This is a genomic window from Pseudomonas sp. FSL W5-0299 (assembly GCF_005930655.1).
Taxonomy (GTDB): Bacteria; Pseudomonadota; Gammaproteobacteria; order Pseudomonadales; family Pseudomonadaceae; genus Aquipseudomonas; species Aquipseudomonas mandelii.
Genome location: NZ_RXHX01000016.1, coordinates 1 through 57,671 on the forward strand (window position 1 = coordinate 1; position 57,671 = coordinate 57,671).

General features: G+C 59.9%; 50 protein-coding genes and 1 other RNA gene (1 of these 51 running past the window's edge). 15 read left to right on the top strand and 36 right to left on the bottom strand.

Features of this window, described 5'->3' with window-relative positions; translation table 11 throughout:
• Window positions 1–333 precede the first annotated feature (333 nt).
• The 7 genes from FHL16_RS19085 (at window position 334) to FHL16_RS19115 (ending at window position 10,291) form a co-directional block, all read left to right on the top strand.
• Complete coding sequence (locus tag FHL16_RS19085; protein WP_077748985.1) at window positions 334–1,494, top strand: efflux RND transporter periplasmic adaptor subunit; 1,161 nt, start codon at window positions 334–336, stop codon at window positions 1,492–1,494.
• Window positions 1,491–4,592: a multidrug efflux RND transporter permease subunit gene (locus FHL16_RS19090; RefSeq protein WP_077748986.1), complete on the top strand. Its 3,102-nt coding sequence runs from the start codon at window positions 1,491–1,493 to the stop codon at window positions 4,590–4,592. Before FHL16_RS19085 ends, FHL16_RS19090 begins: the two co-directional genes overlap by 4 nt.
• 9 nt (window positions 4,593–4,601) lie before the next feature.
• Window positions 4,602–5,279: a heavy metal response regulator transcription factor gene (locus FHL16_RS19095; RefSeq protein ID WP_007916978.1), complete on the top strand. Its 678-nt coding sequence runs from the start codon at window positions 4,602–4,604 to the stop codon at window positions 5,277–5,279.
• A complete protein-coding gene (locus FHL16_RS19100; RefSeq protein WP_077748987.1) occupies window positions 5,269–6,633 on the top strand; it encodes a heavy metal sensor histidine kinase in 1,365 nt (454 codons plus the stop codon). The genes FHL16_RS19095 and FHL16_RS19100 overlap by 11 nt, the downstream gene beginning before the upstream one ends.
• Window positions 6,634–6,907: 274 nt before the next feature.
• Window positions 6,908–7,132 (top strand): hypothetical protein, encoded by a 225-nt coding sequence (locus tag FHL16_RS19105; protein WP_010458093.1) that lies wholly within the window; start codon window positions 6,908–6,910, stop codon window positions 7,130–7,132.
• 194 nt (window positions 7,133–7,326) lie between these two features.
• Window positions 7,327–8,646 carry an OprD family porin gene (locus FHL16_RS19110; protein ID WP_077748988.1) on the top strand — a complete coding sequence of 440 codons (1,320 nt, stop codon included), beginning with the start codon at window positions 7,327–7,329 and terminating at the stop codon, window positions 8,644–8,646.
• A gap of 148 nt (window positions 8,647–8,794) precedes the next feature.
• Entirely contained in the window at window positions 8,795–10,291 is a 1,497-nt protein-coding gene (locus FHL16_RS19115; protein ID WP_077748989.1) for a sensor domain-containing diguanylate cyclase, read from the top strand.
• Window positions 10,292–10,439: 148 nt separating this feature from the next.
• Here the strand turns inward: FHL16_RS19115 and lpxC are convergent, their stop codons facing one another.
• From lpxC to rsmI, 18 genes are all read right to left on the bottom strand, one after another.
• Window positions 10,440–11,351, bottom strand: a complete 912-nt coding sequence (gene lpxC / locus FHL16_RS19120) for a UDP-3-O-acyl-N-acetylglucosamine deacetylase (protein WP_008147525.1) — start codon at window positions 11,349–11,351, stop codon at window positions 10,440–10,442.
• Window positions 11,352–11,463: 112 nt separating this feature from the next.
• Window positions 11,464–12,657, bottom strand: a complete 1,194-nt coding sequence (ftsZ, locus tag FHL16_RS19125; protein WP_007943486.1) for a cell division protein FtsZ — start codon at window positions 12,655–12,657, stop codon at window positions 11,464–11,466.
• A gap of 107 nt (window positions 12,658–12,764) precedes the next feature.
• Complete coding sequence (ftsA, locus tag FHL16_RS19130) at window positions 12,765–14,024, bottom strand: cell division protein FtsA (RefSeq protein ID WP_008147519.1); 1,260 nt, start codon at window positions 14,022–14,024, stop codon at window positions 12,765–12,767.
• A gap of 15 nt (window positions 14,025–14,039) precedes the next feature.
• A complete protein-coding gene (locus FHL16_RS19135; RefSeq protein ID WP_077748990.1) occupies window positions 14,040–14,909 on the bottom strand; it encodes a cell division protein FtsQ/DivIB in 870 nt (289 codons plus the stop codon).
• A 4-nt stretch (window positions 14,910–14,913) separates the two neighbouring features.
• On the bottom strand, window positions 14,914–15,870 hold the full coding sequence (locus FHL16_RS19140; RefSeq protein ID WP_010458115.1) for a D-alanine--D-alanine ligase: 957 nt from the start codon (window positions 15,868–15,870) through the stop codon (window positions 14,914–14,916).
• Window positions 15,867–17,327 (bottom strand): UDP-N-acetylmuramate--L-alanine ligase, encoded by a 1,461-nt coding sequence (gene murC, locus FHL16_RS19145; protein WP_077748991.1) that lies wholly within the window; start codon window positions 17,325–17,327, stop codon window positions 15,867–15,869. Before murC ends, FHL16_RS19140 begins: the two co-directional genes overlap by 4 nt.
• Window positions 17,320–18,390 (bottom strand): undecaprenyldiphospho-muramoylpentapeptide beta-N-acetylglucosaminyltransferase, encoded by a 1,071-nt coding sequence (murG, locus tag FHL16_RS19150; RefSeq protein WP_010458119.1) that lies wholly within the window; start codon window positions 18,388–18,390, stop codon window positions 17,320–17,322. The genes murC and murG overlap by 8 nt, the downstream gene beginning before the upstream one ends.
• On the bottom strand, window positions 18,380–19,597 hold the full coding sequence (gene ftsW / locus FHL16_RS19155) for a putative lipid II flippase FtsW (protein ID WP_010458121.1): 1,218 nt from the start codon (window positions 19,595–19,597) through the stop codon (window positions 18,380–18,382). The genes murG and ftsW overlap by 11 nt, the downstream gene beginning before the upstream one ends.
• The gene (gene murD / locus FHL16_RS19160; protein WP_077748992.1) at window positions 19,594–20,940 is read right to left on the bottom strand and encodes a UDP-N-acetylmuramoyl-L-alanine--D-glutamate ligase; all 1,347 of its coding nucleotides are present in this window, start codon (window positions 20,938–20,940) and stop codon (window positions 19,594–19,596) included. The genes ftsW and murD overlap by 4 nt, the downstream gene beginning before the upstream one ends.
• 5 nt (window positions 20,941–20,945) lie before the next feature.
• On the bottom strand, window positions 20,946–22,028 hold the full coding sequence (gene mraY, locus FHL16_RS19165; protein WP_010458126.1) for a phospho-N-acetylmuramoyl-pentapeptide-transferase: 1,083 nt from the start codon (window positions 22,026–22,028) through the stop codon (window positions 20,946–20,948).
• Complete coding sequence (locus tag FHL16_RS19170; RefSeq protein ID WP_077748993.1) at window positions 22,028–23,395, bottom strand: UDP-N-acetylmuramoyl-tripeptide--D-alanyl-D-alanine ligase; 1,368 nt, start codon at window positions 23,393–23,395, stop codon at window positions 22,028–22,030. The genes mraY and FHL16_RS19170 overlap by 1 nt, the downstream gene beginning before the upstream one ends.
• Window positions 23,388–24,851, bottom strand: coding sequence for a UDP-N-acetylmuramoyl-L-alanyl-D-glutamate--2,6-diaminopimelate ligase (locus tag FHL16_RS19175; protein WP_010458130.1), 1,464 nt, complete (start codon window positions 24,849–24,851; stop codon window positions 23,388–23,390). Before FHL16_RS19175 ends, FHL16_RS19170 begins: the two co-directional genes overlap by 8 nt.
• A complete protein-coding gene (locus FHL16_RS19180) occupies window positions 24,851–26,590 on the bottom strand; it encodes a peptidoglycan D,D-transpeptidase FtsI family protein (protein WP_177346241.1) in 1,740 nt (579 codons plus the stop codon). Before FHL16_RS19180 ends, FHL16_RS19175 begins: the two co-directional genes overlap by 1 nt.
• Complete coding sequence (gene ftsL / locus FHL16_RS19185) at window positions 26,590–26,883, bottom strand: cell division protein FtsL (protein ID WP_010458132.1); 294 nt, start codon at window positions 26,881–26,883, stop codon at window positions 26,590–26,592. Before ftsL ends, FHL16_RS19180 begins: the two co-directional genes overlap by 1 nt.
• The gene (rsmH, locus tag FHL16_RS19190; protein WP_010458133.1) at window positions 26,880–27,827 is read right to left on the bottom strand and encodes a 16S rRNA (cytosine(1402)-N(4))-methyltransferase RsmH; all 948 of its coding nucleotides are present in this window, start codon (window positions 27,825–27,827) and stop codon (window positions 26,880–26,882) included. Before rsmH ends, ftsL begins: the two co-directional genes overlap by 4 nt.
• Complete coding sequence (mraZ, locus tag FHL16_RS19195) at window positions 27,824–28,279, bottom strand: division/cell wall cluster transcriptional repressor MraZ (protein ID WP_008025967.1); 456 nt, start codon at window positions 28,277–28,279, stop codon at window positions 27,824–27,826. Before mraZ ends, rsmH begins: the two co-directional genes overlap by 4 nt.
• Window positions 28,280–28,634: 355 nt before the next feature.
• Window positions 28,635–28,988: RNase P RNA component class A (gene rnpB, locus FHL16_RS19200), an RNA gene on the bottom strand.
• A gap of 76 nt (window positions 28,989–29,064) precedes the next feature.
• Window positions 29,065–29,970, bottom strand: coding sequence for a 16S rRNA (cytidine(1402)-2'-O)-methyltransferase (gene rsmI, locus FHL16_RS19205; RefSeq protein ID WP_167362276.1), 906 nt, complete (start codon window positions 29,968–29,970; stop codon window positions 29,065–29,067).
• Window positions 29,971–30,145: 175 nt separating this feature from the next.
• Here rsmI and FHL16_RS19210 point away from each other — a divergent pair, with 175 nt between their 5' ends.
• From FHL16_RS19210 to FHL16_RS19225, 4 genes are all read left to right on the top strand, one after another.
• Entirely contained in the window at window positions 30,146–31,957 is a 1,812-nt protein-coding gene (locus FHL16_RS19210) for a penicillin-binding protein activator (RefSeq protein WP_077748995.1), read from the top strand.
• Window positions 31,957–32,319 carry a YraN family protein gene (locus FHL16_RS19215; RefSeq protein ID WP_007904371.1) on the top strand — a complete coding sequence of 121 codons (363 nt, stop codon included), beginning with the start codon at window positions 31,957–31,959 and terminating at the stop codon, window positions 32,317–32,319. Before FHL16_RS19210 ends, FHL16_RS19215 begins: the two co-directional genes overlap by 1 nt.
• Window positions 32,320–32,423: 104 nt before the next feature.
• Entirely contained in the window at window positions 32,424–33,017 is a 594-nt protein-coding gene (locus tag FHL16_RS19220) for a phosphoheptose isomerase (protein WP_008025961.1), read from the top strand.
• Window positions 33,014–33,592, top strand: a complete 579-nt coding sequence (locus FHL16_RS19225) for a BON domain-containing protein (RefSeq protein ID WP_010458144.1) — start codon at window positions 33,014–33,016, stop codon at window positions 33,590–33,592. Before FHL16_RS19220 ends, FHL16_RS19225 begins: the two co-directional genes overlap by 4 nt.
• 99 nt (window positions 33,593–33,691) lie before the next feature.
• Here the strand turns inward: FHL16_RS19225 and FHL16_RS19230 are convergent, their stop codons facing one another.
• From FHL16_RS19230 to rplM, 7 genes are all read right to left on the bottom strand, one after another.
• Entirely contained in the window at window positions 33,692–34,105 is a 414-nt protein-coding gene (locus FHL16_RS19230; protein ID WP_010458147.1) for a ClpXP protease specificity-enhancing factor, read from the bottom strand.
• A 16-nt stretch (window positions 34,106–34,121) separates the two neighbouring features.
• Window positions 34,122–34,739 carry a glutathione S-transferase N-terminal domain-containing protein gene (locus tag FHL16_RS19235; RefSeq protein WP_007905304.1) on the bottom strand — a complete coding sequence of 206 codons (618 nt, stop codon included), beginning with the start codon at window positions 34,737–34,739 and terminating at the stop codon, window positions 34,122–34,124.
• A 150-nt stretch (window positions 34,740–34,889) separates the two neighbouring features.
• Window positions 34,890–35,672 (bottom strand): cytochrome c1, encoded by a 783-nt coding sequence (locus FHL16_RS19240; RefSeq protein WP_010458152.1) that lies wholly within the window; start codon window positions 35,670–35,672, stop codon window positions 34,890–34,892.
• Window positions 35,672–36,883 carry a cytochrome b gene (locus tag FHL16_RS19245; RefSeq protein WP_010458153.1) on the bottom strand — a complete coding sequence of 404 codons (1,212 nt, stop codon included), beginning with the start codon at window positions 36,881–36,883 and terminating at the stop codon, window positions 35,672–35,674. Before FHL16_RS19245 ends, FHL16_RS19240 begins: the two co-directional genes overlap by 1 nt.
• Window positions 36,883–37,476: a ubiquinol-cytochrome c reductase iron-sulfur subunit gene (gene petA / locus FHL16_RS19250; protein ID WP_007905300.1), complete on the bottom strand. Its 594-nt coding sequence runs from the start codon at window positions 37,474–37,476 to the stop codon at window positions 36,883–36,885. The genes FHL16_RS19245 and petA overlap by 1 nt, the downstream gene beginning before the upstream one ends.
• Window positions 37,477–37,743: 267 nt before the next feature.
• Window positions 37,744–38,136: a 30S ribosomal protein S9 gene (rpsI, locus tag FHL16_RS19255; RefSeq protein WP_002555064.1), complete on the bottom strand. Its 393-nt coding sequence runs from the start codon at window positions 38,134–38,136 to the stop codon at window positions 37,744–37,746.
• Window positions 38,137–38,150: 14 nt separating this feature from the next.
• Window positions 38,151–38,579 (bottom strand): 50S ribosomal protein L13, encoded by a 429-nt coding sequence (rplM, locus tag FHL16_RS19260; protein WP_007905295.1) that lies wholly within the window; start codon window positions 38,577–38,579, stop codon window positions 38,151–38,153.
• A 245-nt stretch (window positions 38,580–38,824) separates the two neighbouring features.
• Here rplM and FHL16_RS19265 point away from each other — a divergent pair, with 245 nt between their 5' ends.
• A complete protein-coding gene (locus tag FHL16_RS19265; protein WP_010458157.1) occupies window positions 38,825–39,865 on the top strand; it encodes an NADP(H)-dependent aldo-keto reductase in 1,041 nt (346 codons plus the stop codon).
• A 103-nt stretch (window positions 39,866–39,968) separates the two neighbouring features.
• On the opposite strand, the gene FHL16_RS19270 is transcribed toward FHL16_RS19265, so the two are convergent.
• Complete coding sequence (locus FHL16_RS19270; RefSeq protein ID WP_010458159.1) at window positions 39,969–41,105, bottom strand: acyl-CoA dehydrogenase family protein; 1,137 nt, start codon at window positions 41,103–41,105, stop codon at window positions 39,969–39,971.
• A 245-nt stretch (window positions 41,106–41,350) separates the two neighbouring features.
• On the opposite strand from FHL16_RS19270, the gene FHL16_RS19275 reads away from it, so the two are divergent.
• Window positions 41,351–42,247 (top strand): GlxA family transcriptional regulator, encoded by an 897-nt coding sequence (locus tag FHL16_RS19275; RefSeq protein WP_169857917.1) that lies wholly within the window; start codon window positions 41,351–41,353, stop codon window positions 42,245–42,247.
• A 173-nt stretch (window positions 42,248–42,420) separates the two neighbouring features.
• Here the strand turns inward: FHL16_RS19275 and zapE are convergent, their stop codons facing one another.
• The 3 genes from zapE to FHL16_RS19290 form a co-directional block, all read right to left on the bottom strand.
• Window positions 42,421–43,515, bottom strand: a complete 1,095-nt coding sequence (zapE, locus tag FHL16_RS19280; protein WP_010458163.1) for a cell division protein ZapE — start codon at window positions 43,513–43,515, stop codon at window positions 42,421–42,423.
• Window positions 43,516–43,606: 91 nt separating this feature from the next.
• On the bottom strand, window positions 43,607–44,962 hold the full coding sequence (locus FHL16_RS19285; RefSeq protein WP_077748996.1) for a tryptophan--tRNA ligase: 1,356 nt from the start codon (window positions 44,960–44,962) through the stop codon (window positions 43,607–43,609).
• 24 nt (window positions 44,963–44,986) lie between these two features.
• On the bottom strand, window positions 44,987–45,616 hold the full coding sequence (locus FHL16_RS19290; RefSeq protein WP_042932570.1) for an alpha/beta hydrolase: 630 nt from the start codon (window positions 45,614–45,616) through the stop codon (window positions 44,987–44,989).
• 144 nt (window positions 45,617–45,760) lie between these two features.
• Here FHL16_RS19290 and FHL16_RS19295 point away from each other — a divergent pair, with 144 nt between their 5' ends.
• On the top strand, window positions 45,761–46,195 hold the full coding sequence (locus FHL16_RS19295; protein ID WP_010458168.1) for a YhcB family protein: 435 nt from the start codon (window positions 45,761–45,763) through the stop codon (window positions 46,193–46,195).
• A 268-nt stretch (window positions 46,196–46,463) separates the two neighbouring features.
• Here the strand turns inward: FHL16_RS19295 and FHL16_RS19300 are convergent, their stop codons facing one another.
• The 7 genes from FHL16_RS19300 to FHL16_RS19330 form a co-directional block, all read right to left on the bottom strand.
• Window positions 46,464–47,195 (bottom strand): OmpA family protein, encoded by a 732-nt coding sequence (locus FHL16_RS19300; protein WP_010458190.1) that lies wholly within the window; start codon window positions 47,193–47,195, stop codon window positions 46,464–46,466.
• 102 nt (window positions 47,196–47,297) lie between these two features.
• A complete protein-coding gene (locus FHL16_RS19305; RefSeq protein ID WP_010458191.1) occupies window positions 47,298–47,939 on the bottom strand; it encodes an MBL fold metallo-hydrolase in 642 nt (213 codons plus the stop codon).
• 88 nt (window positions 47,940–48,027) lie between these two features.
• A complete protein-coding gene (locus FHL16_RS19310; RefSeq protein ID WP_077748997.1) occupies window positions 48,028–50,766 on the bottom strand; it encodes a LuxR C-terminal-related transcriptional regulator in 2,739 nt (912 codons plus the stop codon).
• Between the two features lie 351 nt (window positions 50,767–51,117).
• Complete coding sequence (locus tag FHL16_RS19315) at window positions 51,118–52,482, bottom strand: DUF1329 domain-containing protein (protein WP_010458193.1); 1,365 nt, start codon at window positions 52,480–52,482, stop codon at window positions 51,118–51,120.
• A gap of 28 nt (window positions 52,483–52,510) precedes the next feature.
• A complete protein-coding gene (locus tag FHL16_RS19320) occupies window positions 52,511–54,397 on the bottom strand; it encodes a DUF1302 domain-containing protein (RefSeq protein WP_010458194.1) in 1,887 nt (628 codons plus the stop codon).
• 336 nt (window positions 54,398–54,733) lie between these two features.
• Window positions 54,734–56,416 (bottom strand): fatty acid--CoA ligase, encoded by a 1,683-nt coding sequence (locus FHL16_RS19325; RefSeq protein WP_077748998.1) that lies wholly within the window; start codon window positions 56,414–56,416, stop codon window positions 54,734–54,736.
• Window positions 56,417–56,577: 161 nt separating this feature from the next.
• Entirely contained in the window at window positions 56,578–57,207 is a 630-nt protein-coding gene (locus FHL16_RS19330; RefSeq protein ID WP_077748999.1) for a LysE family translocator, read from the bottom strand.
• Between the two features lie 240 nt (window positions 57,208–57,447).
• Here FHL16_RS19330 and FHL16_RS19335 point away from each other — a divergent pair, with 240 nt between their 5' ends.
• On the top strand, window positions 57,448–57,671 hold the beginning of the coding sequence (locus FHL16_RS19335) for a 2-hydroxyacid dehydrogenase (protein WP_077749000.1). Its footprint extends 742 nt past the window's final position; 224 of the gene's 966 nt are visible here — the first part of the coding sequence; it begins with the start codon at window positions 57,448–57,450; its stop codon lies beyond the right edge, outside the window.

Below are 57,671 nucleotides of genomic sequence, written 5' to 3' on the forward strand. Positions count from 1 at the left end.
AAGCGAAGCCGACCGGAGGCGATGCCCCCAGATGAATGCCGGAGCGAAGGAACGCCGAGCCCAGGCGAGGGGCCGGACGCTGGGGCGAAGCGTTTTGGTTCCTTTTGGGCGTTTGCAAAAGGGACTCGCTGTAAGAGCGAAACCGCCAGCAGCCGTTACCGCAGGAATGGATATGTACGCCATCAACAGCAGCATGGTCGGCTACCAGGCCGCCAAGCCCAAACTGACAGCGCCGTCAGTTAGCAGTCACCTTCCTGACCGCCGAACAGGTTTATAAAGGAAGGTATAAACCCGACCCGACTCCCGACCACCTAGCCCGGCGCCCCCACTCGCATGCGAACCCAGAAAAAAACCGCCTTGATCGCAGGCCTGCTGATCGCCCTGGCAGCGAGTGGCGCGTGGTACGCCACCAAACCCGCCACCGCCAAACTCGCCGCGCCCACAGCGATCCCGGTTCGAGTCGTCAGCGTCACCGAAAAAGACATCCCCCGCTACGTCACCGGCATCGGCTCGGTCCTGTCCCTGCACAGCGTCGTGGTCCGCCCGCAAATCGACGGCATCCTCACCAAAATCCTGGTCAAAGAAGGCCAATTGGTGAAACAAGGCGACCTGCTCGCCACCATCGACGACCGCTCGATCCGCGCCAGCCTCGACCAGGCTCGGGCACAACTCGGCGAAAGCCAGGCGCAACTGCAAGTCGCGCTGGTCAACCTCAAGCGCTACAAACTGCTCAGCGTCGACGACGGCGTATCCAAGCAGACCTACGACCAGCAACAAGCCCTGGTCAACCAGCTCAAAGCCACCGCCCAAGGCAATCAGGCGTCAATCGACGCCGCTCAGGTGCAGCTTTCCTACACCCAGATTCGCTCCCCGGTCACCGGCCGCGTCGGTATTCGCACGGTGGACGAAGGCAACTTCCTGCGCATGACCGACACCCTGGGCCTGTTCACCGTGACCCAGATTGACCCGATCGCCGTCGAGTTTTCCCTGCCGCAACAAATGCTGCCGACCCTGCAAGGCCTGATCGGCGACCCCGAGCGCGCACAAGTGAAGGCCTATATCGGCGCCGACACCGACGGCGAAACCGGCAACCTGCTGGGCGAAGGCCACCTGACCCTGATCGACAACCAGATCAACGCCAACACCGGGACCATCCGCGCCAAGGCGGAATTCAACAATCCCGGGCAGAAGCTCTGGCCTGGCCTGCTGGTGACGGTAAAAATTCAGACCGCCCTGGATAAAGATGCGCTGGTGGTCCCGCCCACTGTCGTACAGCGTGGCCTCGATCAACATTTCGTGTACCGCGTCAACGGCGACAAGGTCGAAACCGTCACCGTACAAATGGTCTACCAAGGCAGCGGCCAGGACATCATCAAAGGCGTAAAACCGGGTGACGTGCTGGTCAGCGACGGCCAGTCGCGGCTCAAACCCGGCTCGACCGTGCAGATAATGACCGAGCCGCCGCAAGTGGTGCAATCGGAGTCGAAGCCATGAAGGGCCACGGTTCTGTCTCAGCCTGGTGTATCGATCATCCGGTGGCGACGATCCTGCTGACCTTTGCCCTGGTGTTGCTCGGCGTCATCGCCTTCCCGCGCCTGCCGATTGCGCCGCTGCCGGAAGCCGAATTCCCGACCATTCAAGTCGCCGCACAATTGCCCGGCGCCAGCCCCGAAACCATGGCGTCGTCGGTGGCCACGCCGCTTGAAGTGCAATTCAGCGCCATCCCCGGCGTGACCCAGATGACCTCGAGCAGTGCCTTGGGCTCGACCAACCTGACCCTGCAATTCACCCTAGACAAAAGCATCGACACCGCCGCCCAGGAAGTGCAGGCCGCAATCAACACCGCCGCCGGCAAGCTGCCCAAGGACATGCCGAACCTGCCGACGTGGCGCAAGGTCAACCCGGCCGACAGCCCGGTGCTGATTCTCAGCATCAACTCAACCTTGATGCCCGGCACCGAACTCAGTGACTTGGTGGAAACCCTGCTCTCGCGTCAGATCAGTCAGATCGACGGCGTAGGCCAAATCAACATCACCGGCCAGCAACGTCCGGCAATCCGTGTTCAAGTCTCGGCCGACAAACTCGCGGCCATCGGCCTGACCCTGGCGGACATTCGGCTGGCGATCCAGCAAACCAGCCTCAACCTGGCCAAAGGTGCGTTGTACGGTGAGTCGAGTATCTCGACACTGTCGACCAACGACCAATTGTTCCACCCCGAGGAATACAACCAGCTCATCGTTTCCTACAAGGACGGTGCCCCGGTTCACCTCAAGGATGTCGCTAAAGTCGTCAACGGTTCAGAAAATGCCTACGTCCAGGCGTGGGCCGGTGATCAACCCGGGGTGAACCTGGTGATTTCCCGGCAGCCGGGCGCCAACATCGTCGAAACCGTTGATCGCATCCAGGCCGCCCTGCCCGGCCTCGAAGCCATGCTGCCGGCCTCGGTGCAGGTCAAGGTGCTGGTCGACCGCACCCAGACCATCCGCGCCTCCCTGCATGAAGTGGAAATTACCCTGCTGATCGCGATCATGCTGGTGGTGGCGGTGATGGCGCTGTTCCTGCGCCAATGGTCGGCGACCCTGATTGTGTCCGCCGTACTGGGCGTATCGCTGGTCGCCAGTTTCGCCCTGATGTACATCATGGGTTTCAGCCTGAACAACCTGACGCTGGTGGCAATCGTGGTGGCCGTGGGGTTTGTGGTCGACGATGCGATTGTGGTGGTGGAGAACATTCACCGCCACCTGGAAGCCGGCGACGGCATGCGCGAGGCGGCGATCAAGGGTGCCGGCGAGATCGGTTTTACCGTGGTTTCGATCAGCTTCTCGCTGGTGGCGGCGTTCATTCCGCTGCTGTTCATGGGTGGCGTGGTCGGGCGCCTGTTCAAGGAATTCGCCCTGACCGCCACTTCGACCATCATGATTTCGGTGGTGGTGTCGCTGACGCTGGCGCCGACCCTGGCCGCGCTGTTCATGCGCGCCCCGGTGCATCACCCCCACAGCAAACCCACGTTTGGCGAACGCTTGCTGACAGGTTATGAAAAACTGCTGCGCCGCGCCCTCGCCCACCAGAAACTGATGATCGGGGTTTTCTTTCTGTCACTGGGCCTGGCGGTGGCCGGTTACATCTTTATTCCCAAGGGGTTCTTCCCGGTGCAGGACACCGGTTTTGTCCTCGGCACCACCGAAGCCGCCGCCGATATTTCCTACGGCGACATGGTGAAAAAACACCTGGCGATGGCCGAAATCGTCGCCGCAGACCCAGCGGTTGCGGCGTTTTCCCACTCGGTCGGGGTCTCGGGCAGTAACCAGACCATCGCCAATGGCCGCTTCTGGATTTCCCTGAAAAAACGCGGCGACCGCGACGTCTCGGCCAGCCAGTTCATCGACCGGATCCGTCCGAAACTGATGAAAGTCCCGGGCATCGTGCTCTATCTGCGCGCCGGCCAGGACATCAACCTCAGCTCCGGCCCGAGTCGCGCCCAGTATCAATACGTGCTCAAGAGCAACGACGGCGCAACGCTCAGCACCTGGACCCAACGCCTGACCGAAAAACTGCGCGCCAACCCGGCGTTCCGCGATATTTCCAACGACCTGCAACTGGGCGGCAGCATCACCCACATCAGCATTGACCGCAGCGCCGCCGCGCGTTTCGGCCTGACCGCCAGTGATGTCGATGAAGCGCTGTACGATGCGTTCGGCCAACGGCAGATCAATGAATTCCAGACCCAGATCAACCAATACAACGTGATCCTGGAACTGGACACCCAGCAACGCGGCAAGGCCGCAAGCCTCAATTATTTCTACCTGCGCTCGCCGCTGAGCGGGGAAATGGTGCCGTTGTCGGCCCTGGCGACATTCGATGCGCCAACGGTTGGCCCGTTGTCTATTGCCCACGACGGCATGTTCCCGGCCGCCAACTTGTCGTTCAACCTGGCGCCCGGCGTGGCGTTGGGCGATGCGGTGATCATGCTCAATCAGGCCAAGGCCGACATCGGCATGCCGGCCGCCATGAGCGGCAACTTCCAGGGCGCGGCGCAAGCGTTCCAGAGTTCGCTGGCCAGCCAGCCGTGGTTGATCCTGGCGGCGCTGGTGGCGGTGTACATCATTCTCGGCGTGCTCTACGAGAGCTTCGTCCATCCGTTGACCATTATTTCAACGCTGCCATCGGCGGGGCTTGGCGCGGTGATCATGCTGTGGATCTGCGGCCAGGACTTTTCGATCATGGCGCTGATCGGGCTGGTGTTGCTGATCGGCATCGTCAAGAAAAACGGCATCCTGATGATCGACTTCGCTCTCGATGCCCAGCGCAATCGTGGCTTGCCGCCGGAAGAGGCGATTTACCAGGCCTGTATCACGCGGTTCCGGCCGATCATCATGACCACCCTCGCCGCCCTGCTCGGCGCCCTGCCGTTGATGCTCGGCTACGGCACCGGCGCCGAACTGCGCCAGCCATTGGGCATCGCGGTGGTCGGCGGCTTGCTGGTGAGCCAGGCGCTGACGCTGTTTACCACTCCGGTCATATACTTGTGGCTTGAGCGGCTTTTCCATAAGCCCAAACCCGCACCGATGCCGGCGCTGGCAACCACAGACTGAGGCGGGGTCATGCGCGTTCTGATTATCGAAGACGAAGAAAAAACCGCGGACTATCTGCACCGCGGCCTGACGGAACAGGGTTACACCGTGGACCTGGCGCGCGACGGCGTCGAAGGCCTGCACCTGGCGCTGGAAAGCGACTACGCGGTGATCGTCCTCGACGTCATGCTGCCGGGCCTCGACGGCTTCGGCGTATTGCGCGCGCTGCGTGCGCGCAAGCAAACCCCGGTGATCATGCTCACCGCCCGCGAACGGGTCGAAGACCGCATCAAAGGCTTGCGCGACGGTGCCGACGATTACCTCGGCAAGCCGTTTTCCTTCCTCGAACTGGTGGCGCGCCTGCAAGCGCTGACCCGGCGCAGCGGCGGCCACGAACCCGTGCAAGTGAGCATCGCCGACCTGTGGATCGATTTGATCAGCCGCAAGGCCACCCGCGCCGGCACCCGCCTGGACCTGACCGCCAAGGAGTTCTCGCTGCTCAGCGTTTTGGCCCGTCGGCAAGGTGAAATCCTCTCGAAAACGGCGATTGCCGAGATGGTCTGGGACATCAATTTCGACAGCGACGCGAACGTCGTAGAAGTCGCGATCAAACGCCTGCGGGCCAAGCTCGACGGGCCGTTCGACGAAAAACTGCTGCACACGATCCGGGGCATGGGTTATGTGCTGGAGAGCCGCGGTGTCCAGTAATTCGATTGCCCTGCGCCTGAGCGGGATGTTCACGCTGGTGGCGCTGCTGGTGTTCCTGTTGATCGGCTGGGCCTTGTACCAGCAGGTCGACAAAGGCCTGGGTTTGCTGCCCGAGGCGGAGCTGGACGCGCGTTACAGCGTGCTCGAATCCACCGTCGGGCGATATGGCACGCCGGAGCATTGGGTGAAGATCAACAACAAGCTCAAGTTGCTCGGCGAAGAAGACAAGCGCATCAGTTTCTGGATCATCAGCGGCGACCCTCATTACGAATACGGCAACCTGACACCGCAGATCCGCGCCTTTGCCGAAGGGCCCCTGGGGATGCGCGACATGACGTTGCCGGACCAGCCTTATCCGCTGAAAGTGCTGGTCAGCCAGTTCCCGGCCAAGGATCAACGGCCGCCGCTGCGTTTCATGATCGGTATCGACACCGAGACGTTTTTCCAGACCCAGCATCATCTGCTGATCGCGCTGATCAGCCTGGCAATTATTGGCGTGTTGCTGGCCTCGGCGCTGGGTTATTGGGTGGCGCGAATTGGCCTCAAACCCTTGATCAAGTTGTCGCAGGAAGCCCAACGCCTGGCACCGCCGTTGCGTTCCGGGCGTTTGCGCTTATCGCCGCTGCCGCCGGAGCTCAATCAGTTCGTCAATTCGTTCAACTCCACACTGGAGCGGGTCGAGCAGGCCTATTCGCGGCTTGAGTCGTTCAACGCCGACGTCGCCCACGAACTGCGCTCGCCGCTGACCAACCTGATCGGCCAGACCCAGGTCGCGCTGACCCGTGGACGCTCGGCGGAACACTACTTCGAAGTGCTGCAATCGAACCTCGAAGAGCTGGAACGGCTGCGTTCGATCATCAATGACATGCTATTTCTTGCCAGCGCGGATCAGGGCAGCAAGGCGACCAAACTGACTTCCACCTCGCTGGCCGACGAAGTGGCCACGACTCTGGAATACCTGGATTTCATTCTTGAGGATGCGCAGGTTCAGGTGCAGGTCAGTGGAGATGCGCAGGTGCGGATCGAGATTGCGCATCTGCGCCGGGCGTTGATCAATTTGCTGAGTAACGCGGTGCAACACACTGGGCCCGGGCAGGTGATTGAGGTGCGGATCGAGGTCGAGGAGCACCAGGTGAGCATCGGCGTGGCCAACCCCGGGTCGCCGATTGCCAGCGAGCATTTGCCTCGATTGTTCGAGCGTTTTTATCGCGTCGACGCATCGCGCAGCAACAGCGGGAATAACCATGGGCTGGGGTTGGCGATCGTCAAGGCGATTGCGCTGATGCATGGCGGTGATGTGTTTGTGCGCAGTGATCACGGCATGAACACCTTCGGCATCCACCTCCCTGTCTAGACCCTTCCCTGTGGCGAGCGAGCTTGCTCGCGCTGGGCTGCGTAGCAGCCCCCCAATCAGCCACTCAGGTTCCTCAGGAAAATCGGGGGGGTGTTTGCGACTGCTGCGCAGTCGAGCGCGAGCAAGCTCCCTCGCCACAAAAGCCATATCCCGCTGCTGGCTACTGTTGCTTTTAGCGCAACAGTCCTTTCATGAATCCGCTCTTTTTCCCCCGTCCAATCCCCCTTATCTTTGCCGCACCAAACAGCACTTGCCAAGCAAGAAGGTTTTAAAGATGTCCAACACTATGGGTATTGCCAGCGCTTTCGTTTTGTCCTCTTTGTTCCTGTCTCCGTTCGCCGTGGCTGAAGAATCGCCGGCCTTCGTCGCGCACAATGCCGCACGCGCCGCTTCGTATGAAGAGCATCAGGGCGAAATGACAGCCAAGGCTAAAGAGGCTGCGCAAACCCCTCAAGCATCAATGTCTTCAAGCCAACCACGGGTTGAGAAAGACAGCTGATCCGACCCGTTTGCTCCTTTTCCCTCGACACTTTTCATCGGCTCTTCCCTTTGAAAAGTTGTCTTCAAAGCCGCTGCTATCAGCGGCTTTTTTTCGTTGTGGTTTAAACGCCGTCCAGTTCGTCTTCACTGACAAGAAATATTTTTCACTTCAAGAGTATGAAGTGTTTAGTTGACCAAGGAGCTTTACCGCAAGTGCGTTTCCCTCTCCGTTTCAACCCGCTGTTCATTGCAATCGCTGCAACGATGACCCCCGCCGCCTACGCCGCCGACGAATCCAGTCAGGAAGGTTTTGTCGAAGGTTCGAGCCTCAACCTTAATGTCCGTAACTACTACATGAACCGCAACCGCCTGCAGCAGACGGACGACAACATCGAGTGGGGTCAGGGTTTCCTCGGTCTCTTTGAATCGGGTTTCACCCAGGGCACCGTCGGGTTCGGCGTTGACGCCCACGCCATGCTGGGGCTCAAGCTCGACGGCGGTGGCGGCACGGATGGTTCGAGCATCCTGCCGATCAGCGATGGCAACGGCAAAGCGCCTGGGTCGTTCTCAACGGCGGGTGGCACGCTGAAAATGCGTGCTTTTGATACCGAGTTGAAGGCCGGCGACCTATTCCTCACCAACCCGGTAATTGCCGGCGGCGAAACCCGCATGTTGCCGCAGACCTTTCGTGGGGTCAGCCTGACCAACCACAGCTTCGACGGCTTCCTGATCGAAGGTGGCCAGGCGAGCTTCACCAAGCCGTACAACCAGAGCGGTCACACCCGCATCGGCACCTCCTACGGCAGCCTGGCAGACGGTGACGACAGTCAGCACCTGAACTGGGCCGGTGTGGCGTGGAGCGGTCTGCCGGGGTTGACCAGCAGCCTGTACGCCTCCGAACTCAAGGACATCTGGAACCAGTACTACTACGACCTGGATTACACCTACGCGCTGAACGACCTGGTCAGCCTCAACCCGGGCCTGCATTTCTATCACACGCAAGACACCGGCGATGCGCTGCTGGGTAACATCGACAACAACGCCTACAGCCTGCATTTCACCGTCGGCGTGGGCTTTCACAGCGTTACGGCGGCGTATCAGCGAGTCAACGGCAACACGCCGTTCGACTACATCAGCCAGGGCGACAGCGTCTTCCTCGACAACTCCCAGCAGTATTCTGACTTCAACGGCCCGAACGAGCGCTCGTGGAAACTCAAGTACGCCTACGACTTTGCCGGTCTCGGCCTGCCCGGCCTGACCTCGGCGCTGTCCTACTCCCGAGGCGAGCTGGACCTGACCAAAGTCGATCCGGACAGCCGCGGCTACGCCTCGTGGTACAGCGCCGACGGCAAAAACGCCAGGCACTGGGAGCGCGACATCGATCTCAAGTATGTGATCCAGGGCGGCAAGGCCAAGGATCTGGCGGTGCGCATGCAATGGGCCACCAACCGCGGCGGCAATGGCTATGGCGCGCTGGATCAGGACACCGATGAATACCGGGTGATCGTCGACTACCCGCTCAATGTCTTCTAAGCTTCACTAAGCAAAAGGCCAGCATTTTTTTGCTGGCCTTTTTTTTATCCGGCATTTATACAAGCGCTCTGGACGCGACCGGTTTCTGGAACTCTGCCCGATTCTTGTAAAAAACTTTTATAACGCCTTATTTGCAGAAGTCAGAACCATGAGTGTGAGCAATGAGAAATCTCAACATCCGATCAGCTCGACACGATCGGAGCAACTTCTGACTCTCGGCAGTGTGTTGTTGGTGATTGCGATATTCAGCATTGTGACCTTCCTGCTGATCCGTGAACGCGCCAACGCCGAGTTGTCCGCCGCTCGCGCCGCCAACAACATCGTGCAATTGATCGACGCCGATGTGCTGCGCAATGTCGAACTCTATGATATTTCCCTGCTGGGTTTGATCGCCGCCTCCCGGCGAGAAGATCTCAAGAGCGTTTCTCCCACCATTCGCCATCTGGCCTATTTCGACCGCGCCACCGCCGCGCCGTACAAGGGCGACATTTTGTTGCTCGACAACAAGGGCGATGTGATCGCCGACTCGGCGTCGGTGGAACCCAGGCAAGGCAACTACGCTGATCGCGAATACTTCCAGTCGCACGTGAACAACCCGGCCCCGGGCATGTTCATCAGCCCGCCCTTCCGGGCCAGGTCGGCCGAACACGATTGGCGTATCAGTTTCAGTCGACGGGTGAGCGGCTCCCAGGGTGAGTTTCTGGGGGTTGCCGAAGCCGCCATGCGCTTGAGTTACTTCGATCAGTTGTTCAACAGTTTGAGCATCGGCCGCGACAGCACGGTCAATCTGATCAGCAAGAACGGGATTCTCCTGGCCCAGCAACCACGCCTGGCCGAAGAGCTGATCGGCAAGGATTTCAGTAACCGCCCCAATTTCCAGCGCATCGTCAAAGAAGGCAACGGCAGCTTCACCAGCATGTCCGATCTATACCGTGACAAGCGCCTGTACACCTTCTCCAAGGTCGGAAATTTGCCGTTGATCGTCATCGTTGCACTGTCCAGTGATGAAGTCTTTTCGGCCTGGAAACGCACTGCAGTGGTGGTCAGCTCTGCAACCGCTGCCTTGTGCGTGAGCCTGCTGTGGCTGACGTGGGTGCTGCGCCGGGAATTGCGCCGGCGTCACAATGCCGAACACGAACTGGCGCAACTGGCCGCCACCGATGCGTTGACGGGGCTGGCCAACCGCCGGACGCTGGATCAGGCCCTGCGCCATGAATGGTTTCGCGCTCAACGTTCCGGCATGCCTTTGTCACTGATGATGATTGATGCCGACCATTTCAAAGCGTTCAACGACCGCCATGGCCATCAGGCCGGCGACGAAGCGCTGCGCTCGCTGGCCAACGTTATCAGCGCCCACGTGCGACGACCGGCGGACCTGGCTGCCCGTTATGGCGGCGAGGAGTTTTCGGTGATCCTGGCGGAAACCGATAGCGCCGGTGCGCGGCAGATTGCCGAAAACATCCGCAAGGCCGTTGAGCAGTTGCCGCTGGTTGAGGGAGCTGATGGGCCGATGACTGTCAGTATCGGGATCAGCACCTGGACGACAGCGACGGATATCAGCCTGGAGAGTTTGCTGTTTGCGGCGGACAAGGCGTTGTATCAGGCCAAGGAAAACGGACGGAATCGGGTGGTCGACACGGCTTGAAATCTGCGGTGTCGCTACTGGCCTCTTCGCGGGCAAGTCGGATCGCCGCACCGCTCGCTCCTACAATGGCGCTCGGTCTACCTCTTTCCCGCGGGCATAAAAAAAGGCCACCCGAAGGCAGCCTTTAAAAACTAGAGAGGTTTTTGACTTACACGGCCGCTACGGGACGCATGTAAGAGATCGGTGCAGTGCTGGCGTCTTCGAAAGTCACGACTTCCCAAGCATCTGTCTGCTCAATCAACTTGCGCAGCAGCTGGTTGTTCAATGCATGTCCGGACTTGAAGCCCTTGAACTCACCAATCAGGCTATTGCCCAGCAGGTAGAGGTCACCAATTGCATCGAGGATCTTGTGCTTCACGAATTCGTCTTCATAGCGAAGGCCGTCTTCGTTCAGTACACCATCCGCGTCGACCACAATAGCGTTTTCAACGCTGCCGCCGAGTGCGAGGTTGTGCTTGCGCAAGTACTCGATGTCACTCATGAAACCAAAGGTACGGGCGCGGCTGACTTCTTTTACGAACGAAGTGCTGGAAAAATCCACGCTTGCACTTTGTGTGCGGTTACGGAAAACCGGGTGATCGAAATCGATCTCGAAACTCACCTTGAAGCCTTCGAAAGGGACGAAAGTGGCGCGCTTGTCGCCGTCTTCCACTGTCACTTCCCGCAGGATCCGGATGAACTTCTTCGGTGCGTCCTGTTCTTCCAGGCCGGCCGATTGAATCAGGAATACGAAAGGTCCAGCGCTACCATCCATGATCGGGACTTCGGACGCGGAGAGCTCGACGTAGGCGTTATCGATGCCCAGGCCAGCCATGGCCGAGAGCAAGTGCTCCACCGTATCCACTTTGGTGTCGCCACTGACCAATGTGGTCGACATCGTGGTTTCACCAACGTTTTCCGCGCGGGCAGGAATCTGCACCACAGGGTCGAGGTCGGCACGAACAAACACAATGCCGGTGTCGATAGGTGCAGGCTTGAGGGTCAGGTAAACCTTCTCCCCGGAGTGCAGGCCTACACCTGTAGCACGGATAATATTTTTCAGTGTGCGTTGTTTAATCATGGCTTGGGCCGCTTCAGCGCAAATTGCGAACTGGTATCAACAAAGGCTGGCGATAATAGCAGACCAGACCTTTGCTGAACACCAATCACCTTCATAGCCCTGATACATTCCATCAATCAGCCTGACGACGCAGGAAAGCCGGGATGTCCAGGTAATCCAGATCATCTTGCGGATTCATCTTCGCGGCAGTCGCAGCACCGGCCTGAGCCTGGTTGCGCATGACGGTCGGACGGTCCAGGTCACGGTAATTTACCGCCGGTTGTTCCTGACGAGCGGGCGCCGATTGTTGCGGCTGGGAGGCCATGGAGGTGTGAACGGTGTTGTCGATGACCTTCACAGGCTTCTCGATCTTCGCGCCCAGACCGGTGGCAACCACAGTCACGTGCAGTTCGTCGCGCATGTCCGGATCGATAACGGTACCGACCTTGACCATCGCGTGCTCGGAAGCGAAGGCTTCGATGATGCTACCCACGTCGGAGTACTCACCCAGGGACAGGTCAGGACCGGCGGTGATGTTCACCAGGATGCCGCGTGCACCTTGCAGGTTCACGTCTTCGAGCAACGGGTTGCGAATGGCCGCTTCAGTGGCCTCACGTGCACGGTTCGGACCGCTGGCGCAGCCAGTGCCCATCATCGCCATGCCCATTTCGCTCATTACAGTCCGTACGTCGGCAAAGTCGACGTTGATCATGCCCGGACGCTTGATGATGTCGGAGATACCGCGAACTGCACCGGCCAGTACATCGTCGGCCTTGGCGAAAGCCGACAGCAGGCTGGCGTCTTTACCGAGGATGGTCAGCAGCTTCTCGTTGGGAATGGTGATCAACGAGTCGACGCTTTCAGACAGCAGACGAATACCTTCGTCGGCGATCTGCATACGCTTGCGGCCTTCGAACGGGAACGGACGAGTCACCACCGCAACGGTGAGAATCCCCATTTCCTTGGCCACTTCAGCAATGATCGGCGCAGCACCGGTACCGGTACCACCGCCCATGCCGGTGGTGATGAACACCATATTGGTGCCCTGCAGGACTTCGGCAATGCGCTCACGGTCTTCGAGAGCGGCCTGACGACCTACTTCAGGGTTGGCACCGGCGCCCAGACCTTTGGTAACGCCGGTACCCAATTGCAGGATGGTCCGCGCGCCGATGGATTTCAGCGCCTGGGCATCAGTGTTGGCGCAGATGAATTCAACGCCTTCAATGTTGCTCTTGACCATGTGGTTGACGGCGTTGCCGCCGCCTCCGCCAACACCGATAACTTTAATAACCGGGCTTGCGGGGATGTTGTCTACGAGTTCGAACATTTTCCCTCTCCTTTACGTTCTCTAGTTTTTTCGCCTACTGCTTTTACTGCTTGTCGCTTTTACTGCTTGCTCTTGCGGCTTGTAGCTTGCCGCTTGAATCTGCTTCGTCAGAAGTTGCCTTGTACCCAGCTCTTGATGCGATCGAGCAAGGCGGCTTTCGGTTCTTCATTGCTGTAGCTGTCGCGGCTGCTGATGCCCGAGAACGAAATCCCGTCGGACTGCTTCTGCAGGCCGTACATCAACAGGCCTACGCCGGTGGAATAAATCGGGTTGCGGACCACGTCGTCCAGGCCCTTGACGCCATGGGGCACGCCCAGGCGGACCGGCATGTGGAAGATCTCTTCGGCCAGTTCGACCGCGCCTTCCATTTTCGAGGTACCGCCGGTCAGCACGATGCCGGCCGGGATCAGGTCTTCGTAGCCACTGCGGCGCAGTTCGGCCTGGATCAGCGTGAACAGTTCGTCGTAACGCGGCTCGACCACTTCGGCCAGGGCCTGGCGGGACAGCTCGCGCGGTGGACGGTCGCCAACACTTGGCACCTTGATGGTTTCACCGGCACCGGCCAGCTTGGCCAGGGCGCAGGCGTAGCGAATCTTGATTTCTTCGGCGTACTGGGTCGGGGTGCGCAACGCCATGGCGATGTCGTTGGTCACCTGGTCGCCCGCAATCGGGATCACCGCGGTGTGACGGATCGCGCCTTCGGTGAAGATCGCGATGTCGGTGGTGCCGCCGCCGATGTCCACCAGGCACACGCCCAGCTCTTTCTCGTCGTCGGTCAGGACCGAATAGGCCGACGCCAGTTGCTCGAGAATGATGTCGTCGATTTCCAGACCGCAGCGACGCACGCATTTTTCAATGTTCTGTGCGGCATTGACGGCGCAGGTCACCACATGGACCTTGGCTTCCAGACGCACGCCCGACATGCCCAGCGGCTCACGAACGCCTTCCTGGTTATCGATCACGTAATCCTGCGGCAAGGTGTGCAGTACGCGCTGGTCAGCCGGGATCGCCACGGCCTGGGCGGCGTCGAGGACACGCTCAAGGTCGGCGGAGCTGACTTCGCGATCACGAATCGCCACGATGCCGTGGGAGTTCAGGCTGCGGATGTGATTGCCGGCCACGCCGACGAACGCCGAGTGGATCCGGCAACCGGCCATCAGCTGCGCTTCTTCGATCGCGCGCTGGATCGATTGCACGGTGGACTCGATGTTCACCACCACGCCTTTCTTCAGGCCACGGGACGGATGAGTGCCGATCCCGACGATTTCGAGCGTGCCGTCGTCCGAGACCTCGCCGACCAGCGCCACCACCTTGGAGGTGCCGATATCGAGACCGACGATCATTTTGCCGCTTTGCACGTTTGCCATGGGTCCTGCCTCTTCTTAATTCTTCGCGACAGCGGGTTGGGCTGTCGTGGGCGCTACAGGTTCCCGCCAGCCAACAGCAAGGCCGTTGGCGTAGCGCAGATCGATGCGCGCAATGTTCGTAATCTGTTCTTTAAGCGTCTTGTCGTAGATGGCAATGAAGCGGCGCATCTTTTCCACCAGCTTGCCGCGTCCCAGCAGCAGTTCGATCCCCGGGCCCGCGCTGCCGGCGCCGGTGGTCAGGAACCAGCTGCCTCGTTCACGCAACTCCAGGCGTGCAATCGAGAAGCCCATCGGCCTGAGCATCTGGCTCAGCACCTGGTATTGCTGCATCACTTGCTGTTGCGCCCGTTGTGGGCCGAACAGCTGTGGCAAATGTTCGTAATTGGCCAGCTCACGCGGGGTGAACGCCTGGCCCTGGTTGTTCAACAGCGATTCATCGCCCCAACGGGCTATCGGCAGTTGTTCTTCCAGGCGGATCACTACTTGATCCGGCCACACCCGACGCACTTCGGCGTGGGCAATCCATGGCATCGTTTCAAGTTCGGTGCGCATGCTCGCAAGATCGATGGTGAAGAAGCTCGACGCCACATAAGGGGCGATTCGCTGCTGCACCGCTTGCTGGCTGATGTAACTCAAGTCGCCCTGCACAGCGATTTTGGTGATCGGCCGGTCGGCGTAGGGCAGCAAACGCTGCGCGCCTTCGTAAGTGCCGAACCCCAGCGCAACCAACATCACCGGCCAGAACAGGCTTTTCAGAAAACCAAAATTGGCTTTCGGCAGGCGCGCAGACATCGGCTCTTTGGCCACCATTCGGCTCGCGCCCCGTGGCACCGGCTTGCGGCCGGGTGCTGGAGGGGGCTGATGTCTCAGCTGTGCGCCTTGCATGGTCTTAACCCCGCGCCTCGATACTTGCGGCCAGAATCGCCAGAACCAGTTGCTGGAAATCCAGACCGGCGGCACGGGCCGCCATCGGCACCAGGCTGTGATCGGTCATGCCCGGTGCGGTGTTGACTTCGAGGAACCAGAACTGCCCGTCGGCGTCCTGCATCACGTCTGCCCTGCCCCAACCGGCGATACCCAGCGCCTCACAGGCTTTCGCCGTGAGGTCCATCAATTCTTTTTCCTTGGTGCTGTCCAGGCCACACGGGATCCGGTACTGAGTATCGGAAGCCACGTACTTGGCGTCGTAGTCGTAGAAGCTGTGCGTGGTGCCCAGGGCAATCGGTGGCAACACCTGGTCACGCAGGGTGGCGATGGTGAACTCCGGACCTTGAATCCATTGCTCGACCAACACTTGCGAATCGTAGGTACTGGCCGCTTTCCAGGCGTCGATCAATTCCGACGCGGACGTCACTTTGGCCATCCCGATACTTGAACCTTCATGGGCCGGTTTGACGATCAAAGGGAAGCCCAGTTCCGTCGCTGCCGAAATACAATCAGCCTCTGAGCTCAGTACCGCGTGACGTGGCGTCGGGATGCCGAGGCTGTGCCAGACCTGTTTGGTCCGCAGCTTGTCCATGGCCAGTGCCGAAGCCAGGATGCCGCTGCCGGTGTAGGGAATACCCAGGCATTCGAGCAGGCCCTGCATGCTGCCGTCTTCACCGCCACGACCGTGGAGGATGACGAAGGCGCGGTCGATCTTTTCGTTCAGCAAACGCTGCAGAAGGTCATCGCCCACATCGAGGCCGAACGCATCCACACCGGCGCTCAGCAGCGCGTCGAGTACCGCGTTGCCCGACTTCAGGGACACCTCACGCTCGGCACTCTTGCCGCCGAACAGCACGGCGACGCGGCCGAAGTCTTTCGGCGCGACCGTGGAGACGAGGTTGGCGTAGGCAGCAGTCATTTCAACTTCCCCACAGTCGGCGCGGCAACAGCACCCGCAAATAGCGGACTGGCCAACAGTTTCGGGGCGAGACCACCGATATCACCGGCGCCCTGGCACAGCAGTATGTCGCCGGCACGCAGCAGCGGCTTGACCAGTGGCGCGAGGTCGACTCCGCGCTCGATGTAGATCGGGTCGAGCTGACCGCGCTGACGAATGCTGTTGCACAGCTTGCGGCTGTCGGCGCCCGGAATCGGTTCTTCACCGGCCGGGTAGACTTCCATCAGCAGCAAGACGTTGGCATCGGCCAGTACATTGACGAAATCGTCGTACAGGTCGCGGGTACGGCTGTAACGGTGCGGCTGGTAAACCATCACCAGACGGCGCTCCGGCCAGCCACCGCGGACGGCCTGGATCACGGCCGCGACTTCGGTCGGGTGGTGACCGTAATCATCGACCAGCATGACGTTGCCGCCATCGACCGGCAGTTCGCCGTAGACCTGGAAGCGTCGACCGACACCCTGGAAGCCGGACAGGCCCTGGACGATGGCTTCATCGCTGACGCCCTCGTCGGTGGCGATGCAGATGGTGGCCAGCGCGTTCAGCACGTTATGGTTACCCGGCATGTTCACCGAGACATCCAGCGGCTCGCGATCAGGGCGGAGTACGGTAAAGAAGGTCTGCATGCCTTGCTGGCGCACATTGATGGCGCGCACGTCGCAGTCATCGCCGAAGCCATAGGTGACCGTCGGGCGTTTCACCAGCGGCAGGATTTCACGAACCACCGGATCGTCCAGGCACACCACCGCCAGACCGTAGAACGGCAGGTTGTGGAGGAACTCGACGAAGGTTTTCTTCAGTTTGTTGAAGTCACCGTCATAGGTCGCCATGTGGTCGGCGTCGATGTTGGTGACCACGGCCACCAGCGGCTGCAAGTGCAGGAAACTGGCGTCGCTTTCGTCGGCTTCGGCGATCAGGTAGCGGCTGGTGCCCAGCTGGGCATTGGTGCCCGCGGCATTCAGGCGGCCACCGATGACGAACGTAGGGTCCAGGCCACCGGCCGCGAACACCGAAGCGATCAGGCTGGTGGTGGTGGTTTTGCCGTGCGTACCGGCGACGGCGATGCCGTGGCGATAACGCATCAGCTCGGCCAGCATTTCTGCGCGTGGCACCACAGGGATGCGACGTTCCAGCGCGGTAGCGACTTCCGGGTTGGACGTGTTTACGGCGCTGGATACCACCAGCACGTCAGCGGCAGCGGCGTTTTCAGCACGGTGACCGATAAAGATGTGCGCGCCAAAAGACTCGAGACGCTCGGTCACGGGCGAAGCTTTCAGGTCGGAACCGGACACTTCATAGCCCAGGTTCAACAACACTTCGGCGATGCCGCACATGCCCACGCCGCCGATGCCGACGAAGTGGATGCGACGGATGCGGCGCATTTCCGGTTGCGGCATGGCTTTCTGTTTCTCAACCATGGGCCACCTCCAGGCAGGTATCGACCACGTTACGGGTGGCATCGGGTTTGGCCAGGCGGCGTGCCGCAGTGGCCATGTCGTTGAGTCGTTGTGGTTGCATCAGGACCTCTGTCAGGCGTGCGGCAAGATCCGCTGCGCCAGTCGTTCTTTGCGGCATCAGGAAGGCAGCGCCTTCACGGGCCAAATAATCGGCGTTGCGGGTCTGGTGATCGTCGATCGCGTGGGGCAATGGCACCAGCATCGAGGGCAGACCGGCGGCAGCCAGCTCACTGATTGTCAATGCGCCTGCGCGGCACACCACCAGGTCGGCCCAGCCATAGGCTTGGGCCATGTCTTTGATGAAAGGCTGCACTTGCGCCTCGACGCCAGCCGCGCGATAGCGCTCTGCAGTCACTTCATCGTGGTTTTTGCCGGCCTGATGAAACACTTCCGGGCGCAGGTCGGGGGCGACTTGCGACAGGGCTTCAGGCAGCAACTTGTTCAACGGCTCTGCGCCCAGGCTTCCGCCCAGAATCAGCAAACGCGCCTTGCGACCCGCCAGGGCGGGGCGCTGTGTTTCGAGGAACAGCTCGGTGCGCACCGGGTTACCGGTGGTCCGACGGCTGTCCGACAGGGTAAAGGTGTCGGGGAACGCTTCACAGACTCGGGCGGCCAACGGCACCAGCAACCGATTGGCGGTACCGGCCACGGCGTTCTGTTCATGAACGATCACCGGCACGCCGGCCAGTTTGGCTGCAACGCCACCGGGGCCGGTCACATAACCACCGAAGCCGACCACACACACTGGCCGCAGCTGACGAATGATCGCCCGCGCCTGCCAGACGGATTTGAGCACCATGAACGGCGCCTTGAGCAGGGACAACTTGCCCTTGCCGCGCAGACCGGTGGCGTTGATCCGATGCAGCTCGATACCGGCCATCGGCACCAGGTCGTTCTCGATCCCGCGCGGTGTTCCGAGCCAGTGCACGGTGTAACCGCGGGCCTGGAATTCGCGGGCGCACGCCAGCGCCGGGAACACGTGGCCACCGGTACCGCCCGCCATGATCAAGACGTTAGCGCCCATGGGTCGGCTCCTCGGCGAAGTCGCTCTCATGGAACTCCATCTCTTCGCTGCCCAAGTGGGTTCGACTCTCCCACTCGATGCGTAACAACAAGCCGAGACAGGCACCGCAAATCACCAACGAACTGCCGCCATAACTGAGGAACGGCAGGGTCAGGCCTTTGGTCGGCAACAGGCCAACGTTCACCCCGATGTTGATCAGGAACTGGCCGATCCACAGGAACGACAGGCCATAAGCGATGTAGGCGGCGAAGAATTGCTTGGCCTTCTCGGCCCAATAGCCGATGTACATGCCACGCACGCAAACAAAGACGAACAACGCCACCGTGCACAAGGAACCCACGGCACCCAGCTCTTCGGCAAGGACTGAGAACACGAAGTCGGTGTGGGCTTCCGGCAGGTAGAACTGTTTCTGCACGCTGTTGCCCAGGCCAACGCCCAGCCATTCGCCGCGACCAAACGCGATCAACGCCTGCGACAACTGATAGCCGGCACCGAACTGGTCGGCCCATGGATCGGCAAAGTTGGTCAGACGCGCCATTCGATACGGCTGAACTTGAATCAACAGCACCACCGCCCCGACCGCCAGGACCACCATCAAGGAGAAACGGAACAGTCCGACCCCGCCGAGGAACAGCATCGCCGCCGCCGCGCCCATCATGACAACGGTGGCGCCGAAGTCCGGTTCCATCAGCAACAGACCGGCCATGGGCAGCAGCACGATGAACGGCTTGAAGAAGCCCATCCAGCTTTCCCGCACTTCTTTCTGGCGACGCACCAGATAACCGGCGAGGTAGATCACCACGAATACCTTGGCGATCTCGGATGGCTGGACGTTGAAGAAACTGAAACCGATCCAGCGCATCGAACCGTTCACTTCACGGCCGATCCCCGGGATGATCACCATCACCAGCAAACCGAATGCGCCGAGCAGCATCAGCCAGCCCAGGCGCTGCCAGGTGGCGATCGGAATCATCATGGTGACGACGCAGGCACCCAGGCCCAGCACGATGTAGATCAAGTGACGAATCATGTAGTACAGGGCACTGCCCGACTGCACGGCCGCCACTTCGGTCGACGCCGAGGCAATCATCACCAGCCCGAGACCGATCAAGGCCAGGCAACCGGCGAGCATCGGGAAGTCGAGGTCGATCCCGCGTCCGGTGATGATCGGCGACGGATAAGGCTTGATGATGTTCATCAGGCTCATACCAGATCCTCCACGGCGCGGACGAACTGGTGACCACGGTCTTCGTAATTCTTGAACATGTCGAAACTGGCGCAGGCGGGCGACAGCAGCACGGCGTCACCCGGTTCGGCGATGGCGCGGCATTGGGCAACCGCTTCATCCAGCGAACCGACGCGAATCAGCGGCACGGCATCGCCGATGGCCTGGCCGATCAAGTCGGAGTCACGGCCCATCAGGACCACGGCGCGGCAATTGGCTGCCACCGGGTCACGCAAATCCTTGAATTCGGCACCCTTGCCATCGCCACCGGCGATCAGCACGAGTTTGCCGTCGATGTCCGCACCCAGGCCTTCGATGGCCGCCAGTGCGGCGCCGACGTTGGTGGCTTTGGAATCGTTGTAATAGCTCACGCCGTCCAGCTCACGAACCCACTGGCAACGATGTTCCAACCCGGCGAAGGTGCGCAGGCTCGAGAGCATGGCGTCGAACGGCAGGCCGACGGCATGGCCCAGGGCCAATGCTGCCAACGCGTTGGACTGGTTGTGGGCGCCACGAATTTTCAACTCGCGCACCGGCATCAGGTTCTGGAATTCGAAGGCCAGGTACTTCTCGCCGTCTTCTTCGCGGATACCGAAAGCCTTGAAATCGGGCTTGCTCAAACCGAAGGTCCAGCAAGGCTGGCCCTCGCCCATCAGCGGACGGCTCAGGGCGTCCTGACGGTTGACCACAAACTGTTTCGCGCCACGGAAGATCCGGTGCTTGGCCAGGTGATAGGCCGGCAGACCGCTGTAGCGGTCCATGTGGTCTTCGCTGACGTTGAGCACGGTCGCCACTTCGGCGTTGAGTTGATCGGTGGTTTCGAGCTGGAAGCTCGACAACTCCATCACGTACAACTCGACGTCGTCGCTGAGCAAATCCAGCGCCGGCGTACCGAGGTTGCCACCGACAGCGACACGCTTGCCCGCCGCCACAGCCATCTCGCCGACCAGCGTGGTGACAGTGCTTTTCGCGTTGGAACCGCTGATGGCGACAATCGGCGCCTTCGCGTTACGCGCGAACAGCTCGATGTCACCGGACAATTTCACGCCACGGGCGGCGGCAGCCTGCAGGGCCGGAGTCGCCAGCGCCAGGCCGGGGCTCACGTAGAGTTCGTCGGCACGGCACAGGAACTCGACGTCCAGCTCGCCACAACGCACTTCCACGTGCGGATAGTCACGCTTGAGCGCGGCCAGTTCCGGTGGATTTTCCCGCGTATCGGCCACAGCAAACGACGTGCCCCGGTTCGCCAGGAAGCGAACCAGGGACATGCCGCTCTTGCCGAGGCCGACAACGATGCGGAAGTGGTCAGAAGCGATCAGAGACACTCGTTCTACCTCAGCTTCAGGGTGGCAAGGCCGACCAGTACGAGGATCACGGTGATGATCCAGAAACGGACGATCACACGCGGCTCGGGCCAGCCCTTGAGTTCAAAATGGTGGTGAATGGGTGCCATGCGAAACACACGGCGACCGGTCAGCTTGAAAGAAGCAACCTGGATAACCACGGACAGGGTTTCCATCACGAACACGCCGCCCATGATGAACAGGACGATTTCCTGACGGACGATCACCGCGATGGTGCCCAGGGCCGCGCCCAGCGCCAGCGCGCCGACGTCGCCCATGAAGACCTGCGCCGGATAGGTGTTGAACCAGAGGAAACCGAGGCCCGCACCGATCAAGGCACCGCAGAACACGATCAACTCACCGGCGCCCGGCACATACGGAATCAGCAGGTATTCAGCGAATTTCACGTTACCGGACAGGTAGCAGAAGATGCCAAGACCGCCGCCGACCATCACCGTCGGCATGATCGCCAGACCGTCGAGGCCGTCGGTCAGGTTGACCGCGTTGCTCGAGCCGACAATCACGAAATAGGTCAGAACAACGAAGCCTATGCCCAGCGGAATGCTGTAGTCCTTGAGCATCGGCAGGATCAGGGTCGTTTCCACCGGCGTCGCAGCGGTCATATAAAGGAAGATCGCCGCGCCCAGGCCGAACACCGACTGCCAGAAATATTTCCAGCGGCTCGGAAGGCCTTTGGAGTTTTTCTCGATCACTTTGCGATAGTCGTCGACCCAGCCGATAGCGCCGAACAGCAACGTCACCAGCAACACGGTCCAGACATAACGGTTGCTCAGGTCAGCCCAGAGCAAGGTGCTGACGCCGATGGACGACAGGATCAGTGCACCGCCCATCGTCGGGGTGCCCGACTTGGACAAGTGCGATTGTGGACCGTCGTGGCGAACGGATTGACCGATCTGACGGTTCTGCAAAGTGCGGATCATCCACGGGCCATAGCACAGGGACAAAACCAGCGCGGTCAGCACACCGAGGATCCCGCGCAGGGTCAGGTACTGAAAGACCGCGAAGCCTTTGTAGAACTGTTGCAGATACTCCGCTAGCAGCAGCAGCATTAATGTTTCTCCAGACTGGACCCGCACAAAGCGGCGACGATGTTTTCCATCGCAGCGCTGCGCGAGCCCTTGATCAAAATGGTGGTGTTTGTGTCTTGCTCGGCGCCCAGTGCCTTGATCAGCTCAGCCTGAGTGCTGAAGTGAAAGGCCTGTGGACCGAAAGCGTTCACGGCGTGAGCCATCAGTGGCCCAACGGCGTAAAGCGCGGAAACCTTGCCGCGGGCGTACTCACCCACATCGCGGTGCCCCTGTTCTGCCCAATCGCCCAGTTCGCCGATATCTCCGAGCACCAGAACGGTGCGGCCGGAAAAGCCGGCGAGTATATCAACGGCGGCGCACATGGAGGTGGGGTTCGCGTTGTACGTGTCATCGATCACGCGCATGCCATTGCTGGCCAGTTGCGCGACGGTGCGGCCCTTGACCGGTTGCACCGCGCCGAGGCCGGTGGCGATGCCGAACAGCGACACGCCCAAGGCGTGTGCGGCAGCGGCGGCGGCCATGGCATTGGTAACGTTATGGGTGCCGAGCATGTTCAGTTGAACGCGCTCCACACCTTCAGGACTGTGCAGGTTGAAGGCCGGGCAACCGCGCGCATCGCGATCCAGGTCGCTGGCATAGAAGTCGGCGCTTGGGTTGTTCAGGGCGAACGTCAGGACTTTGCGGCCGGCCGCACGGGCCTTCCAGATGCCGAACGCCTTGTCGTCAAGATTGAGCACAGCGACGCCATCGGCCTCCAGCCCTTCAATGATCTCGCCCTTGGCTTCAACGATTTTTTCCGGCCCGCCGAACTCGCCGACGTGGGCGGTCCCGGCGTTGTTGAGCACGGCCACGTGCGGCTTGGTCATGCCGACGGTGTAGGCAATTTCGCCGAGACGCGAAGCACCGAGTTCAATAACGGCGGAGGTATGTTCCGGCGCGAGTTCGAGCAGGGTCAGCGGGACGCCGAGGTCGTTGTTCAGGTTGCCACGGGTCGCCAGGACCGGACCGCGCGTGCGCAGGATGCTGGCGAGCATTTCCTTGACCGTGGTTTTGCCGCTGGAACCGGTGATCGCCGCGACCGGGTTAGTAAACGCGGCACGGTTCATCGCGCCCAGTTGGCCCAACGCCTGGCGGGTGTCCTTGACCAGCAATTGCGGCAGCGCGCTGTCGGCGACTTCGCGCTCGACCAGAGCGGCAACCGCGCCTTTGCTGGCGACGTCGTTCAAATAGTCATGACCGTCGAAGCGCGGACCGGCCAGGGCAATAAACAGTTGGCCCGGTTTGATCGCGCGGCTGTCGATGCTGACGCCATCGAACGTGGCATCGGCTGCGATCAATCGTGCATTCAGTGCGCCAGTCAGCTCACTCAGTTTCAACGCTTTAAGCATGGGCCACCTCCCATGCGGTCAAGGCGTGATCGGCCTCGACCAGATCGGAGAAAGCGTGACGCTCGCCGTTGATTTCCTGATAGTCCTCGTGACCTTTACCGGCCAGGACAATCACGTCATCCGCCGAAGCACTGGCGATCAACTGGGCAATCGCCTGCCCACGGCCAGCGACAAAGGTGACTTTATCCACAGCGGTGAAACCGGCGCGGATGTCATCGAAAATCAACGAAGGATCTTCGGTGCGAGGGTTGTCATCGGTGACCAGCACACCGTCGGCCAGACGTTCGACCACTTCGGCCATCAGCGGACGCTTGCCGCGATCGCGATCGCCGCCACAGCCAAACAGGCACAACAAACGGCCTTTGGCGTGTGGACGCAGGGCCATCAAGACTTTTTCCAGCGCGTCCGGGGTGTGGGCGTAATCGACGACCACCAGCGGCTGAGTGCCGCCGCCCAAGCGTTGCATGCGACCGGCCGGGCCTTCGAGTTTCGGCAGGACCTTGAGGATTTCGTCCAGCGCGTAGTCCAGGCCGAGCAAAGCGCCGACGGCGGCCAGCACGTTGCTCAGGTTGAAACGACCGAGCAAGGTGCTGCGCAAATGGTGTTCGCCCTGCGGCGTGACCAGCGTGGCGCGCACGCCTTCGTCATCGAACTGCGCTTCACGGCAATACAGGTAAGCGCTGGCATCTTCCAGGCTGTAGGTAATAAGGCGCGACTCACGTTTGTCCGCAGCCAGTTGGCGGCCGAACTCGTCGTCGAGATTGATCACCCGGCACTTCAAATCATTCCAGGCAAACAGCTTGGCCTTGGCTTCGCCGTAGGCTTGCATGGTGCCGTGGTAATCGAGGTGATCGCGGGACAGGTTGGTCATCACCGCCACATCGAATGCCAGCGCGGTCACGCGGCCTTGGTCCAGGCCGTGGGAAGACACTTCCATGGCGACGGCTTTGGCGCCGGCCTTTTTCAGGTCAGCCATGGTCGCTTGCACGGCGATCGGGTTCGGCGTGGTGTGCAGGCCACTTTCCAGTGCACCGTAGAAGCCGGTACCCAGGGTGCCGACAATGCCGCAATGCTGGCCGAGCAAATCCAGTGCTTGTGCAACCAATTGCGTGACGCTGGTCTTGCCGTTGGTGCCGGTCACGCCAACCAGGTTCAGGTGCCGGCTCGGGTCGCCATAAAAGCGACCGGCGATGTCCGACAGCTGCGCCGCCAGGCCTTTGACCGGAATCAGCGGCACGTCGGTGATCGGTAAAACGGTAGCGCCTTCGACTTCGTAAGCCACGGCAGCAGCACCGCGTTGCAAGGCATCGGCGATGTGCGCGCGCCCGTCGAGCTTGCCGCCAGGAACGGCGAGAAACAGATCGCCAGCCCGCACGTTACGGCTGTCCAGGGTCAGCTCGCGGATCAACAGATCGCGGCCGGCGTGGGCGAAAATCTTGTTCAGGCTCAAAGACATTAGCCGCGCCCTCCATTGGCTTTCAGTGGAACGACCGGTGTGGCGTTAGCGGTTTGCGTCGGTGGCAGGTTGTCCGGGGTGATGTTCATCAGGCGCAGCGTCCCGGACATCACTTTGCTGAACACCGGGGCCGATACCAGACCACCGTAGTAACCGGCTTTGGTCGGTTCATCGATCACCACCACGATTGCATAGCGCGGATCGCTCATCGGGCCGAAGCCGGCGAACAGCGATCGGTAGGAATTCTCGGCGTAGCCTTTGGTGCCCACCGACGTCTTGCGCGCAGTACCCGACTTGCCGCCCACGTGATACGCCGGCACTTGCGCACGGAATACACCGCGCGGGGCTTCGATCACCTGGGTCAGCATGGTCTGCATGGTTTTCGCGACGGCTTCCGGCAGCACTTGCGTGGTTTGCGCTGGTTTGTCGGTTTTGATCAGGGTCAGCGGTGCGAGACGACCGTTGTTGGCCAGGGCCGAGAAGGCGTGGACCAGCTGGATCGCGGTCACGGAAATACCGTAGCCGTAGGACAGCGTGGCGGTTTCAGCCTTGCGCCATTCGCGGTAGTTCGGCAGGTTGCCGACGCGTTCGCCCGGGAAGCCGAGACCGGTGTCTTGGCCGAGGCCGACTTTCTGCGCGAGGCGGAAGATGGTTTCGCCGCCGATATCGAACGCGACCTTACTCATGCCGACGTTACTGGAATTGATCAGGATGCCGGTCAGGTCAAGCACCGGGCCTTCGGACTTGGAGACGTCCTTGATGGTGTATTTACCAATCTGCAAAGTGCCCGGGTACACCTCGACGGTGTCGCTCGGTTTCCAGCGCCCGGTTTCGATCGCTGCACTCATGGAAATGGCTTTCATGGTCGAACCCGGCTCGAACACGTCGATCATGGCGCGGTTGCGCATCATCGCCGGTTGCAGGTTGCGACGGTTGTTCGGGTTGTAGGTCGGCTGGTTGACCATGGCGAGGATCTCACCGGTCTTCACGTCCATGATCACCAGGCTGCCGGCCTTGGCACCGTTCTCGATGATCGCGTTACGCAGCTCGCGGTTGGCCAGGTATTGCAGACGCAGGTCAATGGACAACGCCAAGGGCTTGCCGGCCTTGGCGTTTTTGGTGACCTGGACATCCTTGATAAGTCGGCCGCGCCGATCCTTGATGACCTGTCGCTTGCCGGGGACGCCGGCCAGCCATTCGTCGTAGGCCAGTTCGACCCCTTCACGACCGTGGTCATCGATGTCGGTAAAGCCGACCATGTGCGCGGTGACTTCACCGGCCGGGTAGAAACGCCGGAACTCTTCGATGCCGTAGACACCCGGCACTTTCAGGTCGAGCACGGACTGGCCTTGCTCGGGAGTCAGCCCGCGCACCAGGTAGATGAATTCTTTGTTGGCCTGGGCTTCGAGACGCTCGGCCAGGGCTTTAGGGTCTTGGCCCAGCGCGACCGCCAGGGCTGGCCATTTCTCTTTGGCCAGCTGCATTTCCTTGGCGTTCGCCCACAGTGTGGTGACCGGGGTACTCACGGCCAAAGGCTCGCCATTACGGTCGGTGATCAGACCACGGTGAGCCGGAATCGGAATGTGACGAACGCTGCGCGCATCGCCCTGACCTTTAAGGAAGGCACGGTCGACGACTTGCAGGTCGATGATGCGCCAGCAAATCGCCGCGACCATGATGCCGAGCAAGCCCAGCACCAGGCGGAAACGCCATGGGAACAGTGCGCCTTCGAGTTTCATCATGGCGCCACCATCTGCACTTCAGCGGCGCCGGGAATGCGCATCTTCAGTTGCTCGGTGGCCAGCACTTCGATACGGCTGTGCGCAGTCCAGGTGCTCTGCTCGAGAATCAACCGGCCCCACTCCGCCTGCGCCTTGTCGCGCACGCTCAACTCGGCGTACAGCGAGTTCAGCAACTGACGGTTCCAGTGGGCGCTGTACGACACGCCGATGGCCGACACGAGCACGCCAATAAACAGCAGCAGCATGAAAAAGCTTCCGCCGGGAAGAGGCTTGGCGAAAAGCTTGCTCACCGCAGCTTCTCCGCGACGCGCATGACGGCGCTCCGGGAACGTGGGTTGGCTTTGAGTTCGGCCTCGGAGGCGGACTGCGCTTTGCCATGGATTTTGATGATCGGTTCGAACGCGACGTGACGGACCGGCAGGTTGCGCGGCAGGTTGTCGGCTTCGCCTTTTACCAGCTTGCGCATGAACAGTTTGACGATGCGGTCTTCCAGCGAGTGGAAGCTGATGACGACCAGACGGCCGCCGATCTCCAGGCAGTCCAGTGCGGCTTCGAGGCCGGCTTCCAGGTCGCCCAGTTCGTTGTTGACGTGGATACGCAGGCCCTGGAACGCACGGGTGGCAGGGTTCTTGCCCTTTTCCCATGCCGGGTTGGCGACTTTCAGGACTTCAGCCAGGTCGGCCGTGCGCTCGAACGGCTTGATGTCGCGACGCTCGGCTACGGCCCGGGCCATGCGGCCGGAGAAACGCTCTTCGCCGTATTCCTTGAATACGCGGGCGATCTCTTCCACCGGTGCGGTGTTGACGAATTCGGCAGCGCTGATCCCGCGGGACGGGTCCATGCGCATGTCCAGCGGGCCATCATTGAGGAAACTGAAGCCGCGCTCAGGGTCGTCGAGCTGCGGCGAAGACACGCCCAGGTCGAGCAACACGCCGCTGACCTTGCCGTGCAGGCCACGTTCGGCCACTTCCGAACCCAGCTCGGCAAAGCTGCGTTGCACAACGACAAAGCGGCCGTCTTCGGCCGCTAGCGTTTGCCCGGTGGCAATCGCTTGAGGATCTTTGTCGAATCCGAGGACCCGACCATCGGGGCCGAGCTGGCTGAGGATCAACCGACTGTGCCCGCCGCGCCCGAACGTACCGTCCAGATAGCAGCCATCAGGACGTACGGCGAGAGCCTCCACGGCTTCGTCAAGCAGTACGGTGATGTGGTTAAAGCCGCTATCAATAGTCACAGGATCAAATCACGCAGTTCATCAGGCATGGCGCCCGGTTGTTGAATAGCAGCCAGGTCAGCGGCAGAAACCGCATCCCAGGCATCCTCGTCCCACAATTGGAACTTGTTCAGTTGGCCTACCAACATCGCGCGCTTATCCAACCTGGCATATTCACGAAGACGCGGCGGAACCAGAAAACGACCACTGCCATCGAGCTCGAGGTCGACGGCATTACCAATCAGCAAACGTTGCAGGCGGCGGTTCTCTTCGCGAAGCGAAGGCAGTGCGCGCAGTTTGGTTTCGATAATTTCCCACTCATCGAGGGGGTAAACACACAAACACGGATCAACGGCATCAATTGTGACGATCAGTTGACCGGAACTACGCGAAACGAGCTCGTCACGGTACCGGCTCGGCATAGCGAGACGGCCCTTTGCGTCGAGACTGATAGCGTTAGCTCCGCGAAACACGTCAGCGTTTCTCCAAATATTAGCGTTTTACGCTCAAAAAACCCACTTCATGCCACTTTCCGCCACTTGCGCACACTATAGGAATGCGGCCACCGCACCGTCAAGGCGCGGTTTAAAGGAAAAGCCTTACAGAACTGAGATTTAGGAGGGTAAACGGAGGGGTAACGACAATCTGACGGCTGAATTTGCCCAATAACTTGAATCAGCACAGAAGGCTGCGTTCGAAAGTTAAAGTAGTTTGTTAAGAGTAAGATTTTTTCGGTATTACGAAAGTGTTCTGGCAACGATTCTGGAAGGAGGGAAAATGCTACTACCAGCGCCCTGCTTAAATGATTAAAGCAGGGAGGAGAAAAAGGTGGAGAGTCGATCTGTAAGCCGGGTTCTGTCTTGAACAGTCATTCGTCTACGATGGCCATCACTGGACATCTTTAGCAACCTACCCGGTCCCAGCGCGGGCCACGCCTTGGGACCCTATTTGGTCTTGCTCCAAGTGGGGTTTACCTAGCCACGAACTGTTGCCAGACGTGCGGTGCGCTCTTACCGCACCTTTTCACCCTTACCGGCGCCGAAGCGCTTAGGCGGTTATTTTCTGTGGCACTTTCCGTAGGCTCACGCCTCCCAGGCATTACCTGGCACTTCGCCCTATGGAGCCCGGACTTTCCTCCCCCCCCTAATTTTCATAGAGGGCAGCGACTGTCCAATCGACTCTCCGCCGCGAAGGTTAACGGCAGAGCGGCCGAAGAACAAGCGCTAAACGCCTTTGGCTGCTCCTGTGCGTCGGGTTTTTACTCGCCCTTCTGTTTATCCAGCGCCACCTGATAGAGCACATTCTTGCGCTCACCGGTAATTTGCGCCGCCAATGCCGCCGCACGCTTGAGCGGCATCTCTTCAAGCAACAGATTGAGGATGCGCATGGCCTCACTGCTGACCGCGTCCTCGGTCTCGGGTACAGACCAGCCCGCCACCAACACCACACACTCGCCACGCTGCTGATTGCTGTCCGACTCGACGAACTCACGCAGCTCGGCCAGCGGCAGGCCTTTGAGGGTTTCGAAGGTTTTGGTGATTTCACGGGCCAACAACGCCGGACGTTCAGGACCGAACACCAGCTCCATGTCTTGCAGGCACTCAAGGATGCGATGCGGCGCCTCATAAAAAATCAGTGTGCGCGGCTCTTCCTTGACCAGCTCAAGACGAGCACGACGACCGACAGCCTTGGCCGGCAGGAAGCCTTCGAAAATGAAACGGTCCGACGGCAGCCCCGCCGCCGACAATGCCGCGATCAATGCACAGGCACCCGGAACCGGCACCACATTGATCCCGGCGGCACGAGCCTGACGCACCAGGTGATAACCCGGATCGGAAATCAGCGGCGTGCCAGCATCGGAGATCAGCGCCACATCATCCCCCGCCAGCAATCGCGTGATAAAGCGGCTACCCTCGTCGCGCTCGTTGTGCTCATGGCACGCGGCCAGCGGCGTGGGAATGCCGAAATGCTGCATCAGGCGCTGTGAGTGACGGGTGTCTTCGGCGGCAATCAACGCGACGTCGCGCAGGATCTTCAGCGCACGTGCACTGATGTCGTCCAGGTTGCCGATGGGCGTCGCCACCACATAAAGCGAGCCAGCAGCGGAATTCAAAGCACCTGGAGCAGTCAAAGCGCACACCTCATGATCGGTAAAAGGCGACATTGTAGCGCGTAGCGGCGCTTGCGATCGCCCCGCCCTCCTCGGGTTTTTCAGGCGTTTGTGCAGCGCTGCAACATTTGTACGAGCTAAATTGATCGATTCACGCCAGTAACATCGCGCCCCGGCCAGTGCTTGGGTACAATTCCACGCTAATTTGATCGAGTATCAGGAACACTACATGATCGCTTGCCTGCGGCTGTTCACTGCCCTCTGCCTCGCTGCCTTGCTGGCGGCTTGCGCCAGCTCGCCCTCCTCCAGCCTTGGCGAACTTCCACGGACCCCTGACGCCAGTATCGAGCAGCTGCTCGAACAGGCCGCTCAAAGCAAGGACCCGGAAAAAGCTGCGTTGCTGCGCCTGAGCGCGGCCGACCTGGCCTATCGTCAGGGCAATGCCGGCCAGTCCGCGCAAATCCTGCAACAGGTTCCGGTGGAACAACTCAAGCCAGGCCAACAGGTCTTCGCCAGCACCCTGGCGGCTGAACTGGCCATGGCGCGCAATCAGCCCAAGGCAGCGTTGACTGCCTTGAGCCATCCGAGCCTGCAACGCCTGAGCGAGTTGCCGGTCGAGCAACAGGTTCGCACCGGCACTGTCCATGCTCGCGCCCTTGAGGCCGACGGACAGACGCTGGCCGCCGCACGGGAGCGCATTTTCATCGCACCCATGCTCGAAGGTGAAGCCGCCGCCAAAAACCACGAAGCGATCTGGACCCTGATCGCCTCGCTGCCAACCGATCAACTGCAGCCCACCACCAATGATGACCTCGGCGGCTGGATGGGCCTGGCACTGGCGGTGAAAACCGCCGGAACCCTGGAACAGCAGCAAGCCGCGATTGACAACTGGCGCGCCCAGAACCCTAAGCACCCGGCTGCCATTCAGTTGCCTCTGCCACTGACCAAGCTCAAGGAACTGGCCAGCCAGCCCCTGAGCAAGATCGCCCTGCTGCTGCCGCAAGACGGCCCGCTGGCGTCGGTCGGCAAAGCACTGCGCGAAGGTTTCATGGCTGCTCACTACCAGGCTCAACAAGCCGGGCAGAAGCCGCCTGCCATTGAGTTCTATGACAGCTCGAAACTGACTTCGATGGACGAGTTCTATCGCAAGGCCCAGGCCGATGGCGTGCAATTGGTGGTCGGTCCGCTGGAAAAACCACTGGTCAAACAGCTTAGTGCTCGCCCGCAACTGCCGATCACCACCCTGGCGCTGAACTACAGCGAAGGTGAACAAGGTCCGGCCCAGCTGTTCCAGTTTGGTCTGGCCGCTGAAGACGAAGCCCGTGAAGTGTCTCGTCGTGCTCGCGCCGACGGCCTGCATCGCGCCGCCATCATGGTGCCGAAAGGCGAATGGGGCGATCGCGTGTTGCGCGCATTCAGCCAGGACTGGCAAGCCAACGGCGGCAGCATTGTCGCGACCGAGCGCGTTGACCAACCGGTTCAACTGGCCCAGCAGATTGCCGACATGTTCCAGCTGCGCCAGAGCGAAGGTCGCGCCAAGAGCCTGCAAAGCACCGTCGGCTCGCAGATAGCAGCCCAGCCTTCGCGCCGTCAGGACATCGAGTTCATCTTCCTGGCTGCCACTCCGCAACAGGCCCAGCAGATCAAACCGACCTTGAACTTCCAGTACGCGGGCGACGTGCCGGTTTACGCCACCTCCCACGTGTTCAGTGCCAGCGGCGACGTGAACCAGTACAACGACATGAACGGCATCCGCTTCTGCGAAACCCCGTGGTTGCTGGACGCCAATGATCCGCTGCGCAAACAGGTCACCGCACAATGGCCGCAGGCCGCCGGCAGCCTCGGCCGCCTCTACGCAATGGGCGTTGACGCCTATCGCCTGGCACCGCGACTGGGGCAACTCAAGGCACTGCCGGACAGCCGTATTGAAGGTCAGTCGGGCAGCCTGGGCATGACTCAAAACCAGCGCGTGGTGCGCCAGTTGCCTTGGGCACAGTTCGTCAGCGGTCAGGTTCAACGCCTGCCGGATACCTCACGCTGATGCCTGACAGGTCACGCCAGCAAAGCGGTAAAGATGCCGAGCGCCATGCGCTCGAGCATCTTCAACAGCAAGGTCTGCGCCTGCTGGCGCAGAACTGGTTGTGTAAACGCGGCGAGCTTGATCTGGTCATGCTTGATGGCGATACAGTAGTATTCGTTGAAGTCCGCTATAGAAAAAACACCCAGTGGGGTGGAGCGCTCGACAGCATCGATGGGCGCAAACGGCAGAAACTGATTTTCGCCGCGCAGTATTTTCTTCAGCGCGAGTCGCGTTGGGCCAATTCCCCCTGCCGCTTCGACGTGGTTGCCATCGACAGCAACCTCGATCAGTTGAACTGGTTGCAGAATGCCTTCGATAGCTGATCGCCTGCGCCCCGAAGCGGACACCTTTACCCAACACTTTTGCTCTTTGCTTTGCGGGCTGCACATTCATGTGCCGAGTAGCCGCGCTAATTAAGGTCACACAGATGGACATGCAATCCCGAATTCGCCAGCTTTTTCAGGCCAGTATCGACACCAAGCAAATGGCGATGGACGTACTTGCACCGCACATCGAGCAAGCCAGCCAGGTAATGGTCAACGCCCTGCTCAATGAGGGCAAAATGCTTTCCTGCGGCAACGGCGGCTCCGCCGGTGATGCCCAGCACTTTTCGTCCGAGCTGCTCAACCGCTTCGAGCGCGAACGTCCGAGCCTGCCCGCCATTGCGCTGACCACCGACAGCTCGACGATCACCTCGATCGCCAATGACTACAGCTACAACGAAATTTTCTCCAAACAGATCCGCGCGCTGGGCCAACCGGGTGACGTATTGCTGGCGATTTCCACCAGCGGTAACTCGGCGAACATTATTCAAGCGATCCAGGCCGCACATGATCGCGAAATGATTGTCGTAGCATTGACTGGTCGCGATGGCGGCGGCATGGCGTCGTTGCTATTACCCGAGGACGTCGAGATTCGCGTACCGGCCAACGTCACCGCACGTATTCAGGAAGTCCACCTGCTGGCGATCCATTGCCTTTGCGATTTGATCGACAGCCAACTGTTCGGGAGTGAAGAATGACCCCTAATCGCCTAGGCCTTCTGGCCTTGACCCTGTGCCTCGGCATCAGCGGCTGCACTTCGGTGGTTAAAGCCAGCCGTGAAGCACCCATTGAAGATGACCGCGGTACGCGCACCTTCGGCAGCAAGATCGATGACTCCCTGATCGACACCAAGGTCGGCGTCAACGTCGCCAAGGCCGATCCTGCCCTGGACAACGATTCGCACATCGTCGTCACCAGCTTCAACGGCGTCGTGCTGCTCGCCGGGCAAACACCGACTGCCGAGCTCAAGGCCAAGGCCGAACAGGCTGCCGCCGCGGTCCAGCGCGTGAAGAAGGTGCATAACGAACTGCAGGTCCTGCCGCCCTCCGGTTTCCTTGCCCGTCAGAACGACACCTGGCTGACCTCCAAGATCAAAACCCAGATGCTCACCGACCCGAACATCCCGGGTTCGCGCATCAAGGTCGTCACCGAGAACGGCATCGTTTATCTGCTGGGCCTGCTGACCAAGCAGGAAGCGGCGCAGGCTACCAATCTGGTGCAAAGCGTTTCAGGCGTGCAGAAGATTGTGAAGTTGTTTGAGTACATTGACTGATATGGCTTATCGGCGATGGTGCTCTTAAAGACGCCTTCGCCGGCAAGCCTGGCGCCTACATGAAATAAAAAAGGGTGATCCTCGCGGATCACCCTTTTTTTATTTCACCACTTTCAAACTGGGTCGACCGCTGGGACGCGGTGGTTCGCTGTCGGGCGGCGGAATATCATCATCCGGCTCGATATCTTCCACGTCTTCCATAGGCGATTCCAGATCGAACACCATGCCCTGACCATTCTCCCGGGCGTAAATACCCAGGATCGATGCGATAGGCACGTACAGAGTGTGCGGCACGCCACCGAAGCGCCCTTCGAAGCTGACCGCTTCGTTGTCCATGTGCAGATGACGCACGGCAGCCGGCGATACGTTCAGGACAATCTGTCCGTCACTGGCAAAACCCTGAGGCACCTGCACCGATGGATACTCGGAATTGACCAGCATGTGCGGGGTGCAATCGTTGTCCACAATCCACTCATAGAGCGCGCGGACCAGATAAGGTCGACTGGAGTTCATAGCGGCTCCTTAAGCCTTAGCGCATATCGCGTTCGACACCAGACAGACTCGCCTGGAAAGCCTCACGCGCAAACGAGCGCTCCATGTAATCAAGCAACGGCTTGGCAGGCCGCGGCAGTTCAATACCCAGAATCGGCAAACGCCAGAGTATTGGCAATAGGCAGCAATCCACTAGACTTTGTTCCTCGCTGAGGAAAAACGGCTTGTCGGCAAACAACGGCGACACGCCAGTCAGGCTTTCACGCAACTCTTTACGAGCCACGACGCGGGCGGCTTCCTTGGTCCGCGAATCCAGGATCAGATCCACCAGACCACACCAGTCACGCTGAATACGATGGATCAGCAGACGGCTGTTGGCACGCGCCACAGGATAAACCGGCAGCAAGGGCGGGTGCGGGTAACGCTCATCCAGATATTCCATCACCACGGTCGACTCCCACAACGCCAGGTCACGATCGACCAGGGTGGGCAGACTTCCGTAAGGGTTCACTTCAATCAGTTTAGGCGGCTGGCGACCAGCTTCCACGTAAATGATCTCTGCGCTGACACCCTTCTCTGCAAGTACGATGCGCACTCGGTGGGAATAGTGGTCGGCGGGGTCGGAGTAACAGGCCAACCGATTGGTCACGCCCATGGCGGTCCTCCTCGCTTGTTGAAATTATCGGAAGCGGAAAAACGCACGCGCCCAGAGGACGCCTCCCGTAACGTCTGGCTTGCCAGACTCGTTACACCTTCAGAGACGCCCCTGGGCGCGTGCGATTAACAGCAATTGCTTACAGCTTTATCAATGGACGTCTTTCCAGTATTCACGCTTGAGCAAGTAAGCGAATACGAAGAAGAACGCCAGGTACAGCAACACATAGGTACCGATGCGCTGATGCTCCAGCTTAACCGGGTTAGCCGAGTAAGCCAGGAAGGTTACCAGATTCTTGACCTTCTCATCGAACTGCTGTTCGGTCAGAGCACCGCTCTTCGGCACGATGGTCAGCTGATCGCACGCTTCATGTGTCAGCGCGTTACCGGTCAGCGGATCATATTGCTTCTTGCCGTCTTCGACGATCGGAACCTGCTTGCAACCGACAACCTGACGACCTTGCAGGCCAACCAGGACGTTAGGCATGCCCACGTTCGGGAAAACCTTGTTGTTCACACCCCAAGGACGCGACGGATCTTCGTAGAAGGACTTCAGGTAACCATAAAGCCAGTCCGTACCACGAACACGCGCTACCAGAGTCAGGTCAGGCGGTGCGGCGCCAAACCAGGTCTTGGCGTCAGCCGGCTGCATGCCGATGCTCATGTGGTCGCCGATCTTGGCGCCGGTGAACACCAGCTTCGAGAGCATCAGGTCATGCGGGATGCCCAGGTCATCCGCAACACGCTCGTAGCGCTGGAACTTGGCGCTGTGACAACCCATGCAATAGTTGGCGAACGTACGTGCGCCGTCCTGCATGGCCGCTTTGTCAGAAACGTCGATATCGACCTTTTCCAGTTCAGGAGCACCGGCCGTCGACGCGAAGGACAACACAGGCATGGCAGCAAGAATCAGTACAGCAAATAGCTTTTTCATCAGCCAGTCACCCTTTCCGGAACCGGTTTGGTCTTCTCGAGCCTGGTGTAGAACGGCATCAGAATGAAGTAGGCGAAGTACAGGAAGGTGCATACCTGCGACAGCAGCGTACGACCCGGCGTCGGAGCCAGAACACCCAGAACGCCGAGGATCACGAACGAGACGCAGAACACCACCAGCCAGATTTTGCTCAGCCAGCCTTTGTAGCGCATCGACTTGACGGGGCTGCGATCCAGCCACGGCAGGACGAACAGCACAGCGATGGCCGCGCCCATGGCGATAACGCCCAGGAGCTTGTCCGGAACTGCCCGCAGAATCGCGTAGAACGGTGTGAAGTACCAGACCGGAGCGATGTGCTCAGGGGTCTTGAAGGCGTTCGCCACTTCAAAGTTCGGCTTCTCGAGGAAGTAACCGCCCATTTCCGGGAAGAAGAACACGATCGAGCAGAAGATGAACAGGAACACCACCACGCCGACGATATCTTTCACGGTGTAATACGGGTGGAAGGCAATGCCGTCCAGCGGTACGCCGTTTTCGTCTTTGTGTTTCTTGATGTCGACGCCGTCCGGGTTGTTCGAACCGACTTCGTGCAGCGCCAGGACGTGCAGCACCACCAGACCGAGAATCACGATCGGCAGGGCCACGACGTGCAGGGCGAAGAAGCGGTTCAGGGTGATACCGGAAATCAGGTAGTCACCACGGATCCACTGGGTCAGGTCGTTACCGATGACCGGGATCGCACCGAACAGCGAGATGATCACCTGGGCGCCCCAGTAGGACATCTGGCCCCACGGCAGCAGGTAACCCATGAAGGCCTCAGCCATCAGCGCCAGGTAAATCAGCATGCCGAAGACCCACACCAACTCACGCGGCTTCTGGTACGAACCGTAGAGCAAGCCACGGAACATGTGCAGATAAACCACGATAAAGAACATCGAAGCGCCGACGGCATGCAACATACGCAGGATCGAGCCGTACTCGACGTCGCGCATGATGTATTCAACGGAAGCAAACGCTTCTTCCGCCGATGGCGTGTAGCTCATGGTCAGCCAGACACCGGTAACGATCTGGTTGACCAGAACGAGCAGCGCCAGGGAGCCAAAGAAATAGAAGAAGTTGAAGTTCTTCGGGGCGTAGTACTTGCTGAGATGGTCTTCCCACATTTTGGTCGCGGGAAAGCGTGCATCAACCCAATCCATGAACTTGCTCATCACGCTTTCTCCGTATCGACGCCAATGACAATGATGTCATCGGTCTCATAGGAATGCGGGGGAACTGGCAGGTTCAAAGGCGCAGGTTGCGACTTGTAGACGCGGCCAGCCAGATCGTAGTGGGAACCGTGGCAAGGGCAGAAATAACCACCTACCCAGTCCTTGCCCAGATCCGCAGGTGCCACTTCTGGACGGAAGGTCGGCGAGCAACCCAGGTGCGTGCAGATACCGATCAGCAGCAGAACTTCTGGCTTGATCGAACGCGTTTCCGGGTCGACATAGGTCGGTTGTGTCGAGTTCTTGGAGGTCGGGTCAGACAGCTGGCCCTCGATCTTTTTCAGATTCCCCAGGATTTCCTCGGTACGGCGGACAATGAACACCGGCTGACCGCGCCACTCAGCAATCATCTGCTGACCTGGTTCGATTTTGCTGACATTCACTTTCACCGGTGCACCTGCGGCTTTCGCCTTGGCACTGGGAAACCATGACCCCACGAACGGGACCGCAGCCCCCACCGCTCCTGCAGCACCCACCACGGATGTGGCTGCTACCAAGAAGCGACGCCGGCCTGCATTCACGCCGTCATTGCTCATTCAGTCCTCTCCCATCAGCTTTGTGGCCTGTTAAATCAGGCGTCTACTAAGTAAAAATCTGAACTTATAAAAATTTTGCCGAATGGTAATGAAAAGCCCCAATTCTGACAAGGTAATTACCGAGGGGCTTCACTGCCAAGCCTTGCAGTATAGGGCTTCTACGGCTGTGGCAAGTTGTCACAGCGCAATTCTTTGATAAATCGCGCCCATAAAAAAACGCCCAGCTTCGCGAGGAAACTGGGCGTTCTTTTTGAACGCGAAAGCGAATTAACGCTTCGAGTACTGCGGACGCTTACGCGCTTTACGCAGACCAACTTTCTTACGTTCAACTTCACGAGCATCGCGAGTAACGAAGCCAGCTTTGCGCAGAGCGCCACGCAGGGTTTCGTCGTACTGCATCAGAGCGCGAGTGATACCGTGGCGGATTGCGCCAGCTTGACCACTTACACCGCCACCGATAACGGTGACGTAGATGTCGAACTTTTCAACTGTCTCGGTCAATTCCAGCGGCTGACGAACTACCATGCGGGCAGTTTCGCGACCGAAGAAATTATCCAGGGAGCGGTTGTTGATCGAGATGTTACCAGTACCCGGACGCAGGAAAACGCGTGCGGTTGCGGTCTTGCGACGGCCAGTGCCGTAATTTTGAGTCGCCGACATAATGAACTATTCCGTTAAAACTTCAGTTCTTGGGGCTGCTGAGCAGTATGAGGGTGTACAGCGCCCGCATAGACTTTCAGCTTACGATACATGTCGCGACCCAGCGGGTTCTTAGGCAGCATGCCTTTGACCGCGGTCTCGATCACGCGCTCAGGGGCTTTGGCGATCAGCTTTTCAAAGTTGATCGACTTGATGCCGCCCGGGAAACCGGAGTGGGAGTAGTAGATCTTGTCGGTGGTTTTAGCACCGGTTACACGAATCTGCTCGGCATTGATAACGACGATGTAATCGCCGGTGTCAACGTGAGGAGTGTACTCAGCTTTATGCTTGCCACGCAGACGGCTCGCGATTTCGGTGGCCAGACGACCCAGGGTCTGACCTGCAGCGTCGACGACAAACCAGTCGCGCTGTACTGTTTCCGGTTTAGCAGTAAAAGTTTTCATTCTTTATAGCCTCAGGGGCCGCCCTGTAAATTAGACGGCGGATCTTACTGAATAGTGCGTACTTTGACAAGTCAAAGGCAGCCGGATACAGACGCTTTCGGGGGCTCGGGTCGGCGCGTCCGTTCAACGGCAAGATTCTTCGGCGGCGGCGCATCACTTCCACTGCAGAAAGAGGTGCGCAATTATGCAGATTGCGAAAAATAATTCAACCTGCTTTTATGATTGTTTTGCCCAAGGAGCACCCGATGGACTATCGCCAGCTAGGCCGAACCAATCTGAACGTGAGTGCCATCTGCCTCGGAACCATGACCTGGGGCGAGCAAAACACTGAAGCTGAAGCCTTCGCCCAGATCGAACGGGCCAAGAACGCCGGGATCAATTTCATCGACACCGCCGAAATGTACCCGGTGCCGCCGAAGGCCGAAACCTACGCCACTACCGAACGCTACATCGGCAATTACTTCAAAAGTCGCGGTGATCGCTCCGACTGGATCCTCGCCAGCAAAATCGCCGGCCCCGGCAACACCATCGATTACATCCGCGATAAAAACCTGCGACACAACCGCCAGCACATCACTGAAGCCGTGGATGCCAGCCTCAAGCGCCTGCAAACCGACTACATCGACCTCTATCAGCTGCACTGGCCGGAACGCAGCACCAACTTCTTCGGCCAGCTCGGTTACAAACACCAGACCGAAGCCAACCTCACGCCGCTGGAGGACACCCTCGAAGCGCTGGACGAGCAGGTCAAGGCCGGCAAGATCCGCCACATCGGCCTGTCCAACGAAACGCCATGGGGCACCATGCGCTTCCTCGCCCTGGCCGAAGCCCGTGGCTGGCCGCGCGCGGTGTCTATCCAGAACCCGTACAACCTGCTCAACCGCAGCTTCGAGGTCGGCCTGGCGGAAATCGCCATCCGCGAACAGTGCGGCCTGCTCGCCTATTCGCCGCTGGCGTTCGGTTTCCTGTCGGGCAAGTACGAAGGTGGCGCACGCCCACCAAAAGGCCGCCTGAGCCTCTACAGCCGCTTCAGCCGCTATTTCAACCCGCAGTCGGAAGCAGCGTGCAGCCGTTATGTCGCGCTGGCCCGGGAACACGGCCTGGACCCGGCGCAAATGGCGTTGGCGTTTGTCAATCAGCAGCCGTTTGTGACCAGCAACATCATCGGCGCCACAACCCTGGAGCAACTAGAGAGCAACATCGCCAGTTTCGAGCTGAAACTTTCCGATGAAGTGCTGGCGGGGATTGAGGCGATTCACAAGGATCACCCGAACCCGGCGCCTTGATCGACTCATAGTCCCCATCGCGAAAAGCTCACTCCCACAGGTTTTGCACAATCCCTGCAGGAGTGAGCCTGATCGCGATGAGGGCCTGACAGTCACCGCAAAATCAAAGCGACCGCGCAATAATCTCCTTCATGATTTCATTGGTCCCCGCATAAATCCGTTGCACCCGCGCATCGGCCCACGCTCGGGCGATCGGATATTCCCACATGAATCCGTAACCGCCATGCAACTGCACGCATTCGTCGAGCACCTTGCATTGCAGGTCAGTCCCCCAATACTTGGCCATCGCTGCGGTCGGCACATCCAGCTTGCCTTGCAGGTGCAGCTCCAGGCAGCGATCAACGAAGACCCGGCCGATCTGGATTTCAGTCGCCATCTCCGCCAGCTTGAAGCGCGTGTTCTGGAAATCGGCAATCGCCTTGCCGAACGCCTTGCGTTCACGGGTGTAATCGAGCGTCCATTTCAACGCAGCTTCGGCCGACGCCAACCCGCCAATGGCGACGGTGAGGCGCTCCTGCGGCAACTCCTGCATCAGGTAAGCGAAGCCCATGCCCGCCTGCCCCAACAGATTCTCCTTGGGGACCCGCACGTCCTGGAAGAACAACTCCGACGTGTCCTGAGCCTTCATGCCGACCTTTTCCAGGCGCTTGCCCTTGTCGAAGCCCGGGGTGTTGGCCTCGACCAGAAACAGACTGGTGCCCTTCGCGCCAGCCTTCGGATCGGTCTTGGCCACGACAATCACCAAGTCGGCCAGAAAGCCGTTGGTGATAAAGGTCTTGGAGCCGTTGATCACGTACTCGTCGCCATCCAGCACGGCGGTGGTTTTCACCCCTTGCAAGTCGGAACCGGCGCCCGGTTCGGTCATGGCAATCGCGGTAACCATTTCGCCGGACACCAGTTTCGGCAGGTATTTGTGCTTCAGCGCTTCACTGCCGTAATGCAGGATGTACGGCGCCACAATGTCCGAATGCAGAGAAAAACCGATGCCAGTCAGGCCGAGACGACCGACCTCTTCGATCACGACAGTGCTGTAGAGAAAGTCCGCCCCCAGCCCACCGTATTCCTCCGGCAGGTGCGAACAAAGCATCCCCGCCTCCCCCGCCTTGTTCCAGAGTTTACGGTCGATGTAGCCTTGTTTTTCCCATTGCCCGTGGAACGGCACGGCCTCTTTTTCGAGGAACGTTCGCACGCTGTCGCGAAACAATTCGTGCTCGGAACTGAACAAGGTTCTGGGGATCATGCGGCACCTGTCATTAATTGTTGGAAGAAGTTGACCTTCAGAGACTAAGCCCCGCATCCGATACAGGACACTGGACACATCAGACAAAAAATAAGACGATCCAGCCGTCTGGTGACCACTTTCCCCTATAAGAATAAAGTTGAATTATGTCTAACCAAGTCTCCACGCCCTTGCGGCGCGTCAGCATCCTGGCTATCGACCGGGTTTTCGCTTCCACCCTCATGCAAGCCAAGGATTTCTTTCATCTGGCCAGCCTGCGATATGGCAAACAACTGGGCCAGGGCCTGACACCGGCGTTCGAAACCCGGCTGGTCAGCCCCGACGGCAAACCGGTGAACAGCTTCAGCGATGTGATCATGCCGGTGGACGGCGGCCTGGAAAATGCCGACGTCATTATCCTCCCGGCCTTCTGGGACGATTTCGATACCCTTTGCCAACGTTATCCACAGGTCCTACCCTGGTTGCGTCAGCAACACGCTCGCGGCGCCGTGCTTTGCGGTGAGGCCACCGGGGTGTTCTGGCTTGCCGAGGCCGGCCTGCTCAACGGCAAGGAGGCGACCACCTATTGGCGCTTCTTCAATGCCTTCGCCGAGCGTTTCCCACAGGTTTATCTCAATCAGGACAAGCACCTGACGGACGCCGACAATCTGTATTGCGCAGGCGGCACCACCTCGGCATGCGACCTCTACATCTACCTGATCGAACGCTTCTGCGGCGCCAACGTCTCCCAGGCCGTGGCCCGGGACATTCTCTACGAAGTGCAGCGCAGCTATTCGCCAGGACGCATCGGCTTCGGCGGGCAGAAATTGCACCAGGACGTGATCATCCTGCAAATCCAGCACTGGCTCGAAGAACACTTCGCCGACAAATTCCGCTTCGAAGACGTCGCCCGCGAACACGGCATGAGCATCCGCAACTTCATGCGGCGCTTCCAGACCGCCACCGGCGACAAGCCCCTGCATTACCTGCAACGCCTGCGCATCGAAACCGCCAAGGGTTTGCTGTCGGGCAGCCGCAAGAGCATCAAGACCATCAGCTATGAAGTCGGTTATGACGATGCGAGCTTCTTTGCGCGGCTGTTCCGCCAGCACACCGAGTTGTCGCCGAATCAGTATCGGCAGCAATTTCAGCAAGCCGCCTAAGCTGAACCCAACACCCGTCCGATGTGGGAGCGAGCCTGCTCGCGAAAGCGATAAATCAGTCACATCAATGCTGGATCCGCCGCCTTCGTGAGCAGGCTCGCTCCCACAGGAAAACTGCGGTGAACAAAAAAGGGCCTGCATGTGCAGGCCCTTTTTTTATTGTCCGAATCGTCCTACGGCTTGTGCGCCCGGGACAGGAATTCGTGCGACTGCATTTCCAGCAGACGGCTGAGCGTGCGCTGGAATTCGAAGTTCAGGCGACCGCCGGTGTAGAGGTCCTTGAGCTCGACTTCAGCCGAGATGATCAGCTTGACGTTACGGTCGTAGAACTCGTCGACCATGTTGATAAAGCGTCGGGCGATGTCGTCGGTGGTGACGCTCATCTGCTCGACACCGCTGAGCAACACGGCGTGGAAGATCTTGCCCAGCTCGATGTAATCGTTCTGGCTGCGCGGGCCGTCGCACAGTTCGCGGAAGTCGAACCAGGCCACGTCATCGCAGGTGCGCACGGCGCGAATTTCGCGATTCTCGATCATCAGCACGTCATTCTCGATGGCGGCCGTGCATTCCGGAGTCAGGGCGCGGAAGCTTTTGCGCAGGCTTTCCTGAGCGGCTTCGTCCAGCGGGAAGTGGAACAGCTCGGCTTGCTCGAGGTGGCGCAGACGATAGTCGACGCCGCTGTCGACGTTGACGATGTCGGTGTTCTGTTTGATCAGCGCGATGGCCGGCAGGAAGCGCGCACGTTGCAGGCCATCCTTGTACAGACCGTCCGGCACGATGTTCGAGGTCGCAACCAGGGTCACGCCATTCTTGAACAGCTCTTCCATCAGCGTGCCGAGGATCATCGCGTCGGTGATGTCGGACACGAAGAATTCATCGAAACAGATCACCCGGGCTTCATCAGAGAAGCGCTTGGCGATGATGGTCAGCGGGTTCTTCTCGCCGCCGAGGGTCTTCATCTCTTCGTGCACGCGCTTCATGAAGCGGTGGAAGTGAGTGCGGACCTTTTCCTTGAACGGCAGCGCTTCGAAGAAGGTGTCGACCAGGTAAGTCTTGCCGCGACCCACGCCGCCCCAGAAATACAGGCCCTTGACCGGTGCCTGATCTTTCTTGCCAAACAGTTTGCCGAGCAGGCCCGGCTTGGTGTTCGACGCAGCGACCAGATCGTCGTACAGGCGCTGCAAATGACGCACGGCGGTTTCCTGCGCGGCGTCATGGAAGAATTCCGGGCGTTTCAGATCAGCTTGATATCGTTCTAGGGGCGTCATAATTCGTTAGCAAGGCAACAAAAACGGGCCGTCACTGTAGCGACGGCCCGTGGGAATGGCAATCGGCCCTTGGTCGGGTCGAGCCGTTGATTTATTCCTGAACCGGTGTCAGCGCAACCCGCAGGGCGTCGATGGCGACGTCGCGAGCGGCGTTGTCAGCAAAGGTCGGGCTGTCGGCCACGCACTCACCTTCCAGCCAGACGCTGAAGCTCTGCTCTTCACTGCGCACATCCAACGGCTGGCCCGATTGCAGCTGCTTGGTCACTTGACCAGCGGTTTTGCCGTCGGCGAAGTTGCGCGACAACAGCAGTTGCTCGCCATCGGCCGCCAGCAGACGGAAGCGGAAACTGCTGTCTTCTTCGCGGAAGCTGACAAAACGCGCGGCTTTCGCAGCTTTCTTCTTGGTGGTGGCAGCGACCTGAGTCTGGGCGACGAAAGAGCGCAGGCCGACCGCTTCGCGCAGTTCGTGGAGGAACGGTGTAGCCACCGAACGCGCTTTTTTCGCGCCGAGTTGCAGCATGTCTTCCAGGTCCGCCGGGCGTTCGATCAGTTGGTGATAACGCTCGCGGGACTCGCCCAGCTCGCTATCGAGCAGTTGGAACAGGCGATTCTTCGCCTCGCCCCAACCCAGGCCCTGCAACAGTTCGCTGCGGAATTCATCGGACTGTGCCGGCGTGGCAAACGCCTGGAACAGAGTGAACAGGTGCGAGTTGTCCGGATCCTTGGCTTCGCCCGGCGCGCGGGAGTCGGTGACGATCCGCGAGATCGCGTCCTTCATTTCCTTGGCGCTGCTGAACAACGGAATAGTGTTGTCGTAGCTCTTCGACATCTTGCGACCGTCGAGGCCTGGCAGCGTGGCGACGCTTTCTTCGATCAGCGCCTCCGGCATGGTGAAGAATTCTTTGCCCTGGCCGAACAGGTGGTTGAAGCGCTGGCCGATGTCGCGGGCCATCTCCACGTGCTGGATCTGGTCACGACCGACCGGCACCTTGTGGGCGTTGAACATCAGGATGTCCGCGGCCATCAGCACCGGATAGCTGTACAAGCCCATGGTGATGCCCGCATCCGGGTCTTCGCCGGTCTCGACATTCTTGTCCACCGAGGCCTTATAGGCATGGGCGCGGTTGAGCAGGCCCTTGGCGGCAACGCAGGTCAGCAGCCAGGTCAGCTCGGGGATTTCCGGGATGTCGGACTGGCGATAGAACGTCACACGATCCACATCCAGGCCACCGGCCAGCCAGGTCGCGGCGATTTCCAGACGCGAGCGCTGGATGCGCAGCGGGTCGTCGCATTTGATCAGGGCGTGGTAGTCAGCCAGGAAGTAGAACGAATCGGCATTGCTGTCACGGCTGGCCAGGATCGCCGGGCGGATGGCGCCGGCGTAGTTGCCCAGGTGCGGCGTGCCGGTAGTGGTGATGCCGGTGAGGATACGGGTACGAGTCGTCATGGGTAATCGCTTGTCAGACTGCAATCAATTCGAAAGGCGCGGCAGGATCAGATCCTTGAGATCGGTCAGCTTGCCATGAAAAAAGTGTCCGCATTCTGCCACTTTCAGCAGCTCATGGGGGCGTTCGAGCTTGTCGGACCATTCGTAAACAAGTGGCGGATCGATCACTTCGTCGGTTTCCGGCTGGATCAGGGTCAGTTCACCCTGCTGCGGCAGTTGATCCTGATCGCCCAGGCGCATGACAGCCGGCGCGACCATAAACAGATGCTTGAGCTGTTCGCCCTTGGCTTCCAGGCGTCCGCCGAGACTTGCTGCAACAAAACCACCAAAGGAGAAACCGAACAGGGTCAGCGGCAACTCGGGGTGTTTGGCCCGTAGCCATTCGGCAACGGCTTGGGCGTCGTCGACTTCGCCGGTGCCCATGTCGTGGGTGCCTTCGCTGGCACCGACGCCACGGTAGTTGAAGCGCAAAGTAATCAAACCGGCGTCGCGCGCGGTGCGCTGCAGGGTCGAGACGACTTTATTGAGCATGGTGCCGCCCTGCACCGGGTTCGGGTGGCAGATCAGCGCGATGCCGCGCGGCTGCTCATTATCAAGATAAAGGGCTTCCAGTTGGCCGACCGGGCCATCAATCACTACAGGGGTTTCGCGCATAAGCAAGGAAGGAACTCCGTGACCTCGAATCGGGTCGACTCGTCTAGCAAATTGTCTGTGCCAATCTATTGCGAGTGAATCGCGGTATACAGCGCAGGTTCGAGCCGTTAACGTAAAGCAAAGCCGTTTATAGAGGAAGGACTCGTGGAACACTCGCTCTTAGTTTGGTTGTTGCCGACTCTTGCCCTGGTTGTGGGTGTCGCCATTGGTTTCCTGATCGCTCGTTTGGTGCCGAATGCCGCGCCTAGCAGCACCCAACGTCAGCTGGATGACATTCAGGAACGTTTCGACAGTTATCAGAACGAGGTGGTCACCCACTTCAACAGCACTGCAAACCTGGTCAAGAAGCTGACGGCGAGCTATCAGGAAGTGCAGGATCACCTCGCCGAGGGTGCCAACCGCCTGGCCCTGGACGAGCAGACTCGTCAACGATTGCTGGCCGCCCTGCACGCCGATTCGGCACAGGCTCCCCGGGAACGCCTGACGCCACCGCGCAATCAGGAGCCGCCTCGCGACTACGCCCCCAAAGCTCCGAACGCGCCGGGCATGCTCGATGAGCATTACGGCCTGAAGAAGTAATCAGGTCTCGCGCGTCATGAAAAAGCCCCCGGATGAGTGATTGTCCGGGGGCTTTTTTAATTTTGAAGTTTTCATCGCCTGTTCTGTCCCCTTCGCGAGCAAGCCCGCACCCACAGGGGATTTGTGCTTTGCCACATTGTTGTGATCGACACAGAACACTGTGGGAGCGGGCTTGCTCGCGAAGGGGCCGGAACTGGCGACAAAAAAAAACCGCCCGATCTACTGAGAATCGGGCGGGCTTTTTTACGCCTGGGGTTCAATCAGACAATTACGGATACTGCTGAACCGTACCCGGCTGCTGCTGACCACCGTACTGCTGACCCGGAATCGCCTTCAGGTTGACTTCAACGCGGCGGTTCTGCGCCCGGCCATTGACGTCGCCGTTGCTGGCAATCGGATTATCCGGCCCGGCACCGCGCGCCGACAGGTTGGCGCCGCTGACACCTTGCGAGGTCAGGTAGGTCGCCACGCTCTGCGCACGACGTTGCGACAGGTCCATGTTGTGCTGGCGGCTGCCGGTGCTATCGGTGTAGCCGACGATTTCGATCTGGTTCTGGCTGAACTCCTTCAGCGAGCCGGCCAGATTGTTCAGCGGCTGATAGAAGCTGGAGGCGATATTTGCCGAATCGGTGGCAAACGTGATGTTGCCCGGCATGATCAGTTTGATCTGGTCACCCTGACGCTGCACCTCGACACCGGTGTTGGCCATGCTGGCCCGCAGCTTTTTCTCTTGCTGGTCAGCGTAGTAACCGTAACCGGCAGCGGAAGCACCCACCACGGCAGCGCCAATCAGCGCGCCCTTGCCACGGTTATCATGACCGATGGCGGCGCCAGCCAAGGCGCCAGCCAGAGCGCCGAGGCCACCGTATTTAGCGGTTTTGCTCATGCCCGTGGAGCCACTGTCAGCCTGGCCCTGGTTGTCATAAGGGTTAGGCGAGGCGCAGCCAGACAGCAAGGCCACAGCCGTAGCGACGATAATCAAACGCTGCTTGGTGAACATGAAGAGCTCCTACTTTTTGCATTCTGGGGTGCAACGGACAAAGGCAATGGACCTTTGCGGGTGTTGGATCATTTTGGCCGACGAAAATTCCGTCGATTGCCTTCAAGCCCGCACAAACGGGTTCTCGCGCATTTCATCGCCCAAGCGCGTGTCCGGACCATGCCCGGTCACGACCGTTGCTTCTTCGTCGAGCGTATAGAGTCGCTGCTTGATTGAACGCACGATGGTCGCTTGATCGCCGCCCCACAAATCCGTACGCCCTACCCCGCGACGAAACAACGTGTCACCGGCAATCAGCAGCTTGGCCTCGGAAAACCAAAAGCTCATGGAACCCGGGGTATGACCCGGCGTATGCAACGCCACGCCGCAACCGCAAGCCAGCTCTTCATCATCGGCCAACCAGCGATCCGGCGACGGCACCGGCGTGTAAGGCACACCGAACATCTGGCACTGCATCTCCAGATTGTCCCAGAGGAACTGATCTTCTTTGTGCAGGTGCAGGGTCGCGCCGGTTTTCTCCTTGAGCTGACCGGAGGCCAGGAAGTGATCCAGGTGCGCATGGGTGTGGATGATGCTGACCACCTTCAGGCCCAAGGCATCGAGACGCGCGAGGATCAGTTCGTGGTTGCCGCCTGGGTCGACGACGATGGCTTTTTTGGTGATCGGGTCGCCAATGATCGTGCAGTTGCACTGCAACGGGCCGACGGGGAAGGTTTCGCGGATCAGGGTGGGCTGCTGGGACATCGGGGCATGCTCGGAAAACAGGGATGGGCAATTTTGGCACAAAACCGTATTCCGTCATTTAGCGGACCCGGTAGACTTTGAAAATGCGCTACTCCAGCACCCTTAACTCTTTAGCCCGCGCCACCGCCTGCGTGCGCCGCTCAACCCCGAGTTTGCTATTGATGTGACTGGCGTGGGTCTTGACCGTGTGCAGCGAGATGAACAGCTGATCGCTGATTTCCTGGTTCGAGCACCCTTGGGCGATCAGGCGCAGGACGGACAGTTCACGCGCGCTGAGCTGTTCTGTTGCGGGGGATACTTCCAGTGTGGGGCGAGCGGCCATGGCTGGTAGTTTTTCGGTCAGTTCCTGCGAAACGACTGTAGGAGCGCATAGTTGCAGTTGCCCGCGCAGCCAGTCCGGGTGTTCGGCCAGCAATCGGTCGAACGGTTGCAGGACGCCACCAGCTGCCGCTTCCAGTGCCTGGGCAAACGCCTTGCGCGCCTCGGGCTCACGCCCGACCGAAAGCAACAGGGTGATTTTCTGAGTCAGCGCCATCACGCTGAGCATTTGCCGTCCCGATTTCTGCCCATGCTCAAGCAGCGCGTTCAAACGCCCTTCGGCCAGCATCGGCTGCCCCTGGATCACCTCCAGCAAGGCTTGCTGCAATTCGATATGCAGCGGCAGTTGTGGATGAAATTCCGGCGGCGCTGCCGCGTGCTCGCCGTTGTAGGTCTGTCCCAATCGCGCCAGCCAGGCTTCGGCCAGATCGGTTCGGCCCTGGGCCAGCCAGAGCTCGCATTTGACCAGGGTGATCATCGCCAGGTAGTAGATCGGCGGCACGTCCCAGATGTGCATCAGGCGTTCGGCTTCGGCGAGTTCGGCGAAGGCTTTGGCGAACTCGCCGCTGCTGCCCTCGAGCCGGGCGATCACGCAGTGGCCGATCAACACGCTGATATCGCGACAGGCTCGGGCTTCATTCAAGCCGGCTTGTAGACGCACCCGCGCGGCTTGCGGCTGCAAGCGCACGGCCAGCAAAAAGCCCTCGTACAAGGTCAGGCGCGCACGCACGGCATAAAGCCGTTGCGGGGATAACCCTTGCAGGCGTTGCAGCCCCTGACGGACCTCCTGTAACGAGCGCAGAATTTCCCCGCGCGCTTGCAGCACACGCGCGCGGTCGTAATGGGCCAGCGCTTCGAACAGTGGGTTGCCGACCCGTTGCGCCAATTCCAGCGATTCGCGGTTCAAGCTGCGTGCACGCCACAGGTCGCCGTCGGCGATCGCCAGGTTGGACAGCGTCGAAAGACACATCAGCCGTTGCCCGTAGCGCTTGGCCGGCAGACTATCCAGCGCTTCGGTGCAGTAAAGTTGCGTGAGCGCGCGATTGCCGCGCCCCCGGGCGATGATGCCACTCAGGGCCAACCATTGCGCCAGCATGGACTTCTGCGCAGTGGCCGACGGGGCTGGCAGGAAACGACTCAAGTGCGCCGCCAGCTCCTCCGCAGCGTCCAGCTGACAGGCCAGTCCCAACGCCCAGCTGTAGAGCACAATCAGGCGCGGCGTGCTGATCAGCAGGCTGTCGGGCAAGTCCATCTTCCAGCGCAGCAGCATGCCGACATTCTGTTCGGCGAGCAGTTGTTCTTCAGAGAGGTTTTGCACCAGGTTCGCTGCAACGTCCAGGTGTCCGGCGCGCAGTGCCTGCTCCACCGCTTCGTCGAGCAACCCCTGCGCATTGAACCAGCGACAGGCGCGCAGATGCAGGCTGGCGGCCGGCACGATTGACTGGGCGGCGGGCCGGGTACGCAGCAGGTCGGAAAACAAATGGTGATAGCGATACCAGTGACCGTGCTCGTCCAGCGGCACCAGAAACACTTGGTGCGCCTGAAGGAAACGCAGGATTTCGGCACTGTCATGGGCCTCGCGGACCGCGTCGCAGAGCTCGCTGCAAAAACGTTCCTGAGGCGCGGTGTCGTACAGGAACGACTGCACTTCGGCGGGCAGGCAATCGATGACTTCTTCGAGCAGGTAATCGCGAATCAGCCCTTCTCCGCCGTGCAACGACTGCGGCAATGCTCCGTCGGTACCGGCTTCGGACGCCGCCAGCAACCAGAAACGCAGGCCGGCGACCCAGCCTTCACTGCGCTGGATCAGGTTTTCCAGTGCCTCGCCACGCAATGAACTGCTGTGTCGATCGAGCAACGTGAGGGCTTCATCGTGGGTCAGTCGTAGGTCCTGCTCATGCAACTCAAGCAATTGCCGCGACAAGCGCAAACGCGCCAGATGCCAGTCCGGACGCTGTCGGCTGGTCACCATGACCAGCAAGCCATCGGGCAAATGATTGAGGAAAAACTGCAAGCAACGATCCAGCACAGGCCCCTGCGCCAGGTGATAGTCATCCAGCACCAGCAGCAAAGGTGTCATCGGCGAAAGGTGGATGGCCAGTTCATCGAGCAACCCGTCCAGCCATTCTTCGAAGGCGAAGGGCTGATGGCGCTGGCGCATTTTCAACAGACCCAGGGCCTGGCTGCCGAGCTTCGGAAAGTAATCCTGAAGACCTTCGAGCAACCGCTCGAGGAAACGCCCCGGATCGCTGTCTCGAGGACTCAACCCCAACCACAGACTGTGCCAATGGGCCGGCAGCCCCTGACAGAACTCCACCGCCAGTGAGCTCTTGCCGAACCCGGCGGGTGCACTGACCAGCAACAGCCTGCCACCGAGGCCAGCACTCAGGCGCTCGCACAGGCGAGGCCGCAGCACATGGCCGTCGGGCAACGGGGGCCGAAAAAAGCGCCCGTCCAGTGCCGCGACGGCAACGCTTGCAGGGCCCGGGAGTGGGGACAGATCAGTCATGGCCGGCTCTTGTTTGAATTGCGGGTGGCGGCGTTGCAGATGTCCGCAGACTATCGGTAAACGAAGAGGGAATGAAGGTTATTGCTACAAATGGCTACAAAAAGAATACAAGCAGAAGTTGCGGGGCTTGAGATGGCGTTTTCCTGACAGACCGTATCGCGTCTCCATCGCGAGCAGGCTCGCTCCCACAGTTGACGGCGTTCTCATGGAACAGCGCGCTACCTGTGGGAGTGAGCTTGCCCGCGATAGGCCGTCATCGACACTGAAGATCCACAGTGAGAAATCCGGGCAAAAAAACGCCCCGAACCAGTCGGGGCGTTTTTCGAGGATGCGGCCTCTGTTCAGTGCAGGTTAACGAACCCCGTCCTGACGCAGCGCAGCGGGGGTGAAATCGCTGGTGGTCGCGGTGAAGCCGAAGTCATATGCCGACTTCTCTTCGTTCTTCATGCCCAGTGCCAGGTAACGGCCCGATTGCAGGTCGTACAAGGTTTCCAGGGCGTACCACGGCACTTGCTTGTCGTAGTAGTTCTCGGCGTGAGCTTCCGCCACTCGCCACAGTTGATTACGGCCGTCGTAGTGGTCGATCACCGCGGCTTGCCAGGTGTCTTCGTCGATGTAGAAGTCGCGCTTGGCGTAGATGTGACGCTGACCTTCCTTCAAGGTAGCCACCACATGCCAGACCCGGCGCAGCTCGTAGCGAGCCAGGTCCTGGTTGATGTGACCGGCCTTGATGATGTCGTCGTACTTCAGTTGCGGTGAATCGAGCTTGTAGCTGTCGGAGGCAATGTACATCTCTTTCTTGCCTTCGAGTTTCCAGTCGTAGCGATCCGGCGCACCGTTGTACATGTCCAGGTTGTCGGAGGTCCGCAGGCCGTCAGCCGCAGTACCCGGCCCGTCATAGGACACTTGTGGCGCACGACGCACGCGACGTTGACCGGCGTTGTAGACCCACGCCGAACGTGGCTCTTTAACCTGATCGAGGGTTTCGTGCACCAGCAGCACACCACCGGCCAGACGTGCCGGCGCAGTCACTTTCTGCTTGAAGTAGAACAGGATGTTGCCCGGATTCGCCGGATCGTAGTCCTTCATCTTGTCGCGGAACACGAACTGATCCTGGAAGTACACCAGGCTGTACGAACCGTTCGGTTGCGGCGTCGCCTGGGTCACCAGGCGGGTCACGCTGCCTCCGCGATAACGGGTGATGTGGTTCCAGATGACTTCAACGCCGGTCTTTGGAATCGGGAACGGTACGGCGGTTTCGAAGTTTTCCAGGCCGTTGCCGCCAGACACGAGGTTGGTGTTGGTGGCGTTTTTCTTGATGGAGGCGAACACGGCATCCGGCACGGTCGCGCCACGATGGGACGGGTAAACCGGCATCTTGAAGGTTTCCGGGTAGCGCTTGAACATCGCGTACTGGCCCGGAGCGAGCTTGTCTTTGTATTGGTCGACGTTCTGCGCAGTGATGGTGAACAGCGGTTTTTCACTGGCGAACGGGTCAGACAGGAAGCCTTTGCCGTCGACGGTGCCGGCGTTTTTCGCCATCGGTTTCCAGGCCGGGATCGAACCGTCAGCGTTGCCCGCCATCTCGGCGCCCATCGGCGTCAGGCTCTTGCCCAGTTTGTCCGCTTCGGCAGCAGGCACTGCCGCCATGACGCTGGTCGCCAGCAGCGAAAGCCCCAGAACTCCAGCGTGGAACAGACTCTTTGTTATTTTCATATGTGTGTTCGTCCTGAAAAAACAGTGCTTAGAAGTTCACGCCGAAGCTGAGCGCAACGAAGTCGCGGTCATCGACGGTGGTGTACTTGCCATCAAAGAAGTTGGTGTAGGCCAGGCTCGCGGTGTAGGTGTTCTGGTACTCGGCGTCGACGCCCAGGCTCACAGCTTTGCGGCCTTCCTCGAAGTTGCCGCCAGGGCCTGGCGAGTAACCGTCCACGTCGTGGGACCAAGCCACGTTCGGCTTGAGGTTCACACCGGCGAACACGTCGTTGTATTCCCAGATGGCGCGACCACGGTAGCCCCACGAAGTCGACGTGGTGAAGCCGTCACTGTTGCAGTTGCGGCTGCGGTTGTTGGTTGGAGTGCCTGGGCCGGCACCGTTGATGGTGCTGGTGTTGAGGGCCACACAAGTATTCGCCCCGCCAGTGGCTGGCAATGCACCCGGACCGTAGACCGGATCGCGGCCATAACGGAGGTCGGAAGTGCTTTCCAGGCCGCCGACGTGAGTCACGCCCACTTCGCCCACCAGGGTCAGACGGCTTGCGCCCATGACCTGGTCAAAGAAGTGCGTCAGGGTGGTCTGGAATTGGGTGATTTCTTTACGACGATAGCCGTGCAGGTCTTGACCCGGGCCGGCAGAGAGCAACGAAGCGTTACCCAGGGCACCGCCCAGAGGTCGTACACCGGCGAACAGAATGTCGGTGGAGTTGAGCTGCACCGGTGCGTTCGGACGGTAGCTCAGTTCACCGCTCCACGCCGTACCGGTAGGCAGGGTGGTAGAGAAGCTCAGGCCGTAGAGGCGAATGTCTTCAGGGTATTCGATGAAGTATTTCGAGTTACCTGCCACCAGCAGCGGCGCGAGTGCGGCGAACGGTCCTGGCAGAGAAGCCGCGGTGTTATAGACCGACTGCGGCGCACCCGTGGCGCTGAAGATCGGCGCACGGCTGTGGTAGTTCATGAAGTAGGCACCGAACTCGGTGTCCAGTGGCTCGAACATGTACTTGAGGGACGCGCCCCACTGGCCGCTGTCGCGAGCATCACGATCGCCGCCACGCTGGACCAGCACACCTTCCTCGTTGACATTGACGCCGTTGGCGGCCAATGGACCCAACGCCACGGCTGGAATCTGCGAACGCTTGTTCAGCACGCGAAGGTTGTCGGTGCAACCATCGGCAACGATGTCCGGCTGCGAGAAGAACGTGCCGCAGTTATCGACAACGGTCTGGTCCCATTCCAGCTGGTAGAAGGCTTCTGCCGACAGGTTTTCGGTCAGGCTCTGGGACACATAGAACATGTTGACCGGGATCAGGCCTTCCTTGATCTCGGCACCCGGACGACGGAACGCAGACACGTCGATCGGGTTGATCGAGTTGATGCCGCCGCCGATGAAGGTACTTTCACCCCAGCTCACTACCTGCTTGCCCAGACGCACGGAACCCGGCTGATCGGCAACGGAGTAGTTGTGGTAGACGAAGGCGTCGAGGATTTGCCCGCCGGAGGACTTGGCGCCTTCCTTGCGGTTGTTGTCGCTGATGTCCTTGAACGGACGGCTTTCGTCCTTCAGTTCAAAGTCGTACCAGTATTTGCCACGGACGAAAACGCCAGTGTCGCCATATTTCAATTCAAGGTCATGGATGCCCTTGAAGATCTTCGAGAAGGTTTTCCCGCTTTCGAAGTTCAGGTGACCGTCATCAGAGGTCTGGGACAGGCCGCTGCCACCGTTGTTCACGCCAATGAGGTTCTTGTTGGCACTCTCGGTAGACCAGCTGGAACCGATCGAGAGGGAAGAATCGAACTGACCTTCGATTTCACCAACGTTGAAACTGACGCCGAATGCAGGCCCGGCGAGCGAAGAGGCGAGACTGACCGCCAGGGGCAATTTCGCCCGGCGCCAGAACGTGTTTACTGATGTCATCGACGCTACTCCATGTGCATTATTGTTATGGCAGTTAGCACTTCTAAAAACGTTGTGGATGACGGGGAGCCAAGGCGTCCCGAAGTCACTCCAAATTGCATCGCCCCGTTTTGTGCGTGCGCTCCGTTCTTAAAAATCCTTGAGCGGACTATAGCCAGCAGGTAGTAGAGCTTGATCCCTCTAAAGTGTGATTTGCAGCTGCCGGCCACTCTGGAACAGTCCTTTCGCCAGTCCGACACATGTCGGCATGCCAAGGATGGCTGAAAATTCGGATTTCACAAGCCAAGCGCTTGCTTGGTGGGGCTGGCGTGCCCTTTCGGGCACACCAGAAGGCGCTTAAAGCGTCGAGAGGAAGGTGCTGTTGTTGGCCTGCCATTCAGTGATGTCTAGGCGGATGCGCTTCTTGTCGAGTTTGCCGACACTGGTCTTGGGAATTTCAGTAACAAGGGCGATCTGGCTCGGGATCGCCCACTTGCTCAGGTGGCCCAACTCTACGAATGGCTTGAGGTGTTCCTTGAGCTCTTTAGCCCCGATCTCATGCCCTTCGCGGATCACCAGCAGCGCAAACGGGCGCTCGCCCCACTGTGGATCGGCGATGCCTACCACTGCTACTTCGCGTACCGCCACGTGACGGCTGATCAGATCTTCGAGGTCCAGGGACGAGATCCACTCGCCGCCGGTCTTGATCACGTCTTTGATGCGATCACGAATGTCGATCACGCCCATGCTGTCCAGCGTCGCCACGTCACCGGTGTGCAGCCAGCCCCCGGCCCAGAGCTCGGCGCCCTTTTGCGGTTCGTTGAAGTAGCCCTCGGTGAGCCACGGCGCACGCAGCACCAGTTCGCCCTGAGTCTCGCCATCGGCGGGCAGGAAGTTGCCGTCGGTGTCGACGATCGCCGCCTCCACCAGTGGCCCCGGCACGCCGGCCTTGATGCGATACGTGGTGCGTTCGTCTTCGGTGCCGGCCATCAGCTCATCGTTGAGGTGGGCACAGGACACCAACGGCCCGGTTTCCGACATGCCATAAGCGGCGGTCAGCTGAATGCCCTTGGCCTTGGCCGCTTCGTACAGTGCACGGTTCAGCGCACTGCCGCCGATGACAATTTTCCAGCCGCCGAAATCGGTGCTCTGCGCCGCCTTGGAATTGAGGACCATCTGCAGGATGGTCGGCACGCAGTGGGAAAAGGTGACCTTCTCCTTGCGCCACAGCTCCACCAGGTACTCCGGGTCGTAACGGCCGGGATAAACCTGCTTGAGCCCGAGCATGGTCGCCACATACGGCAAGCCCCAGGCATGCACGTGGAACATCGGCGTGATCGGCATGTACACGTCGTTGGTGCCCAGCAGCCGCACGCTGTCAATGGCGCCCATGATGGTCGACACGCCCATGGTGTGCAGCACCAGTTGCCGATGGGTGAAGTACACGCCTTTAGGGTTGCCGGTGGTGCCGGTGGTGTAGAACGTGGTCGCGACCGAGTTTTCGTCGAAATCCTGGAAGTCGTACTGCGTGCTCGCGGCCGCCAGCAACTGCTCGTACTCGCCTACCAGGTTCGGCAAGTCGGCGGTTTTTTCCGGCAGGTCTGTCAGAAGCAGGGTTTTCTCGACCGTGGTCAGGTGCCCGGCAATCGCCTGGTACAGCCCGACGAATTCGCTGTTGACCAGTACGAAGCGGTCCTCGGCGTGGTTCATGGTGTAGAGGATCTGTTCCGGTGACAGGCGCACGTTGATGGTGTGAATCACCGCGCCGATCATCGGGATGGCAAACATGCATTCCAGATACCGATGGCTATCCCAGTCCATCACCGCCACGGTATCGCCGGCCTTGACCCCGGCCGCCGTGAGCACGTTGGCCAGTCGCGCGACCCGCTCGATCAGGGTCGGATAGCTGTAGCGCAACTGGTCGCGGTAAATGATCTCGCGGGTTTTCTCGTAACGAGCGCCGGACATCAGCAGCCGTTTGATCAGCAGCGGATACTGGTAAGCGCCTTCGGCTGGGGGGATAACGCGAGTCTGCAACATAAGAATCCCTTTTCTGACTGCACGGTGTTGGCTTCAAGAGGCAACCACTCTAGAACCCTTATACGCCGGCCAAATCAGCCAAAGGAATGATTTGCAGAGCCGTACAAATGCTAGCTTTGCGCCAGCATTTGCGGGAGTTCGTTATCCAGAGCTCTGCGCGATCAATGCATCTCGGTAAAAGCGAGTTTGACGCCGATGGCGATCAGCACCACACCCATGGTCCGGTCGAACCAATGGCCCATCCGCGCAAAACCGGCGCGCACGCGCTGCTGGCTGAACAGCCGCGCCACCAGGCAGAACCACACGGCCGTCGCCGCCGCGAGATAGAGCCCGTAGCCTGCCTGTACCGTCAACGGCGTGTGCGGGTTGATCACCACGGTGAACAGCGACAAAAAGAACAGCGTGGCTTTGGGGTTCAGGCCGTTGGTCACGAAACCTGAGGTGAAGGCACCGCGGGGTGTGCGCTCGCCGGCTTCCTTGTGCAAGTCGTCGGTGACGGCTTTAGCCGGTTGCGCGCGCAAGGCCTTGTAGCCGATGTACAGCAGATACGCGGCAGCCGCCCATTTCAAGGCGTTGAACAGCACGATCGACTGCGACACGATCAGGCCGATGCCGAGCAATGAATAGCCGACGTGCAGGAAAATCGCCGTACCGACGCCCAGCGCTGTCCAGGTCCCGGCGCGACGGCCATGAGTCACGCTTTCACGCACCACCACGGCGAAATCCGGGCCGGGGCTGGCGACGGCGAGCAAGTGAATCAGGGCAACGGTCAAGAACTCTGTCCAGTACATGGGGGCTCCTTTGGGGTAGATCGATCAAAATGAAATTCACAGGTCAACGCCAACCCTTGTGGGAGCGAGCCTGCTCGCGATGCGATCTGACATTCAACAAAGGTGTTGAATGTTAATGACCCATCGCGAGCAGGCTCACTCCCACAGGTTTCGCACCTGGCCTGCAATGCGTAACTATATGTTTCATCTGGTAGGCTCGGCAGATTACGCCTTCAGTTCACCGCACAAAAGGTACAGTTGATGACGAACTCTCGCCGCGCCGTTTTCCTCGACCACCCTTCCCTGGACCTGGGCGACCTCGATCTCAGCCCGTTGCGCGACTGCTTTGACGACTTGCAACTGTTCGCACAGACCACGCCGGAGCAGGTGATCGAACGTCTCAAGGGCGCCACCGTGGCCATCAGCAACAAGATTCTGATCGACGCCAACGCCATCGCCGCCAGCCCTGATCTGAAGCTGATCCT

Bases quoted from the DNA above. Each gene is read 5' to 3' on its own strand.
- FHL16_RS19085 (WP_077748985.1), top strand. From the start codon at position 334: ATGCGAACCCAGAAAAAAACCGCCTTGATCGCAGGCCTGCTGATCGCC.
- FHL16_RS19090 (WP_077748986.1), top strand. From the start codon at position 1,491: ATGAAGGGCCACGGTTCTGTCTCAGCCTGGTGTATCGATCATCCGGTG.
- FHL16_RS19095 (WP_007916978.1), top strand. From the start codon at position 4,602: ATGCGCGTTCTGATTATCGAAGACGAAGAAAAAACCGCGGACTATCTG.
- FHL16_RS19105 (WP_010458093.1), top strand. From the start codon at position 6,908: ATGTCCAACACTATGGGTATTGCCAGCGCTTTCGTTTTGTCCTCTTTG.
- FHL16_RS19115 (WP_077748989.1), top strand. From the start codon at position 8,795: ATGAGTGTGAGCAATGAGAAATCTCAACATCCGATCAGCTCGACACGA.
- lpxC (WP_008147525.1), bottom strand. From the start codon at position 11,351: ATGATTAAACAACGCACACTGAAAAATATTATCCGTGCTACAGGTGTA.
- ftsZ (WP_007943486.1), bottom strand. From the start codon at position 12,657: ATGTTCGAACTCGTAGACAACATCCCCGCAAGCCCGGTTATTAAAGTT.
- ftsA (WP_008147519.1), bottom strand. From the start codon at position 14,024: ATGGCAAACGTGCAAAGCGGCAAAATGATCGTCGGTCTCGATATCGGC.
- FHL16_RS19135 (WP_077748990.1), bottom strand. From the start codon at position 14,909: ATGCAAGGCGCACAGCTGAGACATCAGCCCCCTCCAGCACCCGGCCGC.
- FHL16_RS19140 (WP_010458115.1), bottom strand. From the start codon at position 15,870: ATGACTGCTGCCTACGCCAACCTCGTCTCCACGGTCGCGCCGAAAGAC.
- murC (WP_077748991.1), bottom strand. From the start codon at position 17,327: ATGGTTGAGAAACAGAAAGCCATGCCGCAACCGGAAATGCGCCGCATC.
- murG (WP_010458119.1), bottom strand. From the start codon at position 18,390: ATGGGCGCTAACGTCTTGATCATGGCGGGCGGTACCGGTGGCCACGTG.
- ftsW (WP_010458121.1), bottom strand. From the start codon at position 19,597: ATGAGCCTGATGAACATCATCAAGCCTTATCCGTCGCCGATCATCACC.
- mraY (WP_010458126.1), bottom strand. From the start codon at position 22,028: ATGCTGCTGCTGCTAGCGGAGTATCTGCAACAGTTCTACAAAGGCTTC.
- FHL16_RS19170 (WP_077748993.1), bottom strand. From the start codon at position 23,395: ATGCTTAAAGCGTTGAAACTGAGTGAGCTGACTGGCGCACTGAATGCA.
- FHL16_RS19175 (WP_010458130.1), bottom strand. From the start codon at position 24,851: ATGTCTTTGAGCCTGAACAAGATTTTCGCCCACGCCGGCCGCGATCTG.
- FHL16_RS19180 (WP_177346241.1), bottom strand. From the start codon at position 26,590: ATGAAACTCGAAGGCGCACTGTTCCCATGGCGTTTCCGCCTGGTGCTG.
- rsmI (WP_167362276.1), bottom strand. From the start codon at position 29,970: ATGTCGCCTTTTACCGATCATGAGGTGTGCGCTTTGACTGCTCCAGGT.
- FHL16_RS19210 (WP_077748995.1), top strand. From the start codon at position 30,146: ATGATCGCTTGCCTGCGGCTGTTCACTGCCCTCTGCCTCGCTGCCTTG.
- FHL16_RS19215 (WP_007904371.1), top strand. From the start codon at position 31,957: ATGCCTGACAGGTCACGCCAGCAAAGCGGTAAAGATGCCGAGCGCCAT.
- FHL16_RS19220 (WP_008025961.1), top strand. From the start codon at position 32,424: ATGGACATGCAATCCCGAATTCGCCAGCTTTTTCAGGCCAGTATCGAC.
- FHL16_RS19225 (WP_010458144.1), top strand. From the start codon at position 33,014: ATGACCCCTAATCGCCTAGGCCTTCTGGCCTTGACCCTGTGCCTCGGC.
- FHL16_RS19230 (WP_010458147.1), bottom strand. From the start codon at position 34,105: ATGAACTCCAGTCGACCTTATCTGGTCCGCGCGCTCTATGAGTGGATT.
- FHL16_RS19235 (WP_007905304.1), bottom strand. From the start codon at position 34,739: ATGGGCGTGACCAATCGGTTGGCCTGTTACTCCGACCCCGCCGACCAC.
- FHL16_RS19240 (WP_010458152.1), bottom strand. From the start codon at position 35,672: ATGAAAAAGCTATTTGCTGTACTGATTCTTGCTGCCATGCCTGTGTTG.
- FHL16_RS19245 (WP_010458153.1), bottom strand. From the start codon at position 36,883: ATGAGCAAGTTCATGGATTGGGTTGATGCACGCTTTCCCGCGACCAAA.
- petA (WP_007905300.1), bottom strand. From the start codon at position 37,476: ATGAGCAATGACGGCGTGAATGCAGGCCGGCGTCGCTTCTTGGTAGCA.
- rpsI (WP_002555064.1), bottom strand. From the start codon at position 38,136: ATGTCGGCGACTCAAAATTACGGCACTGGCCGTCGCAAGACCGCAACC.
- rplM (WP_007905295.1), bottom strand. From the start codon at position 38,579: ATGAAAACTTTTACTGCTAAACCGGAAACAGTACAGCGCGACTGGTTT.
- FHL16_RS19265 (WP_010458157.1), top strand. From the start codon at position 38,825: ATGGACTATCGCCAGCTAGGCCGAACCAATCTGAACGTGAGTGCCATC.
- FHL16_RS19270 (WP_010458159.1), bottom strand. From the start codon at position 41,105: ATGATCCCCAGAACCTTGTTCAGTTCCGAGCACGAATTGTTTCGCGAC.
- zapE (WP_010458163.1), bottom strand. From the start codon at position 43,515: ATGACGCCCCTAGAACGATATCAAGCTGATCTGAAACGCCCGGAATTC.
- FHL16_RS19285 (WP_077748996.1), bottom strand. From the start codon at position 44,962: ATGACGACTCGTACCCGTATCCTCACCGGCATCACCACTACCGGCACG.
- FHL16_RS19290 (WP_042932570.1), bottom strand. From the start codon at position 45,616: ATGCGCGAAACCCCTGTAGTGATTGATGGCCCGGTCGGCCAACTGGAA.
- FHL16_RS19300 (WP_010458190.1), bottom strand. From the start codon at position 47,195: ATGTTCACCAAGCAGCGTTTGATTATCGTCGCTACGGCTGTGGCCTTG.
- FHL16_RS19305 (WP_010458191.1), bottom strand. From the start codon at position 47,939: ATGTCCCAGCAGCCCACCCTGATCCGCGAAACCTTCCCCGTCGGCCCG.
- FHL16_RS19310 (WP_077748997.1), bottom strand. From the start codon at position 50,766: ATGACTGATCTGTCCCCACTCCCGGGCCCTGCAAGCGTTGCCGTCGCG.
- FHL16_RS19315 (WP_010458193.1), bottom strand. From the start codon at position 52,482: ATGAAAATAACAAAGAGTCTGTTCCACGCTGGAGTTCTGGGGCTTTCG.
- FHL16_RS19320 (WP_010458194.1), bottom strand. From the start codon at position 54,397: ATGACATCAGTAAACACGTTCTGGCGCCGGGCGAAATTGCCCCTGGCG.
- FHL16_RS19325 (WP_077748998.1), bottom strand. From the start codon at position 56,416: ATGTTGCAGACTCGCGTTATCCCCCCAGCCGAAGGCGCTTACCAGTAT.
- FHL16_RS19330 (WP_077748999.1), bottom strand. From the start codon at position 57,207: ATGTACTGGACAGAGTTCTTGACCGTTGCCCTGATTCACTTGCTCGCC.